We start from the raw sequence: 57,671 nt of genomic DNA on the forward strand, positions 1-57,671 counted from the left end.
GGTGACCAAGAAGATGGCTCGATGAACTATTATGGTTTCGCACATCCTGTTCGAGCTTTGCTAGCGAAGCAAGATATCGCTTATGAACCTATTGATATCAGTATGCGAGACTTTTCTGAATGGTTAGGCGAGGCTCGTGCAAAAGTTCCTTGGCAGAATCAGTTGTCGCAACTGAACCAGTTAGACAGCCATGATACGGCTCGATTTATTTCCTTGTTGGAAGGTGACGTTGAGAAACAATCTATTGCTCTGACGTTACTGATGACATATGTCGGAACGCCTTGCCTTTACTATGGCACTGAAGTTGGGCTCGAAGGAGGGCAAGACCCTGATAACCGACGCTGTTTCCCATGGGGTGAAGAACAGACATCGAGTTGGTTTGCGTTTACCCAGAACTTAATTCAATTAAGGCGTGAACGAGCGAGTTTACAGACGGGGGCTTATCAGGAACTTTATTGTGATGATGAGGTGTTGATTTATGCTCGAAGCTTAGAGCAGGAGCACACCCTAACTGTCATTAATCTTGGCTCATCGATGTCTGAAATTACACTGCCTGTTTGGAAGCTGGGTATTGAATCAGGTGTATTGAAGTCTGCGATTGATGGAAGCTTGGTGTTACAAATTGAAGATGGGAAAGTGCGTATCCCCGTCGATGCACTATCAGCTCAAGTACTCTTATTCTCACCTCTATGATTGACGAGTAAGGTTCTATTTTGAAATAGTCCTTTTTTGAAAAATTGCGATAGAGGACTGTTTTTTCGTATATCTATATGTGAAATAACAAATTACATATTTTTAGCAGGTTGATTGTCGTTGCTGATGTAATAATATTAATGGGAAATAGATGAGCGAAAGAGCACACATTTTATGAAAGTTAATAGGCACTTTAGCCTAACCTTTGTTTTTGGCTTCCCAGCCATCATTATCAGCATGTTACTTGCGCTTATTGTAAAAAATCACCTTGAAGCTGTAGAGAAAGAAGTTACATACGAGTACCAAAGAGTCATCGATGCTTTTGAGCGCACGACTACGGTGGTGACAGCATTAGATTACAGCTTTTCAAACTACTACAAATCTAGCAATCCTCTCTTTTTAGACCACAACAAAACTGTAGTTGATGGTGTATGTCGAATATGGCCGATTGATGGCCTACTGCTTGCCGATGGTAAAACGGCAGACATTCCTTCTGTCGATATCAACTACATGCTGGTCGGCGACGAAACACTGTGCTCTGAATTGAGTGACGCTTATCGAAGTGCGAGTGAGAAAGTGGCACTTGCCCCAATTCTCTCCTTTTTAGCTCAGCTAGATGACTATTATCTCGGTGTGCACTTTATTGACACCAAGGGGTATGTGATCTCATCACCGGAGGACTTCGCTAAGGGGCTGGGAAAAGAGCTATTGTCGACGATTAAAAGTCGACCTTATTGGCAAAAAACGGCGAACAATCCAGATATGTTGACATTAACAGGCCCTGCATTTCGCACTGATACGTTAGACAGTGTGATTAGTATGACGATCCCCGTTTTTTACCGAGGCAGTCATCAAGGTATGTTGTCGGTAGATATTGATTCAGGAAAATTGTTGGCTTCGGAAAGCCATTTGCTCGCTGGACAAATTAATATTGTCGATTTGACTCGCGCGTTGCCACCGGATGATGCCGTTTGGATACAACCATTAGAGTTGCACGGCGTGGCTGCACATCATTTGATCTTCTATCAACTCGATGTTTGGAAAGAACTTAAATCTTTCGCTGACACGGAAACAGACAGTATCTTTGTTGCGCTGACAGTGTATTTGTTCATGATCATGATCTTGTTTTACATCAACAGCACGATAGAGAAGGGCTACTTTAAGGAACTGGCTGCGAAAGACCCGATGACAGGGTTACTCAACCGACGTGGTCTAGAAGCGTTCTGGCGCAGTGTTCAACATGATGAGCTATTTGTATTGGTCGTCTTTGATATTGATAACTTCAAAAGCATTAACGATACCTTTGGTCATGATAAAGGTGATGAAGTGATTCGCTATATGGCACGTCAGATCCACAACGGAATACGCAGTAGTGATGTTGGTGCTCGATTCGGCGGAGAAGAGTTTGTTGTTTATTTAAGAGGTGAGGAGACTCAAACCCTTAAGAATATCCTGCACCGTGTCAAAACCTCGATTTGTGAGCAGTCGACCAATGTCATAGAGGGAGGTTTCACCGTTTCTGGTGGTGCCTGCATTGTGGAGTCGGAGGATGTCCATTTAGGCTTTGATGAAGTGTTTAAGTGTGCAGACGAGAAACTCTATATCGCGAAAACAACAGGTAAGAATAAAATCGTATTCTAGTTCTCAAAGCGGCTTTTATAAGCCGCTTTGAAGATCTTGGAACGGATTAAATCGCGGGAGAGGCGAGTAGCTTGTCTTGGTAACGTTGAATGTGTTCAACGATTGGTGCAGCCTTTTTGAAGGTACGGATCTCACGGAAGATCTCTTCTGCCTCTGGATACTCTTTACGCAGATAAACAAACCACTGTTTGACGCGGTTAGGGTAGTAAAGCCCTTTGTCACCCTCGATCTCGAATTCAGAATAGCGTAATAGCAGCGCTAAGACCTCTTTCCAAGGCATTGGCTGGTGGTTGTGTTTTACGACGTTGCCTAAGTTCGGCACGTTAAACGCACCGCGGCACACCATTAGGGAGTCGATACCAGTCGCCTTAATGCAATTCTGACCGTCTTGGTAGTTCCAAATTTCACCATTGGCTATCAATGGTAGGCGAGTCTTTTGACGGATCTGGTTGATGTAGTCCCATTTGATCTCAGAGGCTTTATAGCCGCCTGTTTTAGTGCGAGCGTGGACGGTTAACTCATCAGCCTTCGCTTGCTCAATGGCATCTACAATTTCAAAACACTCTTCAGGGTCTTCCCAACCAAGGCGAATTTTAGCGGATACTGGGATATGTTCAGGAACAGCCTCGCGACAGGCTTTCACGACTTTGTAGATAAGGTCAGGTTCTTTCAACAGCGAGGCACCGCCATTGCTCTTGTTTACTGCTTTAGCTGGGCAGCCAAAGTTCAGGTCGATGCCCTTTGCACCGAGACTTGCGGCTTGAATGGCATTCTCAGCCATCCATTGTGGGTGCTGACCAAGAAGCTGTACATGAACGGGAACACCGGCCATGGTTTGAGAGCCTTGATGAAGTTCCGGACATAGTCGATGAAAGACGTGTGGCGGTAGCAACTGATCGGTAACGCGAACGAATTCTGTCACACAAAGATCATAGTCATTAATCTCTGTGAGGATCTCACGCATAAGGTGGTCTAACACACCCTCCATCGGGCCTAGTATTACTCGCATATCGAACTACCGAAACATCTCTGTCCTGAAAATTAAGAGGCGTGATTGTACGGTGTCGCTTGTAGATTGTCACTATTGGCGATTTTTCAAGAAATTCGCACCATCATAGTAATTTCAGAGAGTCGTAAACTATGAAGATGAAGGATAACGAGTATACTTAGCGCAAATCTTACATGAACGATGAAGAACCAATGACATACCAATTACTAAACCAAGATGGCTTGCCGCAAGAGTGTACACCGCAATTTGTTGAAGGTGCGATCTTGGCATCTAACCTAGCGACTAAGCCACTTGACCCAAAAGAGTGGCTAGCTGTGATCTCGCCAGAAGCTGAAGAGAGTTTCATTGGTCTGGTAACAGAGCAAATCAATCGTCAACATAACCTGATTCAGCGCAGTGAATACTTGCTGACAGAGGTTCTGGCTGAAGGTGACTTTAATGAGCAGTTCGCTGATTTTGCTGAAGGCTTCATGATGGTTTGGCCAACGGTGGAAGAGCAGTGGCAACAAGCTAATATGGCTGACGGCACGCTGAGAATGCTTCAAGCACTGTTAACAACACTGATGTTAGCGATCGATGAGGAGCAGACTCAGCAACAAATGATTGCAGCAGGTTTAGAAAATCCGCCAGCGCTTTCTGATTTAGTTGGACAGGTTGATTTAATGGTCAATGAAGTGGCATTGGCTGCTGATGAAGCGATGCTAGGTAACAAAGCTCAAAGTGTGAACCCATTCAAAAACATCGGTCGCAACGACCCATGCCCATGTGAAAGTGGTAAGAAGTTCAAACAGTGCTGCGGTCGAGCAAACGCTTAATTAAGCCGTTAATTGAAATGAAAAAGTCGACCTTAGTGGTCGACTTTTTTATGAGGTATGGGTAATTGATGACGCTTATTTAGACTTAACGAACTGTGAGATGACGATGACACCTAGTGCAATTAAATTGCCCGCGAAAATCACGACCAACCATTGTGGCATTGATAATCCAACGAATTGCCAAACAACCTTCGCACAATCACCATAAGCTTCAAACATCCAAGGTGCCCATTCGTTTAAAGGTGCCCAGCTAGGGAATGTCACAAACAAATCACAGGTTGCAAACGGAGAAGGGTTAAACTGGTAATCCACATGCTGCAACGAGAGCATCAGGCCTTTGTAGGCACCAAATCCCCATCCTGCGAGTCCCAACCAGCGCACCAACGGATTATGAGGCGCGATTGCTCCTAATATAGCTGCAAGGCCAATAGCCAGCATTGCAACGCGTTCGTAAATACACATGACACAAGGGCCAAGCATCATTACGTGCTGGAAGAACAACGCACATGCTTCAAAGAAGATTACGAAGCCAAGTAATAACAGCCAAGAAAGTCGGCCTTTGGAGAAGTCTTTGAGCATTACAAGAAAATTCACGAATTTAGTCCTTCAATAAAATTAAAAAAGCCCTGAATACTCAGAGCTTTTTATCTTGGATAAGTTTCCTAATCAATGATTATTTTTCATTACTTAGACGCACTTACTCGCATTGTGGCAGTTCACACCGATTAGTGGCCGCTTGAAATCACAGAAGTGACTTCGCCAGTGCGCTGTACAATCCAACCTGCATCGTAGAACCAAGCCGTCATAGGCTCAACAAAGAACACGATACCTGCCAAACCCACAAGCGCCAGTACGATAGTGTAAGGCAATGCCATGATTACCATACGGCCGTAAGATAGGCGGATAAGTGGTGCTAGAGCAGAAGTAAGTAGGAATAGGAACGCTGCCTGACCGTTTGGTGTTGCAACTGAAGGTAGGTTAGTACCTGTGTTGATTGCAACTGCAAGAAGGTCGAACTGGTCGCGGTTGATGATACCGTCGACTAGCGCTGTTTTCACTTCGTTAATGTAAACCGTACCAACGAATACGTTATCCGAAACCATTGATAGGATACCGTTCGCTACGTAAAACAGTGCGAGCTGAGCCCCTTTATCTTCAACGTGAAGTACGGCATCAATCACTGGCTTAAATAGGCCTTGGTCGATGATTACAGCAACAATCGAGAAGAACACAGCAAGTAGAGCGGTGAATGGTAGTGCTTCTTCAAACGCCTTACCCATAGAGTGCTCTTCAATCACGCCAGTGAAAGCCGTTGCTAAGATGATCACAGACAGACCAATTAGACCAACTTCTGCAACGTGCAGAGCCAAACCAACGATTAGCCATACTGCAATTGCACCTTGAACCCAAAGCTTCGCGATGTCTTGCTTAGTGCGGCTTGCTTTCTGCGTGTTGTCAAACTCAACAAGGATTTGACGAACGTTTGCAGGTAGTTTTGCACCGTAACCGAAGATTTTTAGTTTCTCAACGAGCGCACAAGTAATGATGCCACAGATAAACACTGGCAGAGTTACTGGTAGCATGCGGATGATGAACTCACCGAACTCCCAACCCGCTTGTTTCGCGATAACCAAGTTTTGTGGTTCGCCTACCATGGTCATAACGCCACCTAGCGCTGTACCCACACCTGCGTGCATAAGCAGTGAACGTAGGAATGCACGGTAGTCTTCAAGGTCTTCACGAGTCAGTTCTGAAATTTCTTCATCGTGAGTATGGTCGTGTGCAGAGTTAGAGCCTTTGCCTGAAGCGACTTTGTGGTAGATAGAGTAGAAACCGACTGCCACGCTAATTACTACCGCGATAACCGTTAGTGCATCTAGGAATGCTGACAAGAAAGCCGCTGCAACACAGAATGCGACGGAAAGTAGAATCTTAGAGCGGATGCCAAGCAGTATCTTAGTGAAGATAAAGAGCAGTAGCTCCTTCATGAAGTAGATACCGGCAACCATGAATACTAGTAAGAGTAATACTGGCAGGTTGGCTTGAATTTCGTGGTAAACCATTTCAGGTTTGGTCATGCCAATGGCGATAGCTTGAATAGCTAACAGACCACCCGGTTGAAGTGGGTAACATTTGAGCGCCATTGCTAGCGTAAAAATAAATTCTACGACGAGTAGCCAGCCTGCAACAAATGGATCAACGAGGAAAAAAACAAATGGGTTGATGATTAAAAACGAAATGATGGCAACTTTATACCAATCAGGAGCCTTACCAAGAAAGTTCTTGATGAAAGCGTTTCCGAGAGACATCGGCATGTTAATACTCTTTTATGTTGATTATGAATAGACAAGCAATACAACATTCGAGTTTCGAGCTATAGAAATTTGTTAAAAACTATAACTAACAGTGACTTAGAAAAACTACATTCCATGTAATGTTCTGTGGCCTTGCCAAGTCACTCCCTTAGAAACTCGTGCACTGCTCATTTTTGAGCGCAACTCTACTCTTAGATAACATTTAGTCAACAGGAAATGCTCTGTTGGCCTAAAAATACCTCTTTTTTGTTGAAAAACGCGATCAAAGTAGCGCAAGCATAGCACTAAAAATGTGAGAAAAACCGACTAGAATCAATATTTGCGTGAAATGATTGAAATTTACATAATAATCTCACCTTATGTTCGATTATTACAACTTAATATTGCATTTTAATAGATTTAAAATTATGAGCTATATCGCTGATTTTACTGAAAAAATGTTGTGTTAAAATTTTGTTTAATTTGGTGTTATACCATGCAGCTATATTAGACTAAAGGTGCAAACGTGTGCTGCAATTTAGAGTTTTAGCTCTATTGTTGATTTGGCGTCAGTAAACTTTTCGAGGTGTTTCCGAGAGGCGCTAACTAGTGGTATGATGAGTCAATTAAAGCAAAATAATTAAATTGGATTGAAGTGTAGATGGTCATTAAGGCGAAGAGCCCGGCAGGATTTGCAGAGAAGTATATTATTGAAAGTATTTGGAACGGCCGTTTTCCCCCTGGCTCAATCCTACCAGCTGAGCGTGAGCTGTCTGAGTTAATCGGTGTTACTCGTACAACACTGCGTGAGGTACTTCAGCGCCTAGCCCGTGATGGATGGTTGACGATTCAACATGGTAAGCCAACAAAGGTGAACCAGTTCATGGAAACGTCGGGACTGCATATTCTTGATACGTTAATGACGCTAGACGTTGATAACGCGACCAATATCGTAGAAGACTTGCTTGCAGCACGTACAAATATCAGCCCTATCTTTATGCGTTATGCATTTAAGGCGAACAAAGAAAACTCTGAGCGTACAATCATTAATGTGATTGAGTCGTGTGAAGCACTGCTTGCATCTAAAACATGGGATGAGTTTGTTGAGTCGTCTCCATATGCAGAGAAAATCAAGCACGCAGTAAAAGAAGACAACGAAAAAGATGAAGAAAAACGCCAAGCGATTCTAATTGCTAAAACCTTCAACTTTTATGACTACATGCTGTTCCAACGCCTTGCGTTCCATTCAGGCAACCAAATCTATGGTCTGATTTTCAACGGCGTTCGTAAGCTATACGATCGTATCGGTAGCTACTACTTCTCTAACCCAGAAGCGCGTCGCCTGGCGATGGATTTCTATAAAGAGCTGTTAGTTATCTGTGAGAGCGGTGAACGTGAAAACTTGCCATTGGTGATCCGTAACTACGGTGTTGCAAGTGGACAGATTTGGAACGAAATGAAAACGACACTGCCAACGAACTTTACTGAAGATGACAGCTAAGCGCTGCTAATCGTCTAAGTTCAGCGAACAAATAAAAACGGCGAGCTATCTGATAGCTCGCCGTTTTTTATGTCTGATTTACTGTTTTGCTGACGGAAGCAAATCTAGCCAGCAAACTCTTCTGAATCTGGACGTTGAGAGAACTGAACACCGCTTAAGAAGTCGCACAGTAGTTGGTCTTCACAGGCTTTGTAATTCTTGTTGTTTGGCTTGCGGAAGTAGGCACCAATTTCGTACTTACTTAAGCTAATTCCCATCACCTCTAGTGCATCCAAAACATCTTCAGCCTTCATATTTAATGCAATACGCAGCTTCATGAAGATCATGTTGTTGGTAAGTGATACTTCTGGTTTCGGTTGATCGCCGTCTTTCTTGCCGCGCTTAAGATTAATGAAACCATTTAGGAAGATTGCCAAGTCTTTATCTTTCATCTTCGAGAATGACTTTTCACCTTCAGCTTTTAGCCAGTTGTTTACTTGGTCATGCGCAATAGTCGTATCAGCTTGCTCAAAGGCTTTGATGATTTGAGCGTTCTTTAGGTTTAGCGCGTGCTGGATACGGCGCAAGATTTCATTGTTAGTCACAGAGGTGTCCTAAGAGGGTAGAGTGAATTGAGCGCGACTGTATCAGAGAACCGTCCGCTGGGGTAGAAATAAAAAATCCCCATAACATCTCTGCTATGGGGATTTGTAAAGCTTAGAGCACGATTACATCACGCGCATGCCTGGCTGTGCACCTTCATGCGGCTCAAGGATCCATAGATCGCTGCCACCAGGGCCCGCTGCTAGGATCATGCCTTCAGACATACCAAACTTCATCTTACGAGGCTTAAGGTTTGCTACCATGACCGTTAGCTTGCCTTCTAGCTCTTCTGGTTTGTAAGCTGACTTAATGCCAGAGAATACTTGGCGAGTTTCGCCACCAATGTCTAGTTGGAACTTAAGCAGTTTGTTTGCTTTTGGCACTTCTTCACATGAGATGATGCGAGCGATACGCATATCGACTGCTGCGAAAGCGTCAAATTCAATTTCTTCTGCGATTGGATCTTTGTCTAGCTCTGTTTGGCTTGCTTTGTTCTTTTCAGCTTCTGCTTTTTCTTTCGCTGCAACTTCTGCTGCTGCGTCTTCTTTAGAAGCTTCAATCATTGCTTCAACCTTCTTAGGATCGATGCGGTTGAATAGCGCTTTGAACTTAGTGATCTCGTGATCAGTTAGCGGCGCAGCGATACCTTCCCAAGTTAGCGTCTCGTTTAGGAACGCTTCAGTACGTGCAGCAAGCTCTGGCATTACTGGTTTTAGGTAAGTCATCAGAACGCGGAATAGGTTGATACCAACAGAACAGATGTCTTGTAGCTCTTGGTCTTTACCTTCTTCTTTCGCTACAACCCACGGTGCTTTTTCATCAACGTATTGGTTAGCTTTGTCTGCTAGTGCTGTGATTTCACGGATTGCACGACCAAATTCACGAGTCTCATAAAGCTCTGCGATACGGTCAGCCGCCGCAGTGAACTCATTGTATAGCTCAGTTTCTGCGAAGTTAGCTGAAAGCTTGCCTTCGAAACGCTTAGTGATGAAACCAGCATTACGTGATGCTAGGTTAACAATCTTGTTTACTACGTCAGCGTTAACGCGCTGTGTGAAGTCTTCAAGGTTAAGATCTAGGTCATCGATACGGCTGTTTAGTTTCGCTGCGTAGTAGTAGCGTAGACATTCTGGGTCTAGGTGATCAAGGTAAGTTGCCGCCTTGATGAATGTGCCCTTAGACTTAGACATCTTCGCGCCATTTACCGTTACGTAGCCGTGTACGAATACGTTGTTTGGCTTACGGAAACCAGAACCTTCTAGCATTGCAGGCCAGAATAGAGAGTGGAAGTAAACGATGTCTTTACCGATGAAGTGGTAAAGCTCAGTTGTGCTGTCTTTTTTCCAGTACTCGTCGAAGTCTAGGCCTTCAGTTTTGTTACATAGGTTCTTGAACGAAGCCATGTAACCAACTGGTGCGTCTAGCCATACATAGAAGAACTTGTCTTTCTCACCAGGGATTTCGAAGCCAAAGTATGGTGCGTCACGTGAGATATCCCACTGCTGCAGACCAGACTCAAACCACTCTTGCATCTTGTTTGCTGTTTCAGATTGAAGAGAGCCAGAGCGAGTCCACTCTTGAAGCATGCTTTCAAACTGAGGCAGGTCGAAGAAGAAGTGCTCAGAATCTTTCATTACAGGTGTCGCGCCAGACACTGCTGATTTAGGATCGATCAGTTCAGTTGGGCTGTACGTTTCACCACAGTTGTCACAGTTGTCACCGTATTGGTCTTCTGACTTACACTTAGGACATGTACCTTTTACGAAACGATCCGGTAGGAACATCTCTTTCTCAGGGTCGAACAACTGAGAGATAGTGCGGCTAGAGATAAAGCCGTTCTTTTTAAGCTCTAGGTAGATGTGTGAAGCCAGTTCACGGTTCTCTTCAGAGTGTGTGCTGTGGTAGTTATCAAAGCTAATATCGAAGCCAGCGAAGTCTTTCTGATGCTCTTCACTTACAGCAGCGATCATCTCTTCTGGCGTAATACCCATCTGTTGTGCTTTTAGCATGATTGGCGTGCCGTGAGCATCGTCAGCACAGATGAAGTTTACAGTGTTGCCACGTAGGCGTTGGTATCGAACCCAGATATCCGCTTGAATGTGCTCAAGCATATGACCTAGGTGAATTGAACCGTTAGCGTACGGAAGGGCACAAGTTACCAAAAGTTTTCTTGGATCAGTCGCCATACTTAAATTTCGCTTCTTTTTGATGGGTATAAATTTGATGTGTAATACTACTTTATAACGTGTGTCACGCCAAGGTATCAAATAAACGAATCCCTTAGTTTTTTAAGGGTTCAGTCTTTCGTCAGCGGGTGATAGCATAAATCAAAAAAAGGAGCCCCAATGCGTAACTTCACATCAAAGCAAGATTTTTGTTCTTGGCTGAATGAGTTTGAATCTGTCCTTCTAATCTCGGAATGGGCATCGCAACCGAATATGGTAACGGTTGACCCAAAAGGTTCATTCATCATTACGCTTCCATTTGCGGCCAATAGCTTGGTAGAAGAGCTATCACACTGGATATCACATCAAATCACTGAACAGCGAGTCGCTGCGTTCGACTTTGAGATTCGCATTAAGCCAGCTGCATTAGAAACAACCGTATCAAGCCCAGTCAAAGGGGTTAAAAACATCATTGCGGTAACGTCTGCAAAAGGTGGTGTCGGTAAATCAACAACCTCGGTTAATCTGGCTCTCGCATTGTCAAAATCAGGTGCCAAAGTTGGTCTATTGGACGCTGACATTTATGGCCCTTCAGTACCTATGATGTTGGGTCAAATGCAAGCTAAACCTGAAGTACGAGATAATAAATGGATGATTCCAATTGAAGCGCACGGCATCTTCACTCACTCAATTGGTTATTTAGTGTCAAAAGATGATGCGGCTATTTGGCGTGGTCCTATGGCAGCTAAAGCACTTGGCCAAATCATGAATGAAACGGTATGGCCGGACCTTGATTACTTAGTCATTGACATGCCGCCGGGTACTGGTGACATCCAACTGACTTTATCGCAACAAATTCCAGTTACGGGTGCAATCGTCGTGACGACACCACAAGACCTTGCTCTAGCGGATGCTCGTAAAGGTGTGGCGATGTTCGACAAAGTAGGCGTGCCTGTTGCAGGTCTTGTCGAAAATATGAGCTACCATATCTGTAGTCACTGTGGTGAAAAAGAACATATCTTTGGTTCTGGCGGTGCTGAAGCGATGGCCGTTGAATTTAGTCTCGATATTCTTGCGCAGATCCCGCTGCATATTGATGTTCGTGAAGATATTGATGCAGGAATGCCAACCGTAGTGCGTCGACCAGACAGCGAACATACGCGCCATTACCTCGATTTGGCTGAGAATGTTGCATGCAAGATGTTCTGGACGGGTAAAGTGAAACCAGAAGCGATCAACTTCTCAATGGTTGAGTAGTTCAAAATTCACACAGAGTGTGCAAATGGTTGACGGGCACTGGACATTAAGCAAACGTTTATTTTGATTTAATCCATTTAGATCATCAATTTGACGGTATTTTGCTGAAATGGCGACTAGAATCTATAGAGCTTAGCCCCTATAATCAGGCGGTTTATCTATTCCCATCACCAAACCATATCGGGTGCAAAATAATGTCTGATAATAATCAATGTGTCATCGTAGGTATCGCTGGCGCTTCGGCTTCAGGAAAGAGTCTGATTGCTAGTACTATTTATAATGAGTTGCGCGAAAAAGTAGGCGACCATCAAATTGGTGTTATCACGGAAGATTGCTACTACAGCGACCAAAGCCACTTGAGTATGGAAGAGCGTGTTAAAACAAACTACGACCACCCAAACGCATTAGATCACGACCTATTGTGTGAGCACCTTAAAGAGCTAATGAACGGCAACTCAGTTGAAGTACCGGAATACAGCTACTCTGAGCACACTCGTACTTCTGAAACGACTACACTTACACCTAAGAAAGTGATCATCTTAGAAGGTATCCTACTGCTAACAGACCCACGTCTACGTAAATTGATGCACGCGAGTGTCTTCATGGACACACCGCTAGATATCTGTCTATTGCGTCGTGTTAAGCGTGATGTTGAAGAGCGTGGTCGTACGATGGACTCTGTACTGAAGCAATACCAAGAGACAGTACGTCCGATGTTTATGCAGTTTATTGAGCCATCAAAGCAGCATGCCGATATTATCGTTCCTCGTGGCGGTAAAAACCGTATCGCAATTGACGTTTTGAAAGCTCATATTGCTAAGCTTTTAAAGGCGTAGTCGGTACCATCTGACAAAAGTAAGAATTTAGTGATAAGTTCTTAACTCAGCTTTATTTTTTATCGAATAAGTGGCACTTTTATAGTGCCACTTTCTTTTGGAATCTAAGCAAGGAATATGCGGATGAAGAAACTACTCATTTTCATAGCTATCCCAGTTGTTGTCGTTATCGCGGCGATTCTGGCGCTAGTGCTGTTAGTGAATCCTAACCAATTTAAACCACTGATCGTCGAACAAGCCCAAAAGCACACCGGTTTAGAGCTTGTGATTGAAGGTGACATCAGTTGGCAATTTTTTCCATCGATTGGTTTTGAACTAGGAAAGACAGAACTGCGCAATCCGCAGGGCTTCACTCAACCTAACTTATTCAAAGTTGATACCGTCGGTGTTGATATCTCAGTAACACCTCTCTTTAGTAATCAACTTGAAATCGGTAACGTTACGCTCGATGGTGCGGAATTCTATTTAGAAACTCTAAAAGATGGCAGCAAGAATATTGATGCGTTGACACAGGCTCAAACAGCGTCATCTCCTGCTGAGGAGACTGCGCCTCAGCAAGAGGAAGTGTCTAATCCGCAACAAGAGAGTGCCGCTTCAAACTGGACGATTAATCTTGCTGGTGTGACTGTTTCCAATGCATTGTTCGAAATGGATGACAAACAAGCGGGTTCATTTATTAAGCTGTACGATGTCGCATTCAATCTATCAGAATTTGCGGCAGATACATGGACTACTGCAACTTTCTCGGCTTCTGGTGAGAACAATCAACAGAAGTTTTCAGCGCAAGGTAGTGCAGACTTAAAGCTAGCGAAAGGCTTTACAAGCTACGCGTTGCGTAACATAGATTTGAATGCAACGTTCAGTGATCCAAGTACTCAAATTGAGTCGGCAAAGATTGGTCTTGATACGTTTGAGTTCGATAAGGTGAATAACCTAACTTACAGCGTTGTTGGTAATGCTGCTGGTATGGAGCTGGATCTGAAAGGCGCGGGTGAACTGACAGTTGATAGCGCGATTTCAAAAGTTGTTCTCAACAAGCTCACATTGGACTCTACGTTTAAAGGTGATGCACTTCCTCAATCATCGATGAAAGTCGATATGCTTTCTGACCTGAGCTTTGATCTAACTAAGAGTCACCTGAGCTTTGTATTAGAGAAACTTCAAGCGAACAGTATCGCACTCGACGGTAAGGCGGATGTGACGCTGTCTGAGATCCCTAAGGTACGTTTCTCTCTGCATAGTCCAAATATCGATCTCGATGAGTTCCTAGGTTTAGGTAGTGCATCTGATTCAACAGCGGCTTCACAGCCTGCTCAGGAAACAGAACCTGCAGCGCCAGCAAAAGAAGTCGAACCTGATCTAACGGCTCTGAAAACGCTGGATGTTAAAGGTGATATGACGATTGATAAGTTTAAAGCTAACAACGCTCATATGCAGAATGTAAAAGCGGCTTTCTCGGTTAACCGTGGAGTGGCAAAACTGGATTCATTCACCTCTAATCTTTACGATGGCTCTATCTCGGCAACGGCAACACTGGATGCTCGTAAGTCACCCGCTACGTATACAGCTAAGAAAGCAATCAAGGGCGTGAAAGTTCAACCCTTGCTGGTGGATGTTGCGAACAACGACATGCTAGAAGGTACGGGTAACATCGATGTCAATGTCTCTGGTAAGAGCCTGACTCCGACAGGTATCAAGCAGAACTTAGTGGGTACTATCGCTATCAACTTTGCGGATGGTGCTGTGAACGGTATTAACGTTGCACAATTGATTCGTGAGAACTATGCGAAGATCAAAGGTGAAAAGTTAGATGAAACTGAAGGCGTTCAAAAAACCGATTTCAGTGCTATGAAGGCAACACTAAAAGTTGATAAAGGTTGGGTATCGACCAACGACCTTTCAGCGCAATCGCCTCTATTACGTGTTACTGGCTCTGGTAAAGCTAATTTCATCAAAGAGACCGTCGATTTCCTAGTGCGCACCTCTATCGTAGGTTCACTAGAAGGTCAGGGTGGTAAGAGCATTGACGACCTTAAAGATGTGACTATCCCAATCAAGGTGACAGGTGCTTGGACAGATCCTAAGTTTAGCTTAGTGTTTGATGACGTATTGAAGCAGAAAGCGCAGAAAGAGATCGACCGCGGTGTTGAGAAGCTGACTGACAAAATCAAAGACGAGAAAACCAAAGAAGCGGTAGATGGACTGTTGAAGGGTCTGTTTAACTAATCTGTTTTGAGTCTTATATAAACGAAGCGCCACTATGTTATTAGGAGTGGCGCTTTTTTATTTTGGCATCGGTAATACTCAAGAGAGATTCCCTATGACACTCGTCCCTCGAACTAAGGAATGACTATAGGCAGTCGTCCGTTGTTCAAGGGCGTAACGGCCTAGTGGTCGTCATCCTCGAGAGGGAAGAATGACCGAGTTGCGGATCTATGGTTGAAGGTGATTACCAGTCAACGCCTTGTAGCGCCTTAACACCAGATTCAAATGCGTGCTTTACGTTACGGACTTCAGACACAGTATCGGCCATCTCAGTTAGCGTGCGATGCGCCCCTCGGCCTGTAATGATCACCGATTGCATCTTTGGACGGTTGTTAAGAGCCTCAACCACTTCATCCAATTCTATGTAGCCGTAACTCACCATGTAAGTCAGTTCATCAAACAGAATCACATCTAATGATTCGTCAGCCAGCATGCGTTTACACTCAGTCCAGACACGTTGTGCGGCCTCAATATCTTTGGCTTTGTTTTGCGTTTCCCATGTAAAGCCAGTACCCATCACCTGAAATTCAACATCGAGCTTTTCAAGTACGTTCTTTTCACCGTTGTCCCATGTCCCTTTTACGAACTGAGCAACTGCACACTTCTTACCGTGTCCGACTGCGCGAGTTATGGTACCAAAGCCGGAAGTCGATTTACCTTTACCATTACCTGTAATAACAAGCAGCAAGCCTTTCACTTCCTGAGCAGCGGCAACACGAGCATCCACTTGCTCTTTAACCTTTTGTTGGCGTGCCTTATGGCGCTGTTCTTTGTTGTCTTCAGTCGACATAACTCTTCCTTATAATTTGTGATTAGCACTATCATAGCTTAAGTTAACACTATCAAAAACCATCGAAAGAACAGGTGATTAGGGATGAAAAAGATACTGGTAGTCTGTATGGGAAATATTTGTCGCTCACCGACAGGGGAAGCAATACTGCGAGCTAAGGCTAAATCTATGGGAGTTGACGTCGAGGTCGACTCAGCCGGCACCATCGGGTACCACCAAGGAAACCCGCCAGACCCACGTTCTAAAGCGGCTGGTGAGGCTAGGGGCTACAGCTTTAAAGGAATTCGGTCTCGTAAAGTGGTTGCACAAGACTTTGATAAGTTTGACCTGATTTTAGCCGCGGATAAGGCAAACCTTGCAGACTTAGAATCCCAATGCCCAGTTCACCTACAGTATAAATTGGCTCTGTTCCTAAGCTACGGTGATTCCGGTTACCAAGAGATTCCTGATCCATATTATGGAGAGGGAGATGGCTTTGAATTAGTACTCGATTTAATTGAAGAGTCGAGTGAAGCAATCTTGAAATCTCTCTAAGAGACCGCTAACGCCCACACACAAAAATGCCGACGTTTATCGTCGGCATTCTTTTTCTTATCTATGTAAAGCCATCAGCTGTTACTTAGACATAACCTTGTAGATTGGGTCTTCAGCAACGTTCGCTTCAACTAGGCTACCTGCTTTGTGCAGCATCGCCACACAGTCTTGGCTTAGGTGACGTAGGTGCAGCGTTTTACCTTGTGCTGCGTAACGCTCGGCAATGGTATCAATTGCTTCGATTGCTGAGTGATCAGTTACGCGAGAGTTTGCGAAGTCTACGATTACGTCTTGAGGATCTTCAAGAGCATCAAAAAGCTCTAGGAAGTTCGCTGTAGAACCGAAGAAGATCGGACCGTTAACCTTGTATACTTTTGAACCTTCATCATTGATGCAAGTGTCTGCGTAGATGTGCTTAGCGTGCTGCCAAGCAAACATGAGTGCAGAAGCGATAACGCCGACAAATACAGCAACCGCAAGGTCAGTCATTACTGTAACAACGGTTACTAGAACGATAACAAAGAAGTCTTGTTTTGGTACGCGGCGTGCAAGCTTGAACGTTGCCCATTCGAATGTACCGATAACAACCATGAACATTACACCCACAAGCGCTGCTAGAGGAATCATTTCAATCAGCGAAGAAGCAAACAGGATGAACATCAGTAGTGCAACGGCAGCAACGATACCTGATAGGCGACCACGGCCACCAGAGTTTACGTTGATCATTGATTGACCGATCATCGCACAACCACCCATCGCGCCAAATACTGAACACGTTACGTTAGCCATACCTTGACCTACACACTCACGGTTTGACTGACCACGAGTGTTTGTCATTTCATCAAGTACTGTCAGAGTCAGTAGTGATTCGATCAGGCCAATTGCTGCAAGGATTACTGCGTAAGGCAAGATGATGTAAAGCGTTTCTAGGTTAAATGGTACTGCTGGAATCGAGAATGTTGGTAGAGAGCCTGCAAGTGTTGCAGCATCGTCGCCAGACATAGTACGTAGGAAGTCTACTACTGTACGGGTTTCTAGATCCAAGCCAACCACAAGCGCTGTCACAGTCACGATAGCAACCAATGAAGAAGGCACTGCTGTTGTGAACTTAGGCAGGAAGTGGATGATAGCCATAGTCAACGCAACAAGACCAAGCATCAATGTCATTTGGTCTGTTGGAAGCCAAGTTAATGCGCCAGTGATGTCTGGTGCTTTAAATTGACCAAGCTGAGCAAGGAAGATAACAATCGCCAAGCCATTTACGAAGCCGATCATTACTGGGTGCGGAACGATACGGATAAATTTACCGAGCTTGAATAGACCCGCAGCGATCTGTAGAAGACCGGCTAGCATGATAGCGGCAAAGAGATATTGAACGCCGTGTGTCGCAACAAGGCTAACCATTACAACGGCCATCGCGCCAGTTGCACCAGAGATCATACCTGGACGACCGCCGAAGATAGAAGTGATAAGACCAACGATGAATGCTGCGTATAGGCCAACCATTGGGTCAACACCAGCAACAAAGGCGAATGCAACCGCTTCAGGTACTAGAGCAAGTGCTACAGTAAGACCTGAAAGAACGTCATTCTTTACAGAGTGCTTTGAAAATTGTGGGAATTCGAACATGTGTGCTCAGCTATGCTTTAAATGGATTTACCGACACGAACATATTGCGGAGCTAAACAGGTGTATAAAAGAGCGGCAATAGCAAAGTGTCGAAAAAGATAAGTGCGCGAATCCTACCCAAAAATGTGATTAAGTTCAAGGTTGAACCTAACTTTGAGTAATATATCTATTAATCGTTATTCCGATAACGCATGTAAAAAAGGCTGCTTATAATAAGCAGCCTTTGATTCTATTTACTTAACAATTTACAACGGTAAATGCTTAGTAGTTTGGTTTAGTCATACCAGAACCAGCTTGGTTCGAAGCAACTTGACTGCCAGCACCTTTTGATACGTAACGTTCGCTACGGAATGGCGCTGCAACAACTTCAATCTCTTTGATCTCTTGTGGACCTGGAGCTTTGGTCATTGGAGAGCTAGCTTGCTTCTTCGCTTCCACTGAAGGTTTCTCTTCAGTTACAGGAGTTGCTTCAACTGGTTTAGCCTCGACAACTGGCGCTTCAACAACCGGAGCTTCAGTCACAGTCTCTTCAGCTTTTGCTTCAACTGTTTCTTCAACAACTGGCGTTGCTACAGGAGTATCAACGACAGGTGCCTCAACAGCAGCTTGTGCTACGACTTCTTCTGCTTTTGCTTCAACAACAGTTTCAACCACAGGCTCTTCACGGCGGATAATTACTTTACCCATTGCCATTTCAGGGCATGCGAAACCGCCAGCAATTACAACATTGTTCTGAACAGTTTCTAGTTCAGTTGTTTGCTGTACTTGTGCTTCTGCTTTAGCAGCTTCAGGTTTCGCTTGTTTGTGGTGTGGCTTCGGCACGAAACGAGGCATCACTTTACCCATAGCCATCTCTGGAGATGCTACACCACCTTTACGTAGGCGGAATGGGTTAGGGCGACGATCACGACCGCGACGACGACGTTGGCCACTTGCACGTAGGTGACGTGGAGAACGTCGGTTACGGCGTTGCTTCGGCTCTTCCTGTTCTGCTTGTTCAGTATTCGCTTGGTTAGCTTCTACTTGCTCAGCCACTTTTTGCTCTTGAGCTACAGCCTTGTCTTTAGCGACAACTTGCTCTTTCACAGAGTTGTTTTCTGCTTGAGCTTGTTGGTCTTTAACTCGGATCTGCTTGTTCAGTTTGCGACGTTGACGACGCTCTTTAACTTTTGCAGCTTTCGCTTCAGACTTCGGCTTTTGACCTTCAGGTTTAGAAGCTTGAGCATCCGCAGCTAGCTGCTGGCCTTGTTCTGCAACCTTAGACGGTACTTGCTCTTCGCGTTGTTGCTTCTGCTCGTCGCGCTGCTTGTTGCGGCGGTCTTGCTTCGGCTTACGGTTTTGACGAGGCTGCTGAGTTGCGTTTTCTTTTTGCTCTTCAGGCTTCTCATCACGAGCTGGTTTACGACGACGCTTGTTGTCACGGTTTTCGTTACGATCACCACGCTGGTTGCGACGACGGTTGTCATTACGATCACGACGTTGGCGGTTGCCGTTGTTGCGATTGTTCTTAGGTTTCTCTTCTTGCTTCTCTTCCTGTTTCTCTTCTTGAGAAGAAGATCCACCGAATAGGAAGCTACCAATAGCTTTGAAGAAGCGGCTGATTAGGCCTGATTCTTGTGCTTTTGGCTCTTCTTTCTTCTCTTCTACTCTTGCTGCAGCTTTTGGTGCTGGAGCTGGCGCAGATTGAGCTGGAGCAGCAAAACCTTTCAGTGCAGGCTCTTCGATCTTCTTAGGACGAATCGTCTGTTCTGCTGGTTCTTTGCTTTCTGCTTCTTTCAGAGCGTCTAGCTTCTTCGGAAGTAGGTAAGACAGTAGATCGAACTCTTCACCTTCACGAACACGGATAACCTCAAAGTGTGGTGTTTCCATGTCAGAGTTAGGAACAACAGTGATCTTAACTTCTTGGTTTTTCTCGATGTGGTTTACTGAGCGACGTTTTTCATTCAGTAGGTAAGAAGCAATTGGAACAGGCACAACCGCAAGTACTTGCGCTGTGTTGTCTTTTAGAGCTTCTTCTTCAATCAAACGTAGTACAGAAAGTGCTAGAGATTCGTTATCACGAACAACACCAGTACCAGTACAACGAGGACAAATGTGGTGGCTTGCTTCTGCTAGTGATGGGCTCAAACGTTGACGAGACATCTCTAGAAGACCGAAGCGAGAAATACGACCAATTTGAACACGTGCGCGATCTAAACGAACGGCATCGCGCAGACGACTTTCAACTTCGCGTTGGTGGCGAACAGGCGTCATATCGATGAAGTCGATAACAACAAGACCACCTAGATCACGTAGACGAAGTTGGCGAGCAATTTCATCTGCAGCTTCTAGGTTAGTGTTCAGTGCTGTTTCTTCAATATCACCGCCTTTCGTTGCACGAGCAGAGTTGATATCGATAGAGGTTAGTGCTTCAGTTGGGTCGATAACAATTGAACCGCCCGACGGAAGGCGAACTTCACGTTGGAAAGCTGATTCAATTTGGCTTTCGATTTGGTAGTGGCTAAACAGCGGCACTTCACCATCATATTTCTTAACGCGACTAATAAAGTCAGGGCGCACTAGTTGAATGTGCGCTTGTGCACGCTCAAAGATAGTGTTGCTGTCGATAAGAATTTCACCAATATCACGACGTAGGTAGTCGCGGATTGCACGAACAATTACGTTACTTTCTTGGTGGATAAGGAAAGGTGCAGCGTTTGAATCCGAAGCTTGCTTGATAGCAGCCCAGTGGTTAAGCAGTACGTTTAAGTCCCACTCAAGCTCTTCTGCGCTTTTGCCAACGCCCGCTGTACGCACGATCAAACCCATACCTTGAGGTAGCTCAAGAGTGCTTAAAGCTGCTTTTAGTTGTGTACGCTCGTCACCTTCGATACGGCGAGAAATACCGCCTGCACGAGGGTTGTTTGGCATAAGAACTAAGTAGCTACCCGCCAAAGAGATGAAAGTTGTCAGTGCAGCGCCTTTGCTACCACGTTCTTCTTTCTCAACTTGTACGATAACTTCCTGGCCTTCCTTAAGCACTTCTTTGATGCTTGGACGACCTTGGTATGTGTAACCTTCAGGGAAGTATTCGCGGGCAATTTCTTTAAGAGGTAGGAAACCGTGACGTTCTGCGCCGTAATCAACAAATGCCGCTTCTAGGCTTGGTTCAATACGAGTGATACGTCCTTTGTAGATATTCGCTTTTTTTGATTCGTGACCTGGACTTTCGATATCAAGATCGAAAAGTCGCTGGCCGTCAACCAAAGCGACACGCAACTCTTCTTTTTGAGTTGCGTTAATTAACATTCTTTTCATTTAGAAATACTCATTGTCTTTTCTTATTTTCATCATTGTTCTTGTCGCTTGATTTCGTTTCTCATGGTGCCTGATCCCATGGCTTTATCGGTGCAGCCTCCCGGCTGGAAGGGATGCTCTTGGGGCACGTCAGTCATCATAGATAGTGAACTATGATCCGCGATGTGGCGGTGAATACTCAACATGAGCGTACGTGAGTAGAGCGACAAGGAACTCAGTTAACGGTGTCTTACGCCAATGCAGCACGGTTTTGACTGAGTCATCTACTCATTTATTTGCTGGTGAATGGTTAACTGTTTAAATAGTAGTCAAACCATAGATAGCAGCTGTGAACTATAGCAGTGGTCGCTAATCACAGCAATCTGCTTTATCAGAATGCGCGAAAAAAAACGGTTTTTGTTTGTGTTTTGATAGCTCTAACTCACTGTCTATCAATAATTTATCAAATGATATTTAATTTTGCGGCAGTCTTGATTGTTTTTTGTTCGGAGAATCAAACAAATATAGAAGTTTCACGCCTCCTTTTGGGTATAATCGCGCCGAAAAATGCAATTAACTCTCAATTATCAAATTTGACAGTGATACACTAACCGCATGAGCGAAATTAGAACCAAAGTCCAATTTGTCGACATCGATGAAGATATGGCTGGTCAACGTATTGATAACTTCTTACGTAACCAATTAAAAAATATCCCGAAAAGTATGATTTATCGAATCGTACGTAAGGGCGAAGTGCGTGTTAACAAAAAGCGCATCAAAGCTGAATACAAACTAAAAGCAGGTGATCTTGTTCGCATTCCACCAGTGACAGTGGAAGAGAAAGTCGAAGAAAATGTGCCGAGCACAAAGCTGAATAAGGTTTCAGAGCTTGAGCATTGCATCATCTACGAAGATGACCACATGCTTATTCTGAACAAGCCTTCAGGTACAGCAGTACATGGTGGTAGTGGTCTTAAGTTTGGCGCTATCGAAGCTCTTCGTGCTTTGCGACCAGAAGCTCGTTTTCTAGAGTTAGTACACCGTATCGATAGAGACACATCGGGTATCCTGTTGGTCGCTAAGAAGCGTTCAGCATTACGTCACCTGCAAGCGCAGTTCCGTGAAAAGACGGTACAGAAGTACTATTTTGCATTGGTCATGGGCGAGTGGAAGAACAGCTGTAAAGTAGTAAATGCACCACTGCTTAAGAATGAAGTGAATAGCATTGTTCGAGTGAACCCAAATGGCAAAGCATCAGAAACTCGTTTTAAGGTGTTAGAAAAGTTCAAAGATGCGACCTTGATTCAAGCAAGCCCAATTACTGGTCGTACACACCAAATTCGTGTCCACACTCAATATACTGGTCATCCGATTGCGTGGGATGATCGTTATGGCGACCGACGCTTTGATGCTTATACAGGTAAAGTTGGTTTAGACCGTCTGTTCCTGCATGCGGCGAACATCAAGTTTACACACCCAGGCAGTGAAGAGAAGATGGATATCTCTGCTCCAATGGAAGCGAAGCTAGAAAAAGCAATCGCTGGTCTGCGTAAGCTGTAAGTAGATACGAGGGTATAGAGTGTTTTCTATACTTGTCCTTCAATCTCTTAAATGAGAAAGGTTGACGAATATCGTCAACCTTTTTTGTTTGTACTTCTTACAAGAGCTCCCCAACTGGGGATGACGATATAGTAAATCTCCAATAACTAGCAGACCTTAGGATTGTAATAATCATTAGGTTCCGTCATTCCCTAGACTGACGAAGGAAGGAGTAGGGAATCTCTAGCGAAGATATCGTATCCGTTAAAGCACATTCATTCCTTGCGCTTCCAACATATCAATTAGGTCGATAAGCGGTAACCCAATTAATGTATTTGGATCTTTCCCTTCAAGACGCTTAAAAAGCGCGATGCCCAACCCTTCGCTCTTAAAACTACCCGCACAATAGAAAGGTTGTTCTTTATCCACATAGCTTTCAATTTGCGCAGTGCTTAAATGGCGGAAATGAACCACAAAGGTGTCGAGACGCGTGTCAGCTTTCTGGGTTTCGCTGTTCCAAACAGAAAGGCCTGTGTAAAAAGTAATGCTTTTACCACTTTGCTTAGTCAGCTGCTCAATAGCTTTTTCACGTGTATGCGGCTTACCAATAATCTCACCATCAATCACACAAACCTGATCTGAGCCGATAACTAGGCTAGGGGAAGAGATCTCACAAGATTTAGCTTTCTCTTCCGATAAGCGGGTGACGAGTTGTTGAGGTGTTTCGCCTGTTAGAGGCGTTTCATCGCAGTCTGGCTTCGCCGTTACAAAGCTTAAATGGAGTTTTTTAAGTATCTCTTGCCTAAATGGGGAAGTAGAGGCCAAAACTAGTTGGTAATTTTTCATTTTAATTTACAATTCGTAGAAGCATTTAATGCAGGATATAGTAACTTATCTTGATATTCATAATGCTCTGTATGGGAAAGGTAAAAAAGTGTACTTTTTTTGCCATTTCCTTTGACTAAACTCGATTTGGAAGATAATATTCGCGCCCTATGCAAAAGGTAAAAATACCGCGTACAGTTGATCCGGCTAGAACCGCTCAAAAACGACTTGATTTAGATGGCATCATCCAAACTAGTCTTTTCAAGCGCTTAAGCGAAGCAACTGAAGGCGTAAAACGTGACGCGCAAGTCTCATTGTCATTTGGGCTTGATGAACAACGATTAGTCGTTATCTCTGGTAAAGCTAACGTCGAAGTCGATTTAGAGTGTCAACGTTGTAATGAGGTTTTCGCACATGAGTGCGATGTCGAATTCACTTATACTCCTTACTACAATGAGAAAAGTGAAGAAGAAGCACCGGAAGAGTACGATTTGGTAGATCTGAACGAGTACGGTGAGTTAGACCTGATTCAACTAGTTGAAGACGAGTTCATCCTTGGATTGCCACAAGTAGCAATGCACGACGAAGCGGACTGTAGCGTTAACTCAAATAACTTGGTGTTTGGTGAACTTCCTGAAGAAATTGAGGAAGATAAGAAGCCGAATCCATTTGATGTTTTAAAAAGCTTAAAGAAGTAACTGCTTCTTTAAGAATTTACATAGGAGTAGGGTCAATGGCCGTACAAAAGAGCAAGAAATCACGTTCAATGCGTGGCATGCGTCGTTCACACGATGCGCTAACTACAGCTGCACTTTCTGTAGACGCAACTTCAGGTGAAACTCACCTACGTCACAACGTGACTGCGGAAGGTTACTACCGCGGCAAAAAGGTTATCAACAAGTAAGGTTGACCTTTTGCAAAATATAACCGTTGCGCTTGATGCAATGGGCGGGGATTTCGGTCCTCGTGTAACAGTGCCTGCCGCCGTGCAGGCACTGTCGTATTTCCCAGAGCTAAAAGTCATTCTCATAGGTGATCGAAATGCGATCACATCTCAATTATCTTCATTAGGTCGACAGCCTGATTCTCGTTTGAGCATCCAGCACTGTGACCGAGTTATCTCAAACTCAGAAAAGCCTTCTCTTGCCTTACGAAACAGTCAGGGCAGCTCTATGCGTGAAGCAATCGATATGGTTGCAGAATCTCAAGCAGACGCATGTGTCAGCGGTGGTAATACCGGCGCATTAATGGCTTTGTCTCGTTTTCGATTGAAACTTCTTCCCGGTATTGATAGACCAGCACTTGTTTCAGCATTGCCAACCGCTTCTGGTGGTAGGACGTGGATGTTGGATCTTGGTGCCAATGTATCCAGTGATGCAGACTCTCTTTTTCAATTTGCTGTTATGGGAAGCGCATTAGCAGAGCAACATTTAAACCGCCCACCACGTGTCGCGATTTTGAATATCGGCGCAGAAGAAATAAAAGGCAATGACCTTGTAAAACGATGCGCGGAAATGTTGTCTAATACCCAGTCTGTGAACTTCATCGGCTATATTGAAGGAAATCAATTGCTGCAAGATGCGGCAGATGTGGTTGTGTGTGATGGTTTTGTAGGCAATGTGTGCCTAAAAACGTGTGAAGGCACTGCACAACTCTTTATTGATAAGCTAAAAACGCGCATCATGGCGTCAACGATAAAGGGTTGGATCGCCAGAATATTGTTTTCTGAGCTATTTACTGAATTAAAAACCTTGAACCCCGACCAGTATAACGGCGCAAGTTTGTTAGGATTGCGCGGCATTGTCATTAAAAGTCATGGAAGTGCTGATGTACCTGCCGTCGTCAACGCTATTGGCGAGGCAGTACACGAGGTCAAACGACAAGTCCCTAGCCGCATTAGCGATCGTTTGGAAGCGGTTTTACTCGAGAGGCATTATTAGTCTTCATGTATAGCAAAATATTAGGTACTGGCAGCTACTTGCCATCTCAGGTGCGTACTAACGCAGATCTAGAGAAAATGGTAGAGACTAGCGATGAGTGGATTGTTGCTAGAACAGGTATTAAAGAGCGTCGTATCGCTGCAGAAAATGAAACTGTAGCGGATATGGCGTTCTACGCTGCTGAAAACGCAATTGATATGGCGGGTATTGATAAACATGATATCGACTTGATCATTGTTGCAACGACCAGCAGCAGCCATACGTTCCCTTCTTCTGCATGTCAGGTACAAGGTAAGCTTGGTATTAAAGGTTGCCCAGCGTTTGACTTAGCGGCGGCATGTTCTGGTTTTGTTTACGCACTATCAGTGGCTGACCAACACATCAAGTCAGGCATGTGTAAGAACGTTTTGGTTATCGGTGCTGATGCACTATCAAAAACTTGTGACCCAACGGATCGCTCTACTATCATCCTATTTGGTGATGGTGCAGGTGCCGTTGTGGTTGGCGCAAGCGAAGAGCCAGGTATTTTGTCTACCCATATATACTCTGACGGTAAATACGGTGAACTACTAAGCCTTGAAGTTCCTGAGCGCGGCGGCGACGCTGACAAGTGGCTTCACATGGCAGGCAACGAAGTTTTCAAAGTAGCGGTAACTCAGCTTTCTAAGCTAGTGAAAGATACACTGGCAGCGAACAACATGGATAAGTCGGAACTTGATTGGTTAGTACCACATCAAGCCAATTACCGAATTATCTCTGCGACAGCTAAGAAACTAACTATGTCGCTTGATCAAGTTGTGATTACGCTTGATAAGCACGGTAACACGTCGGCTGCGACGGTTCCGACTGCGTTAGATGAAGCGGTTCGTGATGGACGAATTAAACGTGGTCAGACTCTTCTTCTTGAAGCGTTTGGTGGCGGTTTCACTTGGGGCTCAGCACTCGTTAAGTTCTAACCCCTAAGTCGACAGAACAATCAAGGCACATAGATTATGTGCCTTATTCAATTTTTTGCATTGCTTAAAGGATAATTACAATGAGCAAGTTTGCTATCGTATTCCCAGGCCAAGGCTCTCAAGCTGTTGGTATGCTTGCTGAACTAGGCGAGCAGTATGATGTTGTAAAACAAACATTCGCTGAAGCTTCTGAAGCGCTTGGCTACGACCTATGGGCTTTAGTTCAAGACGGTCCTGTAGAAAACCTAAACGAAACTTTCCGTACTCAACCAGCTCTACTTGCTGCGTCTGTTGCTATCTGGCGTGTATGGCAAGAGCTAGGTCTAGAGCAACCAGCGAACCTAGCGGGTCACAGCCTGGGTGAGTACTCTGCACTAGTATGTGCTGGTGTTATCGACTTTAAAGAAGCGATCAAGCTAGTTGAGCTTCGTGGTCAACTGATGCAAGAAGCGGTACCTGCAGGCGTAGGTGCTATGTACGCAATCATCGGTCTTGATGATGAAGCAATTGCGAAAGCGTGTGAAGAAGCTGCTCAAGATGAAGTTGTTTCTCCAGTGAACTTCAACTCTCCAGGCCAAGTTGTTATCGCAGGTAACAAAGCGGCGGTAGAGCGTGCGGGTGCACTATGTAAAGAAGCTGGCGCTAAGCGTGCTCTTCCTTTACCAGTATCAGTACCATCTCACTGTGCGCTAATGAAGCCAGCCGCTGACAAGCTAGCGGTAGCTCTAGAAGCTCTTGAGTTCAACGCACCAGCACTGCCTGTAATCAACAACGTTGACGTGGCTGCTGAAACTGATCCTGCGAAGATTAAAGACGCACTTGTACGTCAACTATACAGCCCAGTACGTTGGACTGAAGGCGTTCAAGCGATGAACGAGCAAGGCGTAGAAAAACTACTAGAATTAGGCCCAGGTAAAGTTCTTACAGGTTTAACTAAGCGTATTGTTAAAACAATGACAGCTGCTGCAGTAAATGATGCTGCATCTCTAGAAGCTGCTAAATAACGACATAAAGAGAAGTTATGATGAATTTAGAAGGCAAAGTTGCACTAGTAACTGGTGCAAGCCGTGGTATCGGCCGTGCTATCGCTGAACTATTGGTTGAGCGTGGTGCTAAAGTTATCGGTACTGCAACGTCAGAAAACGGTGCTGCTGCGATCAGCGAGTATCTTGGTGAGAACGGTAAAGGTCTTGCTCTGAACGTGACAGATGTTGATTCAATTGCTGCTACACTGAAAACCATCAACGATGAGTTCGGTGCGATTGATATCCTAGTGAACAACGCGGGTATCACACGCGATAACCTACTTATGCGCATGAAAGACGATGAGTGGAATGACATCATCGATACAAACCTAACGCCTATCTACCGTATGTCTAAAGCAGTACTACGTGGCATGATGAAGAAGCGTGAAGGTCGCATCATCAACGTAGGTTCTGTAGTTGGTACTATGGGTAACGCTGGTCAAGCAAACTACGCTGCAGCTAAAGCTGGCGTTATTGGTTTCACTAAGTCTATGGCACGTGAAGTTGCTTCTCGTGGTGTGACAGTGAACACAGTTGCACCTGGTTTTATTGAAACAGACATGACAAAAGCGCTAAATGATGACCAACGTGCAGCAACTTTGGCGAATGTACCAGCAGGTCGTCTAGGTGACCCTCGCGAAATCGCTGAAGCTGTGGTATTTTTGGCGTCGCCTGCGGCAGCTTATATCACAGGTGAAACACTTCACGTCAATGGCGGTATGTACATGGTGTAAATTGTGTGCAACATTTGTGCATGATTTAAGTCAAAATCATACGTAATTTCGGTTAAAATCGCTAAAATTGTGGTTTGACCAGAAAAGTTGGCCTTGCAACTTTTAATAGATTGAATAAACTACGGAAAACATCGCATAAAGCGAACTCTGTAAAGGAAAAGAAAAAATGAGCAACCTCGAAGAACGCGTAAAGAAAATCATTGTTGAACAACTAGGTGTAGACGAAGCAGAAGTTAAAAACGAAGCTTCTTTCGTTGATGACCTAGGTGCTGATTCTCTAGACACTGTTGAGCTAGTAATGGCTCTAGAAGAAGAATTCGACACTGAAATCCCAGATGAAGAAGCTGAGAAAATTACTACTGTTCAAGCTGCTATCGACTACGTAACTAGCGCTCAGTAATAATCTCTCCCAGGCGGTCACCTCGACCGCCTGTGTTTTATCTAACTCATCTATCCTCATCCTAAATCATTTCAATCCCCGGAGTGTAAAATCGTGTCCAAGCGTCGTGTAGTTGTCACTGGCATGGGTATGTTGTCACCGGTAGGCAACACTGTAGAATCTTCTTGGAAAGCCCTGCTAGCTGGTCAAAGTGGTATCGTGAATATCGAGCACTTTGATGCAACCAATTTCTCAACTCGTTTTGCAGGTCTAGTTAAAGACTTTAACTGCGAAGAGTACATGTCTAAAAAAGATGCTCGTAAAATGGATCTATTCATCCAATACGGCGTCGCAGCAGGTGTTCAGGCACTTGATGATTCTGGTCTAACCGTTACTGATGAGAACGCACCACGTATTGGTGTGGCTATCGGTTCTGGTATCGGCGGCTTAGGTTTGATCGAAGCTGGTCACCAAGCTCTGACTGAAAAAGGCCCTCGTAAAATCAGCCCATTCTTTGTACCGTCAACCATCGTAAACATGATTGCTGGTCACATGTCGATCATGCGTGGTCTTCGTGGTCCAAACATCGCGATTTCGACAGCGTGTACGACTGGTCTACATAACATTGGTCACGCGGCACGTATGATTGCATACGGCGATGCTGACGCAATGCTAGCGGGTGGTGCTGAGAAAGCATCTACACCACTAGGTATGGGTGGTTTTGGTGCAGCTAAAGCACTTTCTACTCGTAACGATGAGCCTCAAAAAGCTTCTCGCCCATGGGATAAAGGCCGTGACGGTTTTGTTCTTGGTGATGGTGCAGGCATGATGGTACTTGAAGAGTACGAACACGCTAAAGCTCGTGGCGCTAAGATCTACTGTGAGCTTGTAGGCTTCGGTATGTCTGGTGACGCTTACCACATGACTTCTCCAAGTGAAGATGGTTCTGGTGGTGCACTAGCGATGGAAGCTGCGATGCGCGATGCTGGCATTACTGGTGAGCAAATCGGTTATGTTAACGCACACGGTACATCGACTCCAGCTGGTGACGTAGCAGAGATCAAAGGCATCAAGCGTGCTCTTGGTGAAGCAGGTTACAAGCAAGTACTGGTTTCGTCGACTAAGTCTATGACTGGTCACCTACTGGGTGCTGCGGGCTCTGCAGAAGCTATCATCACGGCAATGTCTCTGGTTGACCAAGTTGTTCCACCAACAATCAACCTAGACGATCCTGAAGAGGGTCTAGACATCGACCTAGTTCCACACACAGCTCGTGAAGTTAGCGGCATGGAATATGCGGCGTGTAACTCATTCGGCTTTGGTGGTACTAACGGCTGTTTGATCTTCAAAAAGATTTAATCATCTTATAAAAGACTCAAACATCGTAGATAGTCATTAAATAGACTTGTTTTTAAACGGCTTGATGCTTAGCATTGAGCCGTTTCTTTTTTGGAGAAAAGCATGTTTTGGGTTGATGGAGAAAGCCAGCAAACAGTTGCCTTAACTGATCGTTCGTTTCAGTACGGCGATGGTTGTTTTACCACGATGCTGACACTCGATGGTGAAATTCAGTATTACAATGATCACCAACAGCGAGTTGATGCCTGCTTAGCCGCGTTGCGTATTACTCCTCTCGATTGGGAGCGAGTTTGCTTATGGCTTGAGAAAGCGCTCGATTATGTGCCCGAAAAGGGGCTAGGCGGTGTGAAGCTGCATGTGAGTCGTGGTTCTGGTGGCCGTGGCTATAGCCCAATGGGCGTGCTTGAACCTGTGGTTACAATTAGTACGTTTGCTTATCCATCGCATTATCTTCAATGGCAGCAGTCTGGTGTTGAACTCGGTGTTTGTCAGCAGAAGCTTGGTTTGTCTCCGTTGCTCGCAGGCCACAAACATAACAATCGTCTTGAGCAGATCCTCATAAAGGCTGAGCTAGATGAAGCTGGACTGGCTGATGGGATCGTACTAGATATTAATGATCAGGTGATTGAAACCTCGATGGCCAATCTGTTTTGGCGTAAAGGTTCGACGATCTACACTCCTGACCTTAGTGCTAGTGGTGTCGCAGGCGTGATGAGAAAGCAGGTGATACTTGAGTTAAGCAAGCAAAAAGAGGTTGTCGTCGGTCGCTTTGATTTAGAACATCTACTGTCTAGCGATGAAGTCTTCATTACTAACTCGATCCTTAGCGTTGCTCCTGTTACAAAAATTAAAGAAACCACGTTCGAAATTGGACATGTCACCCGTACCCTTCAAGGACTATTAAACTCGTGATTAAGAAGTTATCTATTTTTGTCGTTTTATGTTTGGTGATCGCAGCGTCAGCAGCATTCTATGTATACAACCAAGCTGAAGCTCATCTAAAACAAGTGATTCAGCTCGAAGAGCCGCAGGTGATCACCGTTGCACCAGGTGCGAGTTTCCATCGCGTATTGAATCAACTGGTTAATGAAGGTCTGTTTACACCGTCGCCATACAGCAAACTGATTCGCAAACTTCACCCAGAGTTAGTGGATGTGAAAGCGGGTACTTTCTTGCTTGAGCCAGAGCTAACGCTTGAACAAGCGCTTCAAGTATTGGTTGAAGGAAAAGAACACCAGTTTACGATCACTTTTGTTGAAGGGAGTCGTTTTGATGAGTGGCGTGAGCAGTTAGAACAAAACGAATTTGTTGAGCAGACATTGCAGGGTGTCTCTGAAGAAGAGATCGCGGAACTGTTGGGTGTCGAGCATAAGAAACTTGAGGGGTTATTCCTTGCAGAAACTTATCACTACACCTACGGCACTAGCGATTTAGACTTACTAAAACGCGCTCATCAAGACCTAATGGATGTAGTGAATCAAGAATGGGAGAGCCGTGTTGAGAAGCTGCCTCTTAAATCACCTTATGAAGCACTTATCCTTGCGTCTATTATCGAAAAAGAGACGGCTGTTGCTTCCGAGCGCGAGCGTGTTTCATCGGTGTTCATTAACCGCCTAAATAAGCGTATGCGTCTGCAGACTGACCCTACGGTTATCTACGGAATGGGCGACAGCTATGATGGCAACATTCGTAAAAAAGACCTTAGAACACCAACACCATACAACACATACACTATTAATGGTTTACCACCTACGCCGATTGCGATGGCAGGAAGAGCATCGATTAATGCGGCTTTAAACCCGGAGCAGAGTAACTACCTTTACTTTGTCGCAAGCGGTACTGGCGGCCATGTATTTTCAAAGAGTTTGGCTGAGCACAATCGTGCAGTACGAGCTTACTTAAAACAATTAAGAAAGAATAAATAAAGAACACAGCTATGAATCAGTCGAAGTTTATTACGGTAGAAGGCCTAGAGGGTGCAGGTAAAAGCACCGCGATCAACGCTATCCTAGCAACACTGAAAGAGTCGGGTGTTGCTGAGGTCGTGAACACTCGTGAACCGGGTGGCACTGTCCTGGCCGAAAAAATGCGTTCTTTAGTAAAAGAAGAGCATGAAGGCGAAAAGCTGCAAGATATGACCGAGCTGTTATTGATGTATGCAGCGCGTGTCCAATTGGTTGAGAACGTGATTAAACCTGCTCTTGCTGAAGGAAAATGGGTACTGGGTGATCGTCATGATATGTCATCACAAGCTTATCAAGGCGGTGGTCGTCAAATTGCTCGCAAAACCATGACGTCATTGAAAGAGACAACGTTGGGTGACTTCAAGCCAGATTTAACTCTATATTTAGATTTGGACCCACGTGTTGGGTTAGAACGTGCGCGTGGTCGTGGTGAATTAGATCGTATTGAAAAGATGGATATCTCATTCTTTGACCGTACACGTGAGCGCTACTTAGAGATCGCCGAGCAAGACGACTCTGTATTGGTTATCAATGCTGAACAAGAGATTGATCAAGTAGCAGCAGATATCAAACAAGCACTAACAACTTGGTTAGAGCAACAGTAGGTTAAACATGACCGAGTTATACCCTTGGCTATTACCACTTTGGAATGAGTGGAAAAAGAGTCTAGAAGCAGGGCGGTTCCCTAATTCGTCTATTGTAAATGCACCGTTAGGTTTGGGCGTTGATAAAGCGGTGGATCAGCTCACGTCGTCGTTGATGTGTATCAATTACGAAAGTGAAGCCTGCGGCTTTTGTCATAGCTGTGAATTGATGAACTCAGGCAGCCACCCAGACTTTCATGTCATCTCTCCAGAGAAAGAGGGCAAGGCAATTACCGTCGACCAGATTCGCTCTAGCAATCGCTGGGCGCAAGAGTCATCTCAATTAAATGGTTTGCGGGTTATCGTTGTGAGCCCAGCAGAGGCGATGAATGAATCGGCATCGAATGCACTGCTTAAAACGCTGGAAGAGCCTTCTAGTGAGTGTATTTTTATATTGGTGAGCCAGAATAGCCATCGTCTAATGCCGACGATTGTTAGCCGTTGTCAGCAGTTTAGCGTGGCAGCACCAAGCATAGAAGCTGGTGGTCAGTGGTTAAAGCAAGAGCTAGGCAAAGATGTTCCGGATTATGTTCTTGCTCTGAATGATAATGCTCCGCTATTGGCAAAGACGATGGTGGAGGAGGGCAGTTTAGAGACCTCGAAGCAGCTCTTCGATCGCTTTTTAAAGATTGTTCAGCGTAATGATCTTAATTTAATGCAATTCGCTTCTGAAATAGCGAAAGACTCAGTGGTTCAGTTAAGTTGGTTATGGCATTTGCTCTCAGATGTGCAAAAGGTACATTTTGGTATACAAAGCCAATCTCTTCTGCCAAGCGCACAAGCCTTAGCAAATACACTATCGTACCAATCTGCTCATAAGTCATCAGGCAAGCTCTTGATTCTTATGGAGCAACTAAAGCAACACCCAGGGCTCAACACAGAGCTTCTGATAATGAATTGGCTTATCGCCACTTGTGAGGAAACATGTTCGTAGACTCCCATTGTCATTTAGACAAATTGGATTATCAAGATTTACATACTGGCGTTGAAGATGTCATCAATAAGGCGAAAGAAGCCAATGTTGAACAGCTGCTTTCAGTTGGCGTGACATTAGACTCTTTTGAAAACATGCTCGACATGATTTCACCTTTCGAGAATGTTCACGCATCGTGTGGCGTTCACCCACTTGATGTTGAGAGTGACTTCGATTTTGAACGAATGCGTCGTTATGCTAGCGATGACAAGGTTGTTGCCATAGGTGAGACCGGGTTGGATTACCACTATCAGCCAGAGACGGCTGAACTGCAACAAGAGCGTTTTAAGCAGCACGTTGAGCTTGCGGTAGAGCTTAACAAGCCTTTGATCATTCACACGCGAAATGCACGTGAAGATACACTTGCCATTCTGCGTGATGGTGGTGCTGAGAAATGTGGTGGTGTCATTCACTGTTTCACTGAGGATCAAGCCTTCGCGGATGCTGCTATGGAGCTTGGTTTTTACATATCGATTTCCGGGATCGTAACCTTTAGGCAAGCGACAGAGCTGAAAGAAGTGGTTAAAAATATCCCCCTTGATAGGCTACTAATTGAAACGGATTCTCCATATCTAGCTCCAGTACCATATCGTGGAAAGCAGAATCAGCCTGCATATGTGGTAGAAGTGGCTGCATATATCGCTCAGCTCAAGGGAATCTCAATGAAAGAGGTTGCACAAAAAACCACGGAAAATTATCGAAAACTTTTTTTGCGATGAAAAATCGATTTAATAAACAAAAGGGAGCGTAAGCTCCCTTTTTTGCGTATTAGATCACCAAAACGCTCAACTTTTTTAATGTTTACTAATTATGTTGAACTTGAGAGTGTGAAATGCAACATTCGTAATTTTGTTACTAAAAATAACATTGCGCTTTATTTTATTTACCCCGTGAAATAATAATCTAATAATAAAAAATTCATATAAAACAATAATTTACACCATTGTAAACCATTGCATTTTTGGATTTGACATGTGATCCAAGACGTGTTTTGAAACTAAATTTCGTAAGTCACTAGAAACTTTGTTACCCATCAATATATATTTAGCGGCAGAAAATATAATGCAATACATGGTTACATTTTCACTGGGTGCTAACATTTAGGCTACGGGGGTGTGCCGTTAGAACCCATATAATTATTTTATCTTTATCAGGAGCATAAACATGTTTAAGAACCTTTTTGCTAGCCTGCAAAAAGTTGGTAAGTCTCTGATGCTACCAGTATCAGTTTTACCAGTTGCGGGTATTTTGCTTGGTGTTGGTGCAGCGGACCTTCCTTTCATTCCAGAAATCGTTTCTAACCTAATGGAACAAGCTGGTGGTTCGGTATTCGGTCAAATGGCTCTACTGTTCGCAGTAGGTGTTGCACTTGGCTTTACAAACAACGACGGTGTAGCCGGTCTTGCTGCAATCGTTGGTTACGGTATCATGACTGCAACACTTGGCGTAATGGCTGGTGTTATGGGTGTTGATAAAATCGATACTGGCGTACTAGGTGGTATCCTAGTCGGTGGTGTTGCTGCTTGGGCATTCAACCGTTTCTACCGCATCCAACTTCCAGAGTACCTTGGCTTCTTCGCTGGTAAGCGTGCAGTGCCAATCATCACTGGTTTCTCTGCGATCGGTCTAGCAATCCTACTATCTGTAGTATGGCCACCAGTTGGCGGCGCTATCTCTGCGTTCTCTGATTGGGCTGCTCACCAAAACCCACAAGTGGCGTTTGGTATCTACGGTATCGTTGAGCGTTCTCTAATTCCATTTGGTCTTCACCACGTATGGAACGTACCTTTCTTCTTCGAAGCTGGTACTTGTGTTAACGCTGCTGGCGAAACTCAAAACGGTGTTCTTACTTGTTACCTAGTTGCTGATGAAGCATCTCGTGCTGCAGGCAACGGCTTCGGTCAGCTAGCAGGTGGTTACATGTTCAAGATGTTCGGTCTACCAGCTGCTGCAATCGCAATTGCACACTCAGCTAAGCCTGAAAACCGCGTTAAAGTAATGGGTATCATGGCATCAGCTGCTCTGACTTCATTCCTAACAGGTATTACTGAGCCAATCGAATTCTCATTCCTATTCGTTGCTCCAGTACTGTACGCAATCCACGCTCTACTAGCGGGTTCTGCATACGTTCTAGCGAACACTCTAGGTTTTGTACACGGTACATCTTTCTCTCACGGTCTAATCGACTTCCTAGTTCTATCTGGCAACGCGTCTAAGATGGGTCTAATGATTGTTTGTGGCCTAGGTTACGCAGCGCTTTACTACTTCGTATTCCGCACAGTAATCAAAGCTCTTGACCTTAAGACTCCTGGTCGCGAAGACGAGTCTGAAGACCAAGCTGTTGCGACTGGCTCTGAGCTAGCTGGTGAACTAGTTGCTGCATTTGGCGGTAAAGCTAACATCACTGGTCTTGACGCTTGTATCACTCGTCTACGTGTAGCGGTTGCTGATACTGAAGTTGTTGACCAAGACAAACTGAAGAAACTAGGTGCTGCTGGTGTAGTAGTAGTAGCTGGTGGTGTTCAAGCTATCTTCGGTACTAAGTCTGACAACCTGAAAACAGACATGGATGAGTGGATCCGTAACAACGGCTAATCACTGATTCAATTGAATAGAAGGAGGCTTTTAGCCTCCTTTTTTCGTTTTTGAATACTCCTCACCACTCTTATCATGTTGACTTAATATCCATCATTCTCTAACTCTACGATGACATCTATCTTTAATAGGTAACTATGCTTCACCGCAGATGTATTGATAGGGTTTGATTATGAAACTATATGGATTATTTGGTCTCTTTATGGCGAGCGTTACTTTTGCGACTCAGGCTGCAGACAACGCAGAGCTTGAGGTAGGTTTAGCTCTTGACCAAGATTTAAGTGCAGTTATTGAAATTGACAACACATATCGTGTGACGGTTGGTAATGATGGCGCTGCTTTTGACTATATGCTCAAACGTGGGAAGTTTGATTCAGAAACACCGCTAGATTGGTATGTCGGCGTTGGCGCTTGGGCTGAGTGGGAAGACGACTTTGGTGTACGAGTTCCATTGGGCGTAAAAGTGAATTTTTATGATGGATGGAATGCGTACGCGCAAGTTCATCCTGAATTGGATCTATACGCGGGTGCTGAGCTACAGCTTGGTGGTGCTGTGGGCGTTACTTACAAGTTTTAGTGTTCGACAGATATTAAATAGGCGAGGGGTATCCTCGCCTATTTCGATCAGGGCAAAGTTTTTAGAGACCTAAAGTTTTAAGGGACCTAAAGCCTTAAGAGTTCTAAAGGCCTAAAATCTAAAGGTCAGGCCGACATTAGCTTGAAACTGGTTCATCCAATCGGTGTCAAAGCGAATTACACAGTTTTGCCCTGTTGTTGGCAAAGTACATGCACCACTGGTGTCATTGTCTACGACTGTGCCTAGCCAGCGTATTTGGCTGGTTAATGCTAGGCTGTCTGATAACTTGTATTCTACGCCACCAAAAATTGAAGCAGAGAAACCATATTTGTCTTTCGCCCAGTCTACATCAACATACGATGCACCGAGGCCGAGTCCTAAGTAACCAGAAAGCGCATTAGTTGCTGGATAATAAATGCTACTTTGAAAGTGTAAATATTGAATCGAAGAGTCCAGTTTTAGCGATTCAAGTTCCGATTGTTGATTGGAATAAAACAAACCGATACGACCTTTTTCTAAAGGTGTCTCAATCGCCAAAGAGTAACTGGCTGAGTTTTCCATGTCATAGGTATTACCATCTTCGTCTTCGACAGCGCCACCACCGGTAAGTCCAATCATTGGTGTGACATATATATCTGCTGCCATTGATGCTCCGGAACAAGTCAGGAGTGTGCAGAGTGCGAAAGTATTTACTTTGTTATTCATGGGCCTATCCTTATCCGAACACCTACTAATTGTGATGCTTACATCAATATTGTGCGAGTAATTTCGGCGAATCTTGAACATACTTCACACACCTGATAGTACTTAGATATAGGCTAAACAAATTTATAATAAACAGAGGTGTCTATGGAACAGGATCTGAAAAACGCTCTACAAATTACCGCTTTTATTTTTATTGTGCTGCTGTCGTTCGGCTTTATTGCGATCACCAACTAGCCCAATAACATAAGCAAAGCCTACCAACAGGGGCTTTGATTACCATGAATAGCGGCATAATAACCAATACCGATATCGCAATAGACTTGGCTTACTACGACAAGTTTATTGCGGGTAAAACAGCTTTGGTTGCCCAAGGTGGTGGCCAAAGAGGCATATTTACATCTGGCGTATTAGACGCATTCATCCTTTCTAATTTTGATCCATTCGATGACTTTTTTGGCACGTCTGCTGGTGCTCTGAATCTATGTGCTTTTGCTTGTCGAGATAAAGGACTGGGTAAGTCTTTTATTATGGATCTGACCACGGCCCCCGAATTCTTTAACCTGTTCTCTTATATTCGCCACCGTAAAGGGTTGGGCATGGAGTGGGCGCTTGAAAAAATTCTGGCATACCCTTACAAACTCGATCTTGATTTAGGGCGACAAGCGCTAGGCGGACGTAACATTTATGCGGCAGTCACCGATGTAAAAGATCTCAAAGATCATTACTTCCCACTGTTCAGCGAAGATTGGCATAAAGTTATGCTGGCAACCTGCGCCATTCCTCGTCTCTATAACGGTGAGGTTGAAATATTGGGTCAGAACTATGTAGATGGTGGTGTCTCAGCTTGCATTCCAGTTCAAGAAGCGTGGAGAAGGCAAGCGCGCTCAATTGTTGTGATACGCACAGAGCCTGCGTCAGAGTGGCGTCCAGAGAATGAACTAATGGAAGGGCCGAAGCCTCCGAAACCTATTTCTGCGGAAGAGTTAGCGTGGTTTCGTGACTCTTTCAGTAGTGTACAGGAACACTGGCAACAGAAAATAGAGCAGTGGAAAGTTGATTGGAGTTCGTTTTTCCAACAACAGATTATGCGCTCTAAACAACAGAAACGCGACAGGCGGCACTTGGACTTACTTAATGGTGGTCGTTGGCTGTTTGGTGCTGATGATATCTACCGCCTTAGCCATCTAGTTGGTGATAAGTTTGATTCAGGTTTAGCGGATATGTTGATGGTCCATTACCAAACCTACTCGCTAACGGAAGACTTTTTACACTCTCCACCGGACGATACCTTCGTGATCCAGATAGCACCGAGCCAGCCTCTTAAATCGAGCTCATTGATGAGTGACAAAGAAGACCTGTTACACGATTACCAACTCGGGATGGAAGCGGGGTTCAAGTTTGTCGAGTTGTATTGTTCAATACAAAACGCCAAAGCCTCTCACGTTATTCAATTCGCATAACTTAATTCACTAATTTCAGCCGCAAATTTTACTCTTATAGCGTCTAGACCCCTTTCTGTTTACTCTTCCAATGTGTTATATACAAAAACGGCTGTGAAGCTTAACTTCACAGCCATAAGCATGAATATTGTTATGACAAGCGCTTAGGTGACAGGGAGTACGCGCATACAGTTTGTTGAGCCTGCAACATCCATGATGTCACCCTGCGTGATGATCACTAAATCTCCAAACTTGAGCATGCCTTTCTCTTTCAAGCAGGTCAGCGTCGAAAGGGCGATATCAAAGCTATCTTCTTTGTCTGTTTCAAAGTAAATAGGGGTGACACCACGATATAAGGTACAGCGGTTGAGTGTTCCCTCATTGCGGGACAAGGCAAAAATAGGCATGTCAGCACTTAAACGAGACATCATTAATGCCGTGCGACCTGATTCTGTTAAGGTGACGACCCCTTTAATACCTTCCATATGGTTTGCCGAGTAGATAGTGGCCATAGAGATGGTCTCTTCTGCCGTGACAAAGGTGCGGTCAATACGGTAGTTAGATTGATTCACGCCCGCCATTTTCTCTGCACCGATACACACTTCCGCCATCGATTTAACTGTCTCAACAGGGTAGGTACCAGCTGCGGTTTCGCCAGATAGCATCACAGCATCAGTACCATCAAGAACGGCGTTAGCCACATCCATCACCTCAGCACGTGTTGGCATTGGTGCAGATATCATAGATTCCATCATTTGGGTGGCAGTGATAATCGTACGGTTAAGCGCTCTAGCGCGACGTATAAGCTGTTTTTGCACACCGACCAACTCAGGGTCGCCAATTTCCACTCCGAGGTCTCCACGAGCCACCATGACAACATCTGAGGCTAAGATGATGTCATCCATGTTCTCGATGCTAGAAACTGTCTCTGCTCGTTCTACTTTGGCGACTAAGTGCGCTTCCAAGCCTGCATCTCGAGCCAGCTGTCTGGCGTAGCTCATGTCTTCACCATTGCGGGGGAACGAGACCGCAAGGTAGTCGACTTGGATTTCCGCAGCAGTAATAATGTCGCGTTTATCTTTTTCTGTCAGTGCTTCTGCTGAGAGGCCACCGCCTTTTTTGTTGATCCCTTTATTGTTAGACAGTGGACCACCGATGATAACTTCGGTATGTACTCGACAACCTTCAACAGCAGTGACTTTCAGCTGCACTCGACCATCATCGAGCAGTAGGATATCGCCAGTATCCACATCATTGGGTAGCTCTTTGTAGTCAAGTCCAACAGACTCTTGATTACCTTCGCCAAGTCCTAGACTGCTATCGAGTGTGAATTTGTCGCCGACGGCAAGCTGGATCTTTCCGTCTCTAAAAGTGGAGACTCGAATCTTCGGACCTTGTAGATCTCCGAGAATGGCGACTTGGGTACCGAGCTTTTTGGCAATAGTGCGCACCTTAGCGGCTCTTTCAATGTGATCTTCACTGCTGCCATGAGAAAAGTTCATGCGAACGATATTAGCGCCCGCTTTGATAATCTCTTCGAGTACATTGCCTTTGTCTGTGGATGGGCCCAGTGTGGTGACTATCTTTGTTTTTCTTACCTGTGCTGTCATGAATGCTCCTACTGTGAGACCAAGTAATCTGTGTAAGACAAAATTAAGTATATGCATTAATTGACAATTTATTGGGAGCCAACGAGATATTTCTCCAATTACATAAAATAATTGGTTATCAGACACAGCATGGATGTTTTCTGGTGAAAATTAAGTCGTGTTGTCAGAGGAGATGTATGAATTTCTGTTAAAGTATTTGACTCAAAACACAAAGATTCATGTATATACGTGATGCTTGTCACGGCAATATACCAAGGGGCTTCACAATTACTTCGCAAAGTAAAAAAATTACCCAGTTGATGATTTCTGGAGCGTAAAATGTACATGGCTCAACCGGGCCATATTGATCATATCAAACAGGTCAATGCTGGTCGTGTATATAAACTAATAGACCTTAGAGGTCCCATTTCTCGTATCGATCTGTCCAAACAAAGTGAGTTGGCTCCGGCGAGTATTACCAAAATTACTCGTGAACTCATGGAAGCACACCTAATTCATGAAACGACAGTGCAAGAAGCGACCACACGTGGCCGTCCTGCTGTTGGTTTACAAACGAATAATGAAGGTTGGCAGTTTCTTTCTATGCGACTGGGGCGTGGTTATTTGACCATCGCTTTACATGAGCTGGGTGGAGACGTGCTTATCGATACCAAGATTGATATCCATGAGCGTGACCAAGATGATGTCTTGGCACGTCTGCTTCATGAAATCGACGAATTTTTCCAAACTTACGCAGAACAGCTTGATAGGGTAACCAGTATTGCGGTGACGCTACCGGGTCTTGTGAACTCTGAGCAAGGCATCGTACTTCAGATGCCACATTACAACGTAGAGAACCTTGCCTTGGGGCCGGAAATCTACAAAGAAACAGGACTGCCAGTCTTTATTGCTAATGACACTCGTGCATGGGCTTTGGCTGAGAAGCTGTTTGGTAACTCTCAAGACAATGACAACTCCGTCCTTATCTCTATCCACCATGGTTTAGGTGCGGGTATTATTCTTGATGGTCGGGTATTGCAAGGCCGTCACGGTAATATCGGTGAGCTGGGGCATATTCAGATCGATAAAGAGGGCAAGCTTTGTCACTGTGGTAACCGAGGTTGTTTAGAAACCGTTGCCAGTTCTCAAGCGATTCGTGAGCAAGTAAAAGAGCGTATTGCTCAAGGTGAAAGCTCGTCTTTAGAAGGAATTGAAGACGTTACTATCGAACAAATCTGTGCTGCTGCTGCCGAAGGCGACCCAATGGCTGTGGAAGTGATCGAGCAGTTAGGGCACTACTTGGGCTCAGCGATAGCTATCGTGATCAACCTCTTTAACCCAGAAAAGATTTTAATTGGTGGTGTGGTTAACCAAGCGAAAAATGTTCTCTATCCAGCGATTCAAAAGTGTATTGAAGAACAAAGCCTGCAGGTTTATCACCAAGATCTGGAATTAATGGAGTCTCGTTTCTACAAACAGGCGACGATGCCGGGCGCTGCACTTATCAAGCAAGCATTGTACGATGGTCAACTGCTAATGAAGGTGATTGAGGGTTAATTTATAAATTAACTTCGTCGTCACTCATATCTGAACACCACCCATTTACTTCAATGGCATATTGCTTACAATGATGCCATTAGTTTAAGAACCTCTCTATGTAGTTTTGCTTTAGCCTATTGATTTAGGCTATTGTATCTGCAGTTATTATTATCACTAAGGTGTTGTATGTCTGGCGTTTTGAACTCGGTTGATCAAAGAACCAAGTTAGTCGGTGAAAACCGTTTAGAGCTGTTGCTTTTTAGTTTGAATAGCCGTCAATTGTTCGCGATTAACGTTTTCAAAGTAAAAGAGGTACTTAAAGTACCTGCGTTAACCAAGCTACCGGGTTCACACCATAATATTACTGGTGTTGCTTCCTTACGTGGTGAGTCAGTACCTGTGATTGACTTACGTAGTGCGATTGGCTTCCCACCGTCTCGTCAAGAGTCACAAGAAAGTAATCTTATCATTACCGAATACAACCGTACCGTTCAGGGTTTTTTAGTTGGTCAGGTGCGCAACATAGTCAATACCATGTGGACTGAAATTCAGCCGCCACCAAAGACGACGGGCAGAGCTAACTATCTGACTGCAATTACGCATATTGAAGAAGACAAGCAACAGAAGATCGTTGAAATCATTGATGTTGAAAAAGTACTGGCAGAGATCATTGATTACGATGTTTCGATCTCTGAAGGCGTGCTTGACTCTGAGCTCGCTGCGCAATTGGTTGGACGTAATGTGTTGATTGTGGATGACTCTTCAACAGCACGTAATCAAATTAAGGGGACGTTGTCTCAACTTGGTTTGAACATTATTGAGTGTTGCGACGGCCTAGAGGCATTGAATTTATTGAAGTCTTGGTGCGATGCAGGTAAAGACATCAACGAAGAGCTACTTCTGATGATTACCGATGCAGAAATGCCAGAGATGGATGGCTATAAGCTTACACACGAAGTACGTAGCGATCCTCGTATGCAAGACCTTTTCATTACACTGAACACGTCACTTAGTGGCAGCTTTAATGAAGCTATGGTTGAGAAAGTAGGGTGTAACCGCTTTATTTCTAAATTCCAACCAGATTTGCTGGTGGAAGTGACTCAAGAGAGAATGCGTCAGATTTTATAGTTAATGTCATCGTACGGTAATTTTTAGATGATTTTATGGAAAACGTTTGCTATATTCTTGGTGCATATTTGAGCATATCGAATATGTACCAACTAACGTAACTTTTCATGCACAATCTAAGGTAATCCCTCTTAATGATATGGTTAACGTCTAAAGTCGTTATGACTTTGAGTTTATTACTGTATAGGGAATTTAAGAAAAGACGTACGGAAGCTGATGTTGAAGTTTAATTCAACGTATTAGAATTGAGGGAGGCTAATTGCCTCCCTTTTCTATTTCCTGAAGATGGTCTCTCACTAAGAAAGCACCTCTCGTTAGTGAAACTCTCGCGATTTTGTTTTTAATCCAGTCAATTCATCAGTCAGGTCGATAAGTTTACCTGCAATCACATGAAGGACATCGCCTTCCTTCTCGATAATCCCTTTCACTTTTAATATCTTTGCGGTGAGGTAGGCTTGTTGTTGGCTGCGTGCAGTGGCTTTCCATACCACCACATTAATGTTGCCAGTATTGTCTTCTAGAGTAAAAAAGGTGACGCCAGCTGCGGTTCCGGGAGACTGTTTTCCTGTCACGACACCCACAACCGTCACCATAGATTTATCTCGTTGATGCTTAAGATCTTGCATGTGAGTAAAGCCACCCAATTTATTCGCTTGCTCAAGCAAGGTTATTGGATGTTGATTGAGAGAGATACCAGTACTGGTAAAATCTTCCAGTAGATCTTGTGTTGCATTGGGTTGGCGCAGTGGTTGAGGTGATTCGTAAACATCTCTAAAAAGTGGCAGTTCAGAGGCGGAATCCATTAAAGTCCAGCGAGTTTGAAAGCGATCGCCGGATACACTGTGCATTGCATTCGCTGAAGCCAATAGTTCAATATCTCTACGATTGATCGAGAGTTGAGTGATTTGATTGGGGTGGCTATAACCTTGGTAAGGTCGATTCGCGACTATGCTCTCCATCGCTTGTTCACTTAAACCTTTGACCTGTCTTAATCCTAGTCGAATGGCTAACTTATGCGCTTCGCTGACGACGGTATGGTCTCGTTGTGAAGCATTAACGCACACCGGAAGTACTTTGACGCCGTGTCTCTGTGCATCTTGTACTAGTTGTGATGGGCTGTAGAAGCCCATAGGTTGGCTATTCAGTAATGAGGCATAGAAACATTCGGGATAATAGTATTTTAACCATGCTGAGCAATACGCGAGTACGGCAAAAGATGCCGAGTGGCTCTCGGGAAAACCATATTCACCAAAGCCACAAATCTGTTTAAAGATCTGCTCGGCAAAGGTGAGGTCGTAGCCGCGACTTTGCATACCATCAATAAGTTTAGATTTGAACTTAAATACATTACCGTGCTTTTTCCAAGCCGCCATGGCGCGTCGTAGTTGGTCTGCCTCACCGCCAGTAAATCCGGCTGCAACCATCGCAAGCTTAATCACTTGTTCTTGAAAAATTGGAACACCCAATGTGCGAGATAGCACTGATTCAACCTCGGAAGATGGGTAGTCGATGGGCTCTTGTCCATTTCTTCGTTTCAAAAACGGGTGCACCATATCACCTTGGATTGGTCCTGGGCGTACGATGGCGATCTGAATCACCAAGTCGTAATAACTTCTTGGTCTTAGACGTGGCAGCATACTCATTTGCGCTCGGGATTCGATCTGGAAGATACCGACCGTATCAGCTTTTTGAATCATGCCGTAGACATTGGGATCGTCTTGTAAACGAGTGATCTCTGCAATGGAGAGGGATCGCCCATAGTGCTGCTGGATCATGGTAAAACATTTACGGATCGCGGATAGCATACCGAGGGCTAATACATCGACCTTGAGTAACCCAAGTGCCTCTAAATCGTCTTTATCCCATTGAATAATCGTACGCTCTTGCATAGCGGCATTTTCTACAGGAACAAGCTCGTAAAGTGGTCCTGAAGAGATCACAAAGCCGCCCACATGTTGAGATAAGTGACGCGGGAAGCCAATGATCTCATCGACCAAATGGATGAACTGCTTCCCTTTAAGAGAGTCAGGCTGTAGACCAAGCTGTGTCAGTTGTGCCTGCCAGCCTTGATGCTTATCTCTACGATTTGTGTTTTTGATGAAGTAATCCAGTTGTGTCTCTTGTAGCCCTAGTGCTTTGCCAACATCTCTTACAGCACTTTTAAAACGATAAGAGATCACCGTTGCTGCTAAGGCTGCGCGCTCTCGACCATATTTTTGGTAGATGTATTGGATAACTTCTTCACGACGTTCATGTTCAAAGTCCACATCAATATCAGGTGGCTCGTTGCGTTCTTTACTGATGAAGCGCTCAAAAAGTACGGATATCTGACGTGGGTCGACAGAGGTGATCTCAAGGCAGTAACACACAACAGAGTTAGCAGCAGAACCTCTGCCTTGGTAAAGAATTCCTTTCTGTTTGGCGAACATGACAATGTCGTGAATGGTTAAAAAAAAGAATGGGTAATCGAGCTCTTCAATTAAGCTCAATTCCTTTTCAATGATCTGTTCAATATCTAGAGGGATCCCATCAGGGAAACGATTTTTCTTCCCTTGTTCAACTAAATTTCTGAGATATTGATTTGGTGTTTGTCCAGCAGGGATCAGTTCACTTGGATATTCATAGCGTAAGCTATCAAGATCAAACTCGCACAGGCTCGCGATATGGTTGCTCTCATCTAACCATGATTTTTGGAATATATGGCTGAGCTTATTCATGCTGCGTAAACACCGTTCGGCATTCGCCAGTAAGTGACTGCCAACTTCGGGTACCGAGCATTGATGTTTTATCGCCGTGAGGGAGTGTTGTAATGGCAGGCGATTGGCATTGTGCATCAATACGCCACCGCAGGCGGTGATTGGAAGTTGAAGATGATGAGCAAGCGCAGAGCAATGAGATACATACTCTTGATCGCCTTGCTTGAGATGACGTTGAACTCCGATCCAAAGTCGACCAGAGTGATGTTGATTGAGCCAGTTGCCCCAGTGGTTGTCTTGAGCGGTTTGCTGGGGGAGCCATATAACCAAACAGTGCTTTGCTGACATGATATCCCACTCAGAGAGCTGATAGTGTCCTTTGTCACTGCGTCTACGAGCATTGGTAATGATGCGACATAGTTCTGCGTAAGCTTGTCGGTTTGGGCATAGCAACAACAATTGACACTCTTGGTTCAACCAAAACATACTGCCGACAATTTGTTTGAGTGTCAGTTGGTGCTCTTTTATTGCAGCGTGCACTTTCACGATACCCGCAACCGAGCACTCGTCGGTGACCGCTAATGCGTTGTAACGTAGGAAATCTGCTTGGAGGACCAGCTCTTCAGCATGGGATGCTCCCTCTAAGAAAGAGTAATTGCTTTGACAAAAGAGTTCAGAGTAGTGCTGTGCCATAGCGTATTAAGTTCCTAATGAAAGTATATAAACGGTGATTGGTCAGCGCCGACAGCGAACCTATGTGTGGCACATAGGTGACTCATTACTGAAGCCGCTTAACTAAATAACCCATGGATGAACCATGCTTTGTTTGGTGTGCGGAACACCCATAACCAGCGCCCAGATTCGCAACGCGCGATGAAATAGTCTCGAATGACTTTTTCGCCATCCCACCATCCAGAAACAATACGCTCAGGGCCTTGAGATAAAGTAACAGGTGTCGTTAATGGCTCCGGTGTTGGCAATAAAATGCTCGGTCGTAAGCGATTTTGTGGTAATGCAGGTGCCTTAGTTGAACGCTCTCTATTCTTGGTCTGAGATGCTAAGTTCGGCAGTGAGTATTGATTGGCTTTCTCTGGCCTTGGATCTTGATGGGTTAAAGGCGAATGAATCGCGGCTTGCCCGAGTTTAGCTTGCAAGAGTGACAGCAGATCTAAGGATGCGAGCGTCCCTGTATTGCCATCAAACAGGTCATGGTAGGTCGTTTGAGGCTCTCCATGACGAATTAAGGATAAGGTTAAGCCCTGCACCGGAGCATTTATGGTGACAGACTCTAGGCTGAGATGAGTCAGTTGTGTCCATTTAGTGGCTAGATAGTCTCCTTGTGCAGAGAAAAAAGGCACACAGTGATCCTCACAGTCTCGTAGATGCAGAGTGAGTTTGATTTCGAACGCGACACGGTCTCGGAGCTTCAAAAAGGCTTCGAGTTGTTTGAGTAATTTGGTCAGCGGTTTCTCAATGAATTGCAAGTTCTCGATATCAAACAGTAACTCAAGGTATTGCTCGAACTTTTCTGGTGGGTGATAGAAGTCGATAGGGTGCTTAAATTGCCCATTTAGACGCCCAACGTAGTTCACCAGGTCAATATCAAATCGGCGCGCAACATCTTGGATCGGCAGTTTTATTAGGTCACCAACCGTATCCATCCCAACACGTTGTAGACGCTCTATTTGCTTAAGCGGCAACTCAGTACTGGTTAACTCTTGTTGCTGAACATGGTGCTTCATTGTCTTTGTGTCACTCGTAATTAAGTTAAGTGACCTTTTTCCGAGCAAAATAGCTGCTAGTGGTGAGTAGCCAGTAGCGAAATGGAATTGGACATTTAACGTAGAAAGGTGCAGTTGTAACGTTTTCCAGTAGTTAGCAAGTCCGTCATAGAGCGACAACATATTCGACGTTTTAATTAAAAGCCCATTAGGCGGCAGAAGTGCCATATCAGAGGTCACTAGGTAGGCCCAGTGTGCGATCTCTTTAAGTCGGTTTTCTTCAAGTTCAGCACGATAGGGTAGAACTTGGAGTTGGTGATTGAGAGCAGCAGCCGAAGCTAGTCCCATACCTAGCGTGATTCCTGAATCTAAAGCTAAACCATTGGCTTGAATAACCTTATGTGTTTTTTCATCAACAATGATCAGCGGGTGTTCATCTTGCTTCTCACCACTGAACAAACTATCCAGTTGCAATGATGGAAAGTGAAGGTAGAGCCACAACATAGATCACCCTTGTCTCGCAATTGGAAAAGGGACAATGGTCGAGTTGTCATTTAACTCTGCCGATGCTTGCTCAGTTAAAAGTGGCCAATGCTGCTGCATGTTAATGACTAAACTACCGTAAGACCAACTGCCTTTGCGTTTAATGACCTCAACTTTCAAACCAAGATGATGCGGCGATAGTTTCATGCTGAGTGACACGGGTAGGGAGAGCTGATTATGCTTACTGTCTTTAAAGTGGAACTGTAAGCAACGACCGGTTTCACTAGCTGCTTGTAGGCGTTTTGTCTGATGGATCTCCAGTTCAGTTCCCCATAACAGCACAGAGTGGCAGGCACCACTTTTTAGGCACTGTTCAGCAGCCCATAATGCTTCGATATCGCTCTTTGGAGTAATCACAAGAATGTTATTAAGAGATAACCCTTGAGCATCAAAATACTCGCCACAAACATAGCCGGGAGGATTAATGAATACAGCAAGGCGTTGGGCATTTTGTTGCCCTAAATAAGGCGTTAATAAACGGATCTCTCCTAAGCCTGACGGAGATTCGACCTCTATGACACCGTGCGTAGGAAAGCCCCCATTTAGCTGTTCGTCGAGCTCTGGGTATCCTGTTGAGTGAGTTTGCCCTTGTGTACTAGGCTGCAGACCTTTCCAAATAAGTTGGCGGTCTTGTAGATTTTTGATCAGTTCATGCATAGTTAAATACCTGTATATATATACAGTATATTTAACTCTGAGAATTATGGGAAGAAAAATGAGAAAAAGAAGTCAATCTCACACCTAGTTGCTTGTTTTAAAAAAAAAGCCGCATCAGGTGCGGCTTAGTTAGAAAGAGACGTGGTGGAAGGACATTTAATATCCAGGGGGAGCACCGCGTATACGACTCCATCCTTGGGTTTGCCATTGAAGATAAACCGATTTCGAGCGATGGTTTCACGTTCTGCACCGCATGCTTCGATGAGGTGTTGGCTTGGCAAGTTTTCGAGGTCACAGACAATCTCAAGGCGAGTGAGTTTGAGTTGAGAAAAACAGAACTCGAACAGCGCTAACATAGCCTCCTTTGCGATGCCGCGTCTTTGATATTTATCTGCGACCCAATAGCCTAAGCTTGCCATGTTGAAGGTGTGGTAGAGCTCGTTGATTGCTACCATCCCCATTAATCTGTCACTTTCTCGATCAAATATTCCAAAACCGAATGCATCGGCTTTGACCCAGTTGAGTCGAGTGGCAAGGATAAACTTTTCTGCCTCTTGTTGTGAATACTCTGCGTGGCACCAATCAACCCAACGAAATAGGCTCGGTGATTGTTGGATACATTGAGTAAACTCGGGCGCATCAGACTCTTCTATGATCCTGAGGACTAAGTTGCGGGTCACTATGTGAAAATCGGGACTCATATCGCCCTCCTAATAACAAAACGCCCTCACTAGGAGGGCGTATCGATAGCATATTAAGTGTAGCTTATTGACAGCTTTGGTTACTGTGCAACTCGACGAACTTGAATGATCATGCCTAATAGCGGGTGATCTAGGTAGTGTGTTTCGGTACTGCGCATGCGACGCTTCTGGTCCATACGGTAGCTTTTCAGAAACTCTTCAACTTTTACGGTTGGAGAGATTTCGGTCAAATTGCCTACTTGAATAGTACTGTCGCCGCCACTGACTGGCGAGTCTAGTTCGATCTGCTGCTCTTGAAGTGTGACTTCTCGAACACTTGGCGCTTTTAGATCAAGAGTTGTCTCTGCGTATAGATAGTGCTGAACGTAGATTTGCAGCTTACCATCCAGTTCATATAGAGGCTTATCAATAGTCTCTTCTTTAATGCCTTCGGCATTGGTTGTGGCGACAGCACTCTTTTCTGAACCATCAGCGTTAAAAGATTTAGAGTAATCTTTACCCGCTTGAATACGGAACACTGGTGCAGCATTACGGCCTTCGTCGCCTTGACGCCAAGCAGTATGCATTAACACATCAAAACCAGCATGTTTGCGCAGCTTTTCTTTCTCATCATTCAGCTCATACGCAGAGTAAGGCAGCATCTGTACGCCTTTTTGAGCTCGAAACTGAGAGTTTTGGAAAGAGCCAGCACGCTCAAGAGAAATTTCAGGAAGGCTGTTTGGCCATGATTCATTGACCTGTTCAGCATCAACAGCACGCTTGAAAATGATCACTTCTATATCAAATTGTCTTTGTGCCAAACTTGGCATAGAGACCAACAATAGTAGTAGTGGGATCAGTCGTTTCATTTTTACTCCGTATCCCAGCCGGAACGCCGGCTGGATAAATTAAATGCTCAGTGAAAAAGAGTGGAATTAGCTTGCAGGCAGCAAGTTTTGTCTAAATTCACCCAAAAGGTCACCGACAAATTGAATTCGCTTCCGTCTGTCTACCAATGGTACCGTAAACTTGAACTTAGTTGGCCCTTCCATTGAAAACTTTTGCGGTTGAGATTGCAATAGTTTAACAAGGTACGCAGGGTTTATGTCAGCGTCTGGGTAGAATTCTAAGAAACCACCTTTATCATGAGCTTCAATTTTCTTCGCTTTGATGGCCGCCGCCGTCAGTTTCAGTTCAGAGACTGACAGTAAGTTCTTGGTTGCGTCAGGCAGTACACCGAAGCGATCGATAAGCTCTACTTTCAGCTCTGCCAGTTCATCATTGTTGGCCACGCTAGCGATGCGCTTATATGTCGACAAGCGGGTATTGATGTCTGGAATATAGTCATCAGGAAGCAGCGCAGGTAGACGCATTTCAATCTCTGTTTGCTCTCGCAGAAGGTCATCAAGCGAAGGTTCTTTACCTTCTTTAAGGGCTTCAACCGCTTGTTCTAACATCTCCATATACAAGCTAAAGCCAACCGATTGGATTTGACCACTCTGCTCATCACCGAGAAGTTCACCGGCACCACGAATCTCTAAATCGTGAGTCGCTAGTGTAAAGCCAGCACCAAGATCTTCGAGTGAAGCGATGGCATCAAGACGTTTGATTGCATCTTTAGTCATGGCTTTTGGATGAGGCGTTAGAAGGTACGCATACGCTTGGTGGTGTGAACGACCCACACGACCACGCAGTTGGTGTAGCTGTGCCAAACCTAGATTGTCGGCTCTGTCCATTAAAATGGTGTTAGCTGTTGGTACGTCGATACCGGTTTCGATGATGGTTGTACACACCAGCAGATTAAAACGCTGGTGGTAGAAATCATTCATGATGCGTTCCAATTCGCGTTCGCGCATCTGACCATGAGCCACCGTAACGCGAGCTTCAGGAATCAACTTCTGTAGCGATTCTGCGGTCTTTTCGATGGTATCGACTTGATTATGCAAGAAGTAGACCTGACCACCACGCATGATTTCACGCAGTACCGCTTCTCTGACCACCGCGTCATCACTTTGGCGAACAAAGGTCTTAATCGCTAATCGACGAGCTGGTGGTGTAGCGATGATGGAAAGATCACGCATGCCGCTCATTGCCATATTCAATGTTCTTGGAATTGGGGTTGCGGTTAGTGTCAGGATGTCTACGTCAGCACGCATCGCTTTGACTTTCTCTTTTTGTCGAACGCCGAAACGATGCTCTTCGTCGACAATGAGTAGGCCAAGGTCGTGGAATTTGATATCACTTGAAAGCAGTTTGTGCGTGCCCACTACAATATCAACTTTGCCCTCTGCAACGTCGGCTAGGATCTGTTTTTGCTCTTTCGTTGACTTAAAGCGAGACAGTACTTCGACGCGAATCGGCAGGTTGGCGAATCGATCTCTGAAGTTTTCGAAGTGCTGTTGTGCAAGTAGGGTAGTGGGTACCAGTACCGCGACTTGTTTTTCGTTATCGGTACAGACAAATGCGGCGCGCATAGCAACTTCTGTTTTACCAAAACCTACGTCACCACAGACCAGCCTATCCATTGCTTTTGGTTGACACATATCAGACAAGACGGCGTTAATCGCCATAGATTGGTCGTCCGTCTCTTCAAATGGAAAACCTGATTTGAAGGTGGCGTATTGACTGCGGTCTAAGACAAATTTATAACCCGGTTTTAGCTCACGCTTGGCATAGACATCAAGCAGTTCGGCTGCGACGTCTCGGACTTTCTCTGCGGCACGTTTACGCGCTTTCTGCCATGCTTCGCCACCTAATTTGTGCAGAGGTGCTGTTTCTTCTGCGCCACCTGAATAACGACCGATAAGGTTTAGTGAAGCAACTGGTACATAAAGCTTGGCATCGTTTTGATACTCAAGTGTCACGTATTCGGTTTTCATGCCACCGGCTTCGAGAGTTTGTAAGCCAATATAACGGCCAATACCGTGGTCAATGTGAACCACTGGCTGCCCCGGTTTTAACTCAGCAAGGTGGCGAATGACCGTATCGCTATTAACGCTCTTTTTGTCTTTCTTGCGGCGTTGAATTACGCGGTCACCAAGAAGGTCACTCTCACAAATGAAGGCAAGCTCACGCTGAGTGTCGATGAAGCCATGTTCTGCAGAGCCGAGAACAAGGTTGAACTTGTCTTTCTCCGATAGTGACTTTTGCAAGGTCTCGACTTCGACAGGGCGGATTTTGATGCCTTGCAGTAGTTCGCACAGTGCTTCTCGTCGACCTTGAGACTCTACTGAGAATACAATTTTGCCGGAGAATGATTCGGTGAACTTGCGTAGATTAGCCAGAGGTTCTTTATTTTGATGCTGGACACTAAGATCAGGCAGCGCTGAGACGGGCAGGTTAGTACGCCCCGCTTTTTCTTCTAGGCTATCAAGGCTCAGTACGACTTGTGCCTTCTGTTTAAAGTGACCAAATAGTTCGTCTTTTTTCAACCAAAGTTGGTCAGGCGATAACAGTGGACGCAATGGATCGACACCGCGTTGTTCATAGCGATGTTCTACATCAGATAGGAAAGTATCGACGGCTTGTTCAATATCTCCTAATGCCAAGATTTGTGTGTCGTCAGCGACATAGTCAAACAAGGTTTCTGTTTGATCGAAGAAAAGCGGCTGCCAATATTCGATACCTGCAGGCCATGTACCCTTAGAGACTTGCATATACACAGATTCAGGTTCGCGGCGTGCTTCAAATTGCTGACGCCAGCGAATACGGAAGTCTTCGATAGCCGAATCCGATGTTGGAAATTCATGAGCAGGAAGAAGGCGAATCTCATCAATATCGGCGATTGAGCGCTGATTTTCAGGATCAAAGGTGCGAATAGTATCGATTTCATCATCAAAAAAGTCGATACGATAAGGGTCTTTGCTGCCCATTGGGAACAAATCTAAGATTGAGCCTCGGCTGGCGTACTCACCTGGTCCAAATACTTGGTCAACATAACGGTAGCCAGATTTTTCAAGCTGTAGGCGCAGTTTCTCTAATGAGTAAAGGTCGCCCGTTTTGACCATTAGGGTATGTTGGAGCAGAAACTCTCTCGGAGACTGACGTTGCAGTAGCGTGCTAATTGGTACAATCGTGATACCCGTTTTTAGAGTAGGCAACGCATACAGGTGGGCGATACGGTCCGAAATGATCTCTTGGTGAGGAGAGAAGCTGTCGTATGGCAGTGTTTCCCAATCAGGAAATAGATTGACGGAGTGCTGAGTAAATTGCTCGATCTCTGATTGTAATTTGAGTGCAATTTGAGGATCTGGAACGGCGAGTAATGTATGACTGTTGTGCTGTTCAGCTAAACCGGCAATAGAGGCTGCTAAGGACGAGCCAATAAGATTACCTAAATGTTTTTTGTCCCCTGCGCCGCTTGGCGCCGGTAGAGTAAAAATCGATGTATCGGTCATGGGATTTACTTGTTATCTCGATCGAGTGAACGTTGACGAAGCAGTTTTTGTTGTTGATGCAAGGCTGCTTTAATCAATAGATCTTGGTCAGTGTCGCGCAGATGCGCATATTTAAATAGGACTTCAAACCCGCCGTCTCTTGGTGTTGAACTGCTTACTTGAGCGTAGCAATACACAGCCGCGGCTGGGTGTTCAAGGAACAGTTTTGCTTTGACGTATCTCCCCTGAGTGATATCAGAACGAGTAAAGCAAGAAAACTGACTCGCACCAAAGCTGTAAGTGTGTGTTCGATACTCTGCTTGGTCTTGTTGAGAGAGCATGAAGCTGAGTAGTAAGTTGAGCTTAGAGTTTTGAGCATCGAGTAAGCTGATAACGTTTTTGAGGTCGCTGTTTTTCAACTCTTTACGCGCGCTGTCTGCCATTAGATCAAGTTGGCTGAATTCACTTGCGACGACAAACGGTGCTGGAATCTCTGATTCGAACTGGATAGGCGACGGGAGAACAAAATCTTCAGCCATCGGCTCGATGTTGGCAGTAAGGCTATGGTGGACGGTGAAAAATTCTTGCTCTGTCATGCTTTGGTTCCTTGAAGTGATCTATTGATTATCGCTATGTGGCTACAGTAATCAAGGTTGGTATTGGCAAAGTAGCAAATAGTTTGTTTTTGAAGCGAAAATGATGCTTTGTAACGTGTCATCGTCGACTAATTCGGTGAATTCACTCTATATTTGCACTTGCCCCCTACACACTGAAAGTAATTCCCGTTACATTAACCCGCAACTCTACTCGATGGTTCAAAGTATGTTTCATCCTATTTCAATGTTTATCGGTCTACGTTATCTAAAAGGCCGTTCTGGGGATCGCTTTAGCCGTTTTGTCTCTTATATGTCAACGGCTGGAATCACAATCGGTGTGTTGTCGTTGGTTACTGTTTTATCAGTAATGAATGGATTCGAAGCGCAGCTCAAAGACCGTATCCTTGGTGTCTTACCTCAAGCGGTCGTCTATGAAAGTGACGCGAAGACACAGCTCACTGACACGCCTCCAGCCTTCACTCAACAATTATCGCTGAACGGGCATGTCGAGCCTTTAGTTCGCAGTGAAGCTGTGATTCAAAGCCCTGCACAATTGGCCGCGGGTTTACTGATTGGCATTGAACCCGCTTCTGATGATCCATTGCAAAATCACCTTATTGCCGGACGTTTGTCTTCATTGAAGGCGGGCGAGTATCAATTATTTCTAGGTCATACATTGGCGCGAAACCTCAAAGTTTCTTTGGGTGATAAAGTTCGCCTAATGGTGACGTCAGCGAGCCAATATACACCCTTGGGTCGCATTCCAAGTCAGCGTAATTTTACTGTTGCAGGTATTTTTAATACCGGCTCAGATATTGATGGTCAATTAATGGTGACTCACATTGAAGATGCAGGTCGCTTGATGCGTTTCAAGTCGGATACCATCTCGGGTTGGAGACTGTTTTTTGAAGACCCATTTGTTGTCGCAGATCTGGCTGAGCAACCTCTACCTGAAGGCTGGGCATGGAGTGATTGGCGCGACCAACGCGGCGAGTTATTCCAAGCCGTTCGTATGGAAAAAAACATGATGGGCTTGATGCTTGGCTTGATCATTGGAGTGGCGGCTTTCAACATTATTTCAGCATTGATTATGGTGGTAATGGAGAAGCAATCTGAAGTGGCGATTCTTAAAACACAGGGTATGTCTGATGGACAAGTGATGGGAATATTCATGGTTCAAGGGGCGAGTAGTGGTGTTATTGGTGCGCTCTCTGGTGGCATCTTAGGCGTTGTATTGGCAATGAACCTTAATACTGTTCTAGAAGTCATGGGTGTTGCCCTGTTTTCGTTTGGTGGCAGTTTGCCAATCTTGATTAACCCTATTCAAATTGTCGTGGTTGTTGTTTTGGCGATCGCGCTTAGTCTAATAGCGACGGTATTCCCATCTTATCGCGCATCTTCTGTTAAACCTGCTGAGGCTCTTCGTTATGAGTAATTTTCTTCAATGTCGTGACATCCGTAAAACATATCGCGAAGGCTCACTTGATACTGAAGTGTTAAAAGGCGTGAGCTTTGATATCGAGCAGGGCGAGTTAGTGTCGATCATCGGAACCTCGGGTTCGGGCAAAAGCACCTTGCTACATATCTTGGGTGCATTGGATGATGCATCATCAGGAAGTGTGCACTTTTTAGATCAGGATCTCGCGGCACTTAGTTCGAATAAGCAGGCTAAGTTACGTAACCAGCATTTAGGCTTCGTCTATCAGTTCCACCATTTACTTGCGGACTTCTCTGCCTTAGAAAACGTTGCTATGCCTCTTCTTATTGGTGGCATAAAACCGAGCCAAGCTAAAAAAGAGGCGGCGGCACTATTAGATAAGGTTGGGTTAAGTCACCGAATTGATCATCGCCCATCGGAATTGTCTGGTGGTGAAAGACAACGTGTTGCTATTGCGCGAGCTCTGGTTAACAAGCCTTCTTTGGTGTTGGCGGATGAACCGACAGGTAACTTAGATCATGCAACAGCACTCTCAATTTACGATTTGATGCGAGAGCTAAATCGTGAATACAACACGGCCTTTTTGGTCGTGACTCACGATGGTGAGTTAGCCGCTAAAATGGATCGCCAACTACACATGCAAGATGGGTTGTTGGTGGATGTTAATGAGGAGGTGAATTAGTGTTTGCCTCTCTATCTCTTCTGATTGGTGGACGATTTAGCCGTGCTAAGCAGCGCGACAAAATGGTCTCCTTTATTTCTCTCTCTTCAACCGTGGGAATTGCGGTTGGCGTTGCGGTGATCATCATTGGTCTGTCGGCGATGAATGGCTTTGAGCGTGAGCTTGAGTCACGAGTGCTTTCGGTTATCTCACACGGTGAATTCGAAGGCGTTAATGAACCGATTGAGCGCTGGCAGCATGTCATTGATGAATCTGTTAGCCATGAAAAGGTTTTGGCTGCCGCGCCTTACGTAAAAATTACGGCTCTAGCTGAGCGTGGTAAAGAACTTAAGGCGATTGAAGTTCGTGGTATCGATCCAGAGCTTGAATCACGAGTATCGAGCCTTGGAAACTTTATTGATGAGTCAGTCTGGCAATCTTTTAACAGCGGTGAGCAAAAAGTCATTCTTGGCTCGGGTGTAGCAGACACGATTGGGGCTAAAGTAGGGGACTATTTAACCTTGATGATTCCAACAGCGAATGGTTCCGTTAAAGTTCAGGCACCAAAGCGTGTTCGAGTAAAAGTGGCGGGATTATTGACCCTTAATGGGCAGATTGACCATAACTTAGCTCTAGTGCCATTAAAGGATGCGCAAAGCTATGCCAAATTGGGTGATGCTGTGACTGGCGTTTCACTTAAGGTTAACGATGTCCTTAATGCGAATAACATTGTGCGTGAAGTTGGTAACCAGTTGGATGTGTATGTGTATCTGAGAAGTTGGCAACAAAAATATGGCTTCTTGTACCGTGATATTCAGTTAGTACGCACTATCATGTACTTGGTTATGGTGCTAGTCATTGGTGTCGCCTGTTTCAACATTGTTTCGACACTCATGATGGCAGTGAAAGACAGAGCATCAGAGATTGCCATTTTAAGAACCATGGGCGCTTCCGATGGGTTGGTTAAACGTATCTTTGTTTGGCAGGGCGCGTTCTCTGGTGTGCTAGGCAGCTTAGTTGGTAGCGTGATTGGTGTATTGGTGGCGCTCAATCTTACGCACTTGATTAAAGGATTAGAGGCACTGATTGATCACCAGTTTCTGTCT

49 protein-coding genes (2 of these 49 running past the window's edge) are annotated in these 57,671 nt (G+C 44.8%); 31 read left to right on the plus strand and 18 right to left on the minus strand.

What is annotated here, in order from left to right; translation table 11 throughout:
* Both malZ and L1D60_RS13305 read left to right on the plus strand, forming a co-directional pair.
* Window positions 1–693 carry the end of a maltodextrin glucosidase gene (gene malZ, locus L1D60_RS13300; RefSeq protein WP_239841465.1) on the plus strand. It extends 1,155 nt beyond the left edge of the window, so the window shows 693 of its 1,848 coding nt (coding positions 1,156–1,848); its start codon lies off the left edge, out of view; it ends in the stop codon at window positions 691–693.
* Between the two features lie 174 nt (window positions 694–867).
* A complete protein-coding gene (locus L1D60_RS13305; RefSeq protein ID WP_239841466.1) occupies window positions 868–2,334 on the plus strand; it encodes a diguanylate cyclase in 1,467 nt (488 codons plus the stop codon).
* Window positions 2,335–2,380: 46 nt separating this feature from the next.
* On the opposite strand, the gene dusC is transcribed toward L1D60_RS13305, so the two are convergent.
* Window positions 2,381–3,343, minus strand: coding sequence for a tRNA dihydrouridine(16) synthase DusC (dusC, locus tag L1D60_RS13310; protein WP_239841467.1), 963 nt, complete (start codon window positions 3,341–3,343; stop codon window positions 2,381–2,383).
* 191 nt (window positions 3,344–3,534) lie between these two features.
* Here dusC and L1D60_RS13315 point away from each other — a divergent pair, with 191 nt between their 5' ends.
* Window positions 3,535–4,158, plus strand: a complete 624-nt coding sequence (locus L1D60_RS13315) for a YecA family protein (RefSeq protein ID WP_239841468.1) — start codon at window positions 3,535–3,537, stop codon at window positions 4,156–4,158.
* Between the two features lie 75 nt (window positions 4,159–4,233).
* Here the strand turns inward: L1D60_RS13315 and dsbB are convergent, their stop codons facing one another.
* Together dsbB and nhaB are read right to left on the minus strand one after the other, a co-directional pair.
* Window positions 4,234–4,737, minus strand: coding sequence for a disulfide bond formation protein DsbB (gene dsbB, locus L1D60_RS13320; protein WP_239841514.1), 504 nt, complete (start codon window positions 4,735–4,737; stop codon window positions 4,234–4,236).
* A 146-nt stretch (window positions 4,738–4,883) separates the two neighbouring features.
* Window positions 4,884–6,473 carry a Na(+)/H(+) antiporter NhaB gene (gene nhaB / locus L1D60_RS13325; protein ID WP_239841469.1) on the minus strand — a complete coding sequence of 530 codons (1,590 nt, stop codon included), beginning with the start codon at window positions 6,471–6,473 and terminating at the stop codon, window positions 4,884–4,886.
* A 640-nt stretch (window positions 6,474–7,113) separates the two neighbouring features.
* Here nhaB and fadR point away from each other — a divergent pair.
* On the plus strand, window positions 7,114–7,953 hold the full coding sequence (fadR, locus tag L1D60_RS13330; RefSeq protein ID WP_032552021.1) for a fatty acid metabolism transcriptional regulator FadR: 840 nt from the start codon (window positions 7,114–7,116) through the stop codon (window positions 7,951–7,953).
* 104 nt (window positions 7,954–8,057) lie between these two features.
* Here the strand turns inward: fadR and L1D60_RS13335 are convergent, their stop codons facing one another.
* Both L1D60_RS13335 and metG read right to left on the minus strand, forming a co-directional pair.
* On the minus strand, window positions 8,058–8,537 hold the full coding sequence (locus tag L1D60_RS13335; protein ID WP_239841470.1) for a DUF1456 family protein: 480 nt from the start codon (window positions 8,535–8,537) through the stop codon (window positions 8,058–8,060).
* A gap of 123 nt (window positions 8,538–8,660) precedes the next feature.
* Window positions 8,661–10,721, minus strand: coding sequence for a methionine--tRNA ligase (metG, locus tag L1D60_RS13340; RefSeq protein WP_239841471.1), 2,061 nt, complete (start codon window positions 10,719–10,721; stop codon window positions 8,661–8,663).
* Between the two features lie 159 nt (window positions 10,722–10,880).
* On the opposite strand from metG, the gene apbC reads away from it, so the two are divergent.
* From apbC to L1D60_RS13355, 3 genes are all read left to right on the plus strand, one after another.
* A complete protein-coding gene (gene apbC / locus L1D60_RS13345) occupies window positions 10,881–11,957 on the plus strand; it encodes an iron-sulfur cluster carrier protein ApbC (RefSeq protein ID WP_239841472.1) in 1,077 nt (358 codons plus the stop codon).
* Between the two features lie 194 nt (window positions 11,958–12,151).
* The gene (gene udk / locus L1D60_RS13350) at window positions 12,152–12,793 is read left to right on the plus strand and encodes a uridine kinase (protein WP_239841473.1); all 642 of its coding nucleotides are present in this window, start codon (window positions 12,152–12,154) and stop codon (window positions 12,791–12,793) included.
* Window positions 12,794–12,916: 123 nt separating this feature from the next.
* Complete coding sequence (locus L1D60_RS13355; RefSeq protein ID WP_239841474.1) at window positions 12,917–15,019, plus strand: AsmA family protein; 2,103 nt, start codon at window positions 12,917–12,919, stop codon at window positions 15,017–15,019.
* A 223-nt stretch (window positions 15,020–15,242) separates the two neighbouring features.
* Here the strand turns inward: L1D60_RS13355 and cobO are convergent, their stop codons facing one another.
* The gene (gene cobO / locus L1D60_RS13360; RefSeq protein WP_032552027.1) at window positions 15,243–15,848 is read right to left on the minus strand and encodes a cob(I)yrinic acid a,c-diamide adenosyltransferase; all 606 of its coding nucleotides are present in this window, start codon (window positions 15,846–15,848) and stop codon (window positions 15,243–15,245) included.
* An 84-nt stretch (window positions 15,849–15,932) separates the two neighbouring features.
* Here cobO and L1D60_RS13365 point away from each other — a divergent pair, with 84 nt between their 5' ends.
* Window positions 15,933–16,382: a low molecular weight protein-tyrosine-phosphatase gene (locus tag L1D60_RS13365; RefSeq protein WP_239841475.1), complete on the plus strand. Its 450-nt coding sequence runs from the start codon at window positions 15,933–15,935 to the stop codon at window positions 16,380–16,382.
* A gap of 81 nt (window positions 16,383–16,463) precedes the next feature.
* Here the strand turns inward: L1D60_RS13365 and L1D60_RS13370 are convergent, their stop codons facing one another.
* The gene (locus L1D60_RS13370) at window positions 16,464–18,011 is read right to left on the minus strand and encodes a SulP family inorganic anion transporter (protein WP_239841476.1); all 1,548 of its coding nucleotides are present in this window, start codon (window positions 18,009–18,011) and stop codon (window positions 16,464–16,466) included.
* Window positions 18,012–18,272: 261 nt separating this feature from the next.
* Complete coding sequence (gene rne / locus L1D60_RS13375; RefSeq protein ID WP_239841477.1) at window positions 18,273–21,308, minus strand: ribonuclease E; 3,036 nt, start codon at window positions 21,306–21,308, stop codon at window positions 18,273–18,275.
* A gap of 594 nt (window positions 21,309–21,902) precedes the next feature.
* Here rne and rluC point away from each other — a divergent pair.
* A complete protein-coding gene (gene rluC / locus L1D60_RS13380; protein ID WP_239841478.1) occupies window positions 21,903–22,847 on the plus strand; it encodes a 23S rRNA pseudouridine(955/2504/2580) synthase RluC in 945 nt (314 codons plus the stop codon).
* A gap of 243 nt (window positions 22,848–23,090) precedes the next feature.
* Here the strand turns inward: rluC and L1D60_RS13385 are convergent, their stop codons facing one another.
* A complete protein-coding gene (locus tag L1D60_RS13385) occupies window positions 23,091–23,672 on the minus strand; it encodes a nucleoside triphosphate pyrophosphatase (protein ID WP_239841479.1) in 582 nt (193 codons plus the stop codon).
* 149 nt (window positions 23,673–23,821) lie between these two features.
* Here L1D60_RS13385 and yceD point away from each other — a divergent pair, with 149 nt between their 5' ends.
* The 15 genes from yceD (at window position 23,822) to L1D60_RS13460 (ending at window position 36,797) form a co-directional block, all read left to right on the plus strand.
* Window positions 23,822–24,349 (plus strand): 23S rRNA accumulation protein YceD, encoded by a 528-nt coding sequence (yceD, locus tag L1D60_RS13390; RefSeq protein WP_239841480.1) that lies wholly within the window; start codon window positions 23,822–23,824, stop codon window positions 24,347–24,349.
* 35 nt (window positions 24,350–24,384) lie between these two features.
* Complete coding sequence (rpmF, locus tag L1D60_RS13395; protein ID WP_004414666.1) at window positions 24,385–24,555, plus strand: 50S ribosomal protein L32; 171 nt, start codon at window positions 24,385–24,387, stop codon at window positions 24,553–24,555.
* Window positions 24,556–24,565: 10 nt separating this feature from the next.
* Window positions 24,566–25,591, plus strand: a complete 1,026-nt coding sequence (plsX, locus tag L1D60_RS13400) for a phosphate acyltransferase PlsX (protein WP_239841481.1) — start codon at window positions 24,566–24,568, stop codon at window positions 25,589–25,591.
* Window positions 25,592–25,596: 5 nt separating this feature from the next.
* Window positions 25,597–26,547 carry a beta-ketoacyl-ACP synthase III gene (locus tag L1D60_RS13405; protein ID WP_239841482.1) on the plus strand — a complete coding sequence of 317 codons (951 nt, stop codon included), beginning with the start codon at window positions 25,597–25,599 and terminating at the stop codon, window positions 26,545–26,547.
* Between the two features lie 80 nt (window positions 26,548–26,627).
* Entirely contained in the window at window positions 26,628–27,551 is a 924-nt protein-coding gene (gene fabD, locus L1D60_RS13410) for an ACP S-malonyltransferase (RefSeq protein ID WP_239841483.1), read from the plus strand.
* 20 nt (window positions 27,552–27,571) lie between these two features.
* Window positions 27,572–28,306: a 3-oxoacyl-ACP reductase FabG gene (gene fabG, locus L1D60_RS13415; RefSeq protein WP_172974268.1), complete on the plus strand. Its 735-nt coding sequence runs from the start codon at window positions 27,572–27,574 to the stop codon at window positions 28,304–28,306.
* Between the two features lie 166 nt (window positions 28,307–28,472).
* On the plus strand, window positions 28,473–28,706 hold the full coding sequence (gene acpP / locus L1D60_RS13420) for an acyl carrier protein (protein ID WP_004737381.1): 234 nt from the start codon (window positions 28,473–28,475) through the stop codon (window positions 28,704–28,706).
* Between the two features lie 93 nt (window positions 28,707–28,799).
* Window positions 28,800–30,044 (plus strand): beta-ketoacyl-ACP synthase II, encoded by a 1,245-nt coding sequence (fabF, locus tag L1D60_RS13425; RefSeq protein WP_032552037.1) that lies wholly within the window; start codon window positions 28,800–28,802, stop codon window positions 30,042–30,044.
* 102 nt (window positions 30,045–30,146) lie between these two features.
* Window positions 30,147–30,956: an aminodeoxychorismate lyase gene (pabC, locus tag L1D60_RS13430; RefSeq protein WP_239841484.1), complete on the plus strand. Its 810-nt coding sequence runs from the start codon at window positions 30,147–30,149 to the stop codon at window positions 30,954–30,956.
* Complete coding sequence (gene mltG / locus L1D60_RS13435) at window positions 30,953–31,969, plus strand: endolytic transglycosylase MltG (protein WP_239841485.1); 1,017 nt, start codon at window positions 30,953–30,955, stop codon at window positions 31,967–31,969. The genes pabC and mltG overlap by 4 nt, the downstream gene beginning before the upstream one ends.
* A gap of 11 nt (window positions 31,970–31,980) precedes the next feature.
* On the plus strand, window positions 31,981–32,613 hold the full coding sequence (gene tmk / locus L1D60_RS13440; protein WP_239841486.1) for a dTMP kinase: 633 nt from the start codon (window positions 31,981–31,983) through the stop codon (window positions 32,611–32,613).
* Between the two features lie 7 nt (window positions 32,614–32,620).
* On the plus strand, window positions 32,621–33,586 hold the full coding sequence (locus L1D60_RS13445; protein WP_239841487.1) for a DNA polymerase III subunit delta': 966 nt from the start codon (window positions 32,621–32,623) through the stop codon (window positions 33,584–33,586).
* Complete coding sequence (locus L1D60_RS13450) at window positions 33,577–34,344, plus strand: YchF/TatD family DNA exonuclease (protein ID WP_239841488.1); 768 nt, start codon at window positions 33,577–33,579, stop codon at window positions 34,342–34,344. The genes L1D60_RS13445 and L1D60_RS13450 overlap by 10 nt, the downstream gene beginning before the upstream one ends.
* A 445-nt stretch (window positions 34,345–34,789) precedes the next feature.
* Entirely contained in the window at window positions 34,790–36,220 is a 1,431-nt protein-coding gene (gene ptsG / locus L1D60_RS13455) for a PTS glucose transporter subunit IIBC (RefSeq protein ID WP_239841489.1), read from the plus strand.
* A 172-nt stretch (window positions 36,221–36,392) separates the two neighbouring features.
* On the plus strand, window positions 36,393–36,797 hold the full coding sequence (locus L1D60_RS13460; RefSeq protein ID WP_239841490.1) for a hypothetical protein: 405 nt from the start codon (window positions 36,393–36,395) through the stop codon (window positions 36,795–36,797).
* A 111-nt stretch (window positions 36,798–36,908) separates the two neighbouring features.
* Here L1D60_RS13460 and L1D60_RS13465 read toward each other — a convergent pair whose 3' ends face one another.
* A complete protein-coding gene (locus L1D60_RS13465; RefSeq protein ID WP_239841491.1) occupies window positions 36,909–37,502 on the minus strand; it encodes a porin family protein in 594 nt (197 codons plus the stop codon).
* Between the two features lie 144 nt (window positions 37,503–37,646).
* Here L1D60_RS13465 and L1D60_RS13470 point away from each other — a divergent pair, with 144 nt between their 5' ends.
* Together L1D60_RS13470 and L1D60_RS13475 are read left to right on the plus strand one after the other, a co-directional pair.
* The gene (locus tag L1D60_RS13470; protein ID WP_239841492.1) at window positions 37,647–37,736 is read left to right on the plus strand and encodes a YnhF family membrane protein; all 90 of its coding nucleotides are present in this window, start codon (window positions 37,647–37,649) and stop codon (window positions 37,734–37,736) included.
* Between the two features lie 44 nt (window positions 37,737–37,780).
* Complete coding sequence (locus L1D60_RS13475; protein WP_239841493.1) at window positions 37,781–38,962, plus strand: DUF6363 domain-containing protein; 1,182 nt, start codon at window positions 37,781–37,783, stop codon at window positions 38,960–38,962.
* A gap of 143 nt (window positions 38,963–39,105) precedes the next feature.
* Here L1D60_RS13475 and pyk read toward each other — a convergent pair whose 3' ends face one another.
* A complete protein-coding gene (gene pyk / locus L1D60_RS13480; protein ID WP_239841494.1) occupies window positions 39,106–40,551 on the minus strand; it encodes a pyruvate kinase in 1,446 nt (481 codons plus the stop codon).
* 318 nt (window positions 40,552–40,869) lie between these two features.
* On the opposite strand from pyk, the gene L1D60_RS13485 reads away from it, so the two are divergent.
* Entirely contained in the window at window positions 40,870–42,087 is a 1,218-nt protein-coding gene (locus tag L1D60_RS13485) for an ROK family protein (RefSeq protein WP_239841495.1), read from the plus strand.
* A 168-nt stretch (window positions 42,088–42,255) separates the two neighbouring features.
* Entirely contained in the window at window positions 42,256–43,197 is a 942-nt protein-coding gene (locus L1D60_RS13490) for a chemotaxis protein CheV (protein ID WP_239841496.1), read from the plus strand.
* A gap of 314 nt (window positions 43,198–43,511) precedes the next feature.
* Here L1D60_RS13490 and L1D60_RS13495 read toward each other — a convergent pair whose 3' ends face one another.
* The 7 genes from L1D60_RS13495 to L1D60_RS13525 all read right to left on the minus strand — a co-directional run bounded on the left by L1D60_RS13495 (window position 43,512) and on the right by L1D60_RS13525 (window position 54,466).
* Window positions 43,512–46,586 (minus strand): error-prone DNA polymerase, encoded by a 3,075-nt coding sequence (locus tag L1D60_RS13495; RefSeq protein ID WP_239841497.1) that lies wholly within the window; start codon window positions 46,584–46,586, stop codon window positions 43,512–43,514.
* Window positions 46,587–46,684: 98 nt separating this feature from the next.
* Entirely contained in the window at window positions 46,685–48,118 is a 1,434-nt protein-coding gene (locus L1D60_RS13500; RefSeq protein WP_239841498.1) for a DNA polymerase Y family protein, read from the minus strand.
* A gap of 3 nt (window positions 48,119–48,121) precedes the next feature.
* On the minus strand, window positions 48,122–48,814 hold the full coding sequence (gene imuA / locus L1D60_RS13505) for a translesion DNA synthesis-associated protein ImuA (RefSeq protein WP_239841499.1): 693 nt from the start codon (window positions 48,812–48,814) through the stop codon (window positions 48,122–48,124).
* Window positions 48,815–48,939: 125 nt separating this feature from the next.
* Window positions 48,940–49,515, minus strand: a complete 576-nt coding sequence (locus tag L1D60_RS13510; RefSeq protein WP_239841500.1) for a GNAT family protein — start codon at window positions 49,513–49,515, stop codon at window positions 48,940–48,942.
* An 80-nt stretch (window positions 49,516–49,595) separates the two neighbouring features.
* Window positions 49,596–50,363: a peptidoglycan binding protein CsiV gene (locus tag L1D60_RS13515; RefSeq protein ID WP_239841501.1), complete on the minus strand. Its 768-nt coding sequence runs from the start codon at window positions 50,361–50,363 to the stop codon at window positions 49,596–49,598.
* A 66-nt stretch (window positions 50,364–50,429) separates the two neighbouring features.
* Window positions 50,430–53,891, minus strand: coding sequence for a transcription-repair coupling factor (gene mfd, locus L1D60_RS13520; protein WP_239841502.1), 3,462 nt, complete (start codon window positions 53,889–53,891; stop codon window positions 50,430–50,432).
* A 5-nt stretch (window positions 53,892–53,896) separates the two neighbouring features.
* Window positions 53,897–54,466 (minus strand): PilZ domain-containing protein, encoded by a 570-nt coding sequence (locus tag L1D60_RS13525; protein WP_239841503.1) that lies wholly within the window; start codon window positions 54,464–54,466, stop codon window positions 53,897–53,899.
* A gap of 226 nt (window positions 54,467–54,692) precedes the next feature.
* On the opposite strand from L1D60_RS13525, the gene lolC reads away from it, so the two are divergent.
* The 3 genes in view from lolC to lolE are tightly spaced (each overlapping or abutting the next) and all read left to right on the plus strand, a layout consistent with a single transcriptional unit that may run on beyond the window.
* Window positions 54,693–55,901 carry a lipoprotein-releasing ABC transporter permease subunit LolC gene (gene lolC, locus L1D60_RS13530; RefSeq protein WP_239841504.1) on the plus strand — a complete coding sequence of 403 codons (1,209 nt, stop codon included), beginning with the start codon at window positions 54,693–54,695 and terminating at the stop codon, window positions 55,899–55,901.
* Window positions 55,894–56,586 (plus strand): lipoprotein-releasing ABC transporter ATP-binding protein LolD, encoded by a 693-nt coding sequence (gene lolD / locus L1D60_RS13535; protein ID WP_239841505.1) that lies wholly within the window; start codon window positions 55,894–55,896, stop codon window positions 56,584–56,586. Before lolC ends, lolD begins: the two co-directional genes overlap by 8 nt.
* On the plus strand, window positions 56,586–57,671 hold the 5' portion of the coding sequence (gene lolE / locus L1D60_RS13540) for a lipoprotein-releasing ABC transporter permease subunit LolE (RefSeq protein WP_239841506.1). 159 nt of this gene lie beyond the right edge of the window; the window shows 1,086 of its 1,245 coding nt (coding positions 1–1,086); its start codon is at window positions 56,586–56,588; its stop codon lies beyond the right edge, outside the window. Before lolD ends, lolE begins: the two co-directional genes overlap by 1 nt.

This window comes from Vibrio sp. Isolate30 (assembly GCF_022397975.1).
Taxonomy (GTDB): Bacteria; Pseudomonadota; Gammaproteobacteria; order Enterobacterales; family Vibrionaceae; genus Vibrio; species Vibrio fortis.

Bases quoted from the DNA above. Each gene is read 5' to 3' on its own strand.
- mfd (WP_239841502.1), bottom strand. From the start codon at position 53,891: ATGACCGATACATCGATTTTTACTCTACCGGCGCCAAGCGGCGCAGGG.
- L1D60_RS13490 (WP_239841496.1), top strand. From the start codon at position 42,256: ATGTCTGGCGTTTTGAACTCGGTTGATCAAAGAACCAAGTTAGTCGGT.
- fadR (WP_032552021.1), top strand. From the start codon at position 7,114: ATGGTCATTAAGGCGAAGAGCCCGGCAGGATTTGCAGAGAAGTATATT.
- lolD (WP_239841505.1), top strand. From the start codon at position 55,894: ATGAGTAATTTTCTTCAATGTCGTGACATCCGTAAAACATATCGCGAA.
- dusC (WP_239841467.1), bottom strand. From the start codon at position 3,343: ATGCGAGTAATACTAGGCCCGATGGAGGGTGTGTTAGACCACCTTATG.
- apbC (WP_239841472.1), top strand. From the start codon at position 10,881: ATGCGTAACTTCACATCAAAGCAAGATTTTTGTTCTTGGCTGAATGAG.
- L1D60_RS13500 (WP_239841498.1), bottom strand. From the start codon at position 48,118: ATGTTGTGGCTCTACCTTCACTTTCCATCATTGCAACTGGATAGTTTG.
- L1D60_RS13485 (WP_239841495.1), top strand. From the start codon at position 40,870: ATGTACATGGCTCAACCGGGCCATATTGATCATATCAAACAGGTCAAT.
- rne (WP_239841477.1), bottom strand. From the start codon at position 21,308: ATGAAAAGAATGTTAATTAACGCAACTCAAAAAGAAGAGTTGCGTGTC.
- L1D60_RS13385 (WP_239841479.1), bottom strand. From the start codon at position 23,672: ATGAAAAATTACCAACTAGTTTTGGCCTCTACTTCCCCATTTAGGCAA.
- fabG (WP_172974268.1), top strand. From the start codon at position 27,572: ATGAATTTAGAAGGCAAAGTTGCACTAGTAACTGGTGCAAGCCGTGGT.
- acpP (WP_004737381.1), top strand. From the start codon at position 28,473: ATGAGCAACCTCGAAGAACGCGTAAAGAAAATCATTGTTGAACAACTA.
- L1D60_RS13470 (WP_239841492.1), top strand. From the start codon at position 37,647: ATGGAACAGGATCTGAAAAACGCTCTACAAATTACCGCTTTTATTTTT.
- lolC (WP_239841504.1), top strand. From the start codon at position 54,693: ATGTTTCATCCTATTTCAATGTTTATCGGTCTACGTTATCTAAAAGGC.
- pabC (WP_239841484.1), top strand. From the start codon at position 30,147: ATGTTTTGGGTTGATGGAGAAAGCCAGCAAACAGTTGCCTTAACTGAT.
- udk (WP_239841473.1), top strand. From the start codon at position 12,152: ATGTCTGATAATAATCAATGTGTCATCGTAGGTATCGCTGGCGCTTCG.
- L1D60_RS13460 (WP_239841490.1), top strand. From the start codon at position 36,393: ATGAAACTATATGGATTATTTGGTCTCTTTATGGCGAGCGTTACTTTT.
- L1D60_RS13495 (WP_239841497.1), bottom strand. From the start codon at position 46,586: ATGGCACAGCACTACTCTGAACTCTTTTGTCAAAGCAATTACTCTTTC.
- fabD (WP_239841483.1), top strand. From the start codon at position 26,628: ATGAGCAAGTTTGCTATCGTATTCCCAGGCCAAGGCTCTCAAGCTGTT.
- pyk (WP_239841494.1), bottom strand. From the start codon at position 40,551: ATGACAGCACAGGTAAGAAAAACAAAGATAGTCACCACACTGGGCCCA.
- metG (WP_239841471.1), bottom strand. From the start codon at position 10,721: ATGGCGACTGATCCAAGAAAACTTTTGGTAACTTGTGCCCTTCCGTAC.
- L1D60_RS13515 (WP_239841501.1), bottom strand. From the start codon at position 50,363: ATGAAACGACTGATCCCACTACTACTATTGTTGGTCTCTATGCCAAGT.
- L1D60_RS13445 (WP_239841487.1), top strand. From the start codon at position 32,621: ATGACCGAGTTATACCCTTGGCTATTACCACTTTGGAATGAGTGGAAA.
- L1D60_RS13525 (WP_239841503.1), bottom strand. From the start codon at position 54,466: ATGACAGAGCAAGAATTTTTCACCGTCCACCATAGCCTTACTGCCAAC.
- L1D60_RS13365 (WP_239841475.1), top strand. From the start codon at position 15,933: ATGAAAAAGATACTGGTAGTCTGTATGGGAAATATTTGTCGCTCACCG.
- rluC (WP_239841478.1), top strand. From the start codon at position 21,903: ATGAGCGAAATTAGAACCAAAGTCCAATTTGTCGACATCGATGAAGAT.
- yceD (WP_239841480.1), top strand. From the start codon at position 23,822: ATGCAAAAGGTAAAAATACCGCGTACAGTTGATCCGGCTAGAACCGCT.
- tmk (WP_239841486.1), top strand. From the start codon at position 31,981: ATGAATCAGTCGAAGTTTATTACGGTAGAAGGCCTAGAGGGTGCAGGT.
- L1D60_RS13305 (WP_239841466.1), top strand. From the start codon at position 868: ATGAAAGTTAATAGGCACTTTAGCCTAACCTTTGTTTTTGGCTTCCCA.
- nhaB (WP_239841469.1), bottom strand. From the start codon at position 6,473: ATGCCGATGTCTCTCGGAAACGCTTTCATCAAGAACTTTCTTGGTAAG.
- L1D60_RS13370 (WP_239841476.1), bottom strand. From the start codon at position 18,011: ATGTTCGAATTCCCACAATTTTCAAAGCACTCTGTAAAGAATGACGTT.
- dsbB (WP_239841514.1), bottom strand. From the start codon at position 4,737: ATGCTCAAAGACTTCTCCAAAGGCCGACTTTCTTGGCTGTTATTACTT.
- cobO (WP_032552027.1), bottom strand. From the start codon at position 15,848: ATGTCGACTGAAGACAACAAAGAACAGCGCCATAAGGCACGCCAACAA.
- L1D60_RS13405 (WP_239841482.1), top strand. From the start codon at position 25,597: ATGTATAGCAAAATATTAGGTACTGGCAGCTACTTGCCATCTCAGGTG.
- L1D60_RS13465 (WP_239841491.1), bottom strand. From the start codon at position 37,502: ATGAATAACAAAGTAAATACTTTCGCACTCTGCACACTCCTGACTTGT.
- L1D60_RS13315 (WP_239841468.1), top strand. From the start codon at position 3,535: ATGACATACCAATTACTAAACCAAGATGGCTTGCCGCAAGAGTGTACA.
- ptsG (WP_239841489.1), top strand. From the start codon at position 34,790: ATGTTTAAGAACCTTTTTGCTAGCCTGCAAAAAGTTGGTAAGTCTCTG.
- L1D60_RS13355 (WP_239841474.1), top strand. From the start codon at position 12,917: ATGAAGAAACTACTCATTTTCATAGCTATCCCAGTTGTTGTCGTTATC.
- L1D60_RS13510 (WP_239841500.1), bottom strand. From the start codon at position 49,515: ATGAGTCCCGATTTTCACATAGTGACCCGCAACTTAGTCCTCAGGATC.
- L1D60_RS13450 (WP_239841488.1), top strand. From the start codon at position 33,577: ATGTTCGTAGACTCCCATTGTCATTTAGACAAATTGGATTATCAAGAT.
- rpmF (WP_004414666.1), top strand. From the start codon at position 24,385: ATGGCCGTACAAAAGAGCAAGAAATCACGTTCAATGCGTGGCATGCGT.
- imuA (WP_239841499.1), bottom strand. From the start codon at position 48,814: ATGCATGAACTGATCAAAAATCTACAAGACCGCCAACTTATTTGGAAA.
- L1D60_RS13475 (WP_239841493.1), top strand. From the start codon at position 37,781: ATGAATAGCGGCATAATAACCAATACCGATATCGCAATAGACTTGGCT.